Source organism: Fundidesulfovibrio terrae, assembly GCF_022808915.1.
Classification (GTDB): Bacteria; Desulfobacterota; Desulfovibrionia; order Desulfovibrionales; family Desulfovibrionaceae; genus Fundidesulfovibrio; species Fundidesulfovibrio terrae.
Genome location: NZ_JAKZFS010000002.1, coordinates 738,397 through 796,067, shown reverse-complemented (window position 1 = coordinate 796,067; position 57,671 = coordinate 738,397). Strand labels below are relative to the sequence as shown.

46 protein-coding genes (2 of these 46 only partly in view) are annotated in these 57,671 nt (G+C 65.1%); 22 read left to right on the top strand and 24 right to left on the bottom strand.

The genetic code is table 11. The features are described 5' to 3' along the window. The 4 genes from ML540_RS10700 to ML540_RS10685 all read left to right on the top strand — a co-directional run. On the top strand, positions 1–2,877 hold the 3' portion of the coding sequence (locus tag ML540_RS10700) for a tetratricopeptide repeat protein (RefSeq protein WP_243360790.1). The gene continues 393 nt to the left of window position 1, outside the view; only the last 2,877 of its 3,270 coding nucleotides appear in the window; its start codon lies off the left edge, out of view; it ends in the stop codon at positions 2,875–2,877. A gap of 91 nt (positions 2,878–2,968) precedes the next feature. Continuing rightward, positions 2,969–3,778, top strand: coding sequence for an AmmeMemoRadiSam system protein B (gene amrB, locus ML540_RS10695; RefSeq protein ID WP_243360788.1), 810 nt, complete (start codon positions 2,969–2,971; stop codon positions 3,776–3,778). A gap of 130 nt (positions 3,779–3,908) precedes the next feature. After that, positions 3,909–4,583 carry a TVP38/TMEM64 family protein gene (locus ML540_RS10690; RefSeq protein ID WP_243360785.1) on the top strand — a complete coding sequence of 225 codons (675 nt, stop codon included), beginning with the start codon at positions 3,909–3,911 and terminating at the stop codon, positions 4,581–4,583. A gap of 62 nt (positions 4,584–4,645) precedes the next feature. Continuing rightward, positions 4,646–5,275, top strand: coding sequence for a hypothetical protein (locus ML540_RS10685; RefSeq protein ID WP_243360783.1), 630 nt, complete (start codon positions 4,646–4,648; stop codon positions 5,273–5,275). Positions 5,276–5,312: 37 nt separating this feature from the next. On the opposite strand, the gene ML540_RS10680 is transcribed toward ML540_RS10685, so the two are convergent. The 6 genes from ML540_RS10680 to ML540_RS10655 all read right to left on the bottom strand — a co-directional run bounded on the left by ML540_RS10680 (position 5,313) and on the right by ML540_RS10655 (position 11,011). Continuing rightward, positions 5,313–6,059: an SDR family NAD(P)-dependent oxidoreductase gene (locus ML540_RS10680; RefSeq protein ID WP_243360781.1), complete on the bottom strand. Its 747-nt coding sequence runs from the start codon at positions 6,057–6,059 to the stop codon at positions 5,313–5,315. Positions 6,060–6,122: 63 nt separating this feature from the next. After that, entirely contained in the window at positions 6,123–6,272 is a 150-nt protein-coding gene (locus ML540_RS10675; protein ID WP_243360779.1) for a hypothetical protein, read from the bottom strand. 150 nt (positions 6,273–6,422) lie between these two features. Continuing rightward, entirely contained in the window at positions 6,423–7,367 is a 945-nt protein-coding gene (locus tag ML540_RS10670) for a tetratricopeptide repeat protein (RefSeq protein WP_243360777.1), read from the bottom strand. A gap of 118 nt (positions 7,368–7,485) precedes the next feature. After that, on the bottom strand, positions 7,486–8,316 hold the full coding sequence (gene mutM / locus ML540_RS10665) for a bifunctional DNA-formamidopyrimidine glycosylase/DNA-(apurinic or apyrimidinic site) lyase (protein WP_243360775.1): 831 nt from the start codon (positions 8,314–8,316) through the stop codon (positions 7,486–7,488). Positions 8,317–8,478: 162 nt separating this feature from the next. Further along, positions 8,479–9,702, bottom strand: a complete 1,224-nt coding sequence (locus ML540_RS10660; protein WP_243360773.1) for a ChaN family lipoprotein — start codon at positions 9,700–9,702, stop codon at positions 8,479–8,481. A 43-nt stretch (positions 9,703–9,745) separates the two neighbouring features. Further along, positions 9,746–11,011 (bottom strand): phenylacetate--CoA ligase family protein, encoded by a 1,266-nt coding sequence (locus tag ML540_RS10655; protein ID WP_243360771.1) that lies wholly within the window; start codon positions 11,009–11,011, stop codon positions 9,746–9,748. 279 nt (positions 11,012–11,290) lie between these two features. Here ML540_RS10655 and ML540_RS10650 point away from each other — a divergent pair, with 279 nt between their 5' ends. From ML540_RS10650 to ML540_RS10640, 3 genes are all read left to right on the top strand, one after another. After that, positions 11,291–12,193 (top strand): ethylbenzene dehydrogenase-related protein, encoded by a 903-nt coding sequence (locus tag ML540_RS10650; RefSeq protein ID WP_243360768.1) that lies wholly within the window; start codon positions 11,291–11,293, stop codon positions 12,191–12,193. 2 nt (positions 12,194–12,195) lie between these two features. Next, on the top strand, positions 12,196–15,105 hold the full coding sequence (locus ML540_RS10645) for a GGDEF domain-containing phosphodiesterase (RefSeq protein ID WP_243360766.1): 2,910 nt from the start codon (positions 12,196–12,198) through the stop codon (positions 15,103–15,105). 213 nt (positions 15,106–15,318) lie between these two features. Then, positions 15,319–18,228: a putative bifunctional diguanylate cyclase/phosphodiesterase gene (locus tag ML540_RS10640; RefSeq protein ID WP_243360764.1), complete on the top strand. Its 2,910-nt coding sequence runs from the start codon at positions 15,319–15,321 to the stop codon at positions 18,226–18,228. A 230-nt stretch (positions 18,229–18,458) separates the two neighbouring features. Here the strand turns inward: ML540_RS10640 and ML540_RS10635 are convergent, their stop codons facing one another. The 3 genes from ML540_RS10635 to ML540_RS10625 all read right to left on the bottom strand — a co-directional run bounded on the left by ML540_RS10635 (position 18,459) and on the right by ML540_RS10625 (position 22,844). Continuing rightward, positions 18,459–18,773 (bottom strand): cupin domain-containing protein, encoded by a 315-nt coding sequence (locus ML540_RS10635; protein ID WP_243360871.1) that lies wholly within the window; start codon positions 18,771–18,773, stop codon positions 18,459–18,461. 85 nt (positions 18,774–18,858) lie between these two features. After that, on the bottom strand, positions 18,859–20,190 hold the full coding sequence (locus ML540_RS10630; RefSeq protein ID WP_243360761.1) for a MinD/ParA family protein: 1,332 nt from the start codon (positions 20,188–20,190) through the stop codon (positions 18,859–18,861). After that, on the bottom strand, positions 20,187–22,844 hold the full coding sequence (locus tag ML540_RS10625) for an HDOD domain-containing protein (protein WP_243360759.1): 2,658 nt from the start codon (positions 22,842–22,844) through the stop codon (positions 20,187–20,189). The genes ML540_RS10630 and ML540_RS10625 overlap by 4 nt, the downstream gene beginning before the upstream one ends. A 196-nt stretch (positions 22,845–23,040) precedes the next feature. On the opposite strand from ML540_RS10625, the gene ML540_RS10620 reads away from it, so the two are divergent. After that, the gene (locus ML540_RS10620) at positions 23,041–24,516 is read left to right on the top strand and encodes an HD domain-containing phosphohydrolase (RefSeq protein WP_243360757.1); all 1,476 of its coding nucleotides are present in this window, start codon (positions 23,041–23,043) and stop codon (positions 24,514–24,516) included. Positions 24,517–24,660: 144 nt separating this feature from the next. Here the strand turns inward: ML540_RS10620 and ML540_RS10615 are convergent, their stop codons facing one another. The 3 genes from ML540_RS10615 to ML540_RS10605 form a co-directional block, all read right to left on the bottom strand. Next, on the bottom strand, positions 24,661–24,822 hold the full coding sequence (locus ML540_RS10615) for a rubredoxin (RefSeq protein ID WP_243360755.1): 162 nt from the start codon (positions 24,820–24,822) through the stop codon (positions 24,661–24,663). A gap of 116 nt (positions 24,823–24,938) precedes the next feature. Next, the gene (locus ML540_RS10610; protein ID WP_243360753.1) at positions 24,939–25,433 is read right to left on the bottom strand and encodes a rubrerythrin family protein; all 495 of its coding nucleotides are present in this window, start codon (positions 25,431–25,433) and stop codon (positions 24,939–24,941) included. A 94-nt stretch (positions 25,434–25,527) separates the two neighbouring features. Next, positions 25,528–25,998 (bottom strand): Fur family transcriptional regulator, encoded by a 471-nt coding sequence (locus ML540_RS10605; protein WP_243360751.1) that lies wholly within the window; start codon positions 25,996–25,998, stop codon positions 25,528–25,530. Positions 25,999–26,164: 166 nt separating this feature from the next. Here ML540_RS10605 and purD point away from each other — a divergent pair, with 166 nt between their 5' ends. The 4 genes from purD (at position 26,165) to ML540_RS10585 (ending at position 30,739) form a co-directional block, all read left to right on the top strand. Next, a complete protein-coding gene (gene purD, locus ML540_RS10600; RefSeq protein ID WP_243360749.1) occupies positions 26,165–27,445 on the top strand; it encodes a phosphoribosylamine--glycine ligase in 1,281 nt (426 codons plus the stop codon). Beyond that, positions 27,442–27,936 (top strand): 5-(carboxyamino)imidazole ribonucleotide mutase, encoded by a 495-nt coding sequence (gene purE, locus ML540_RS10595; RefSeq protein ID WP_243360747.1) that lies wholly within the window; start codon positions 27,442–27,444, stop codon positions 27,934–27,936. The genes purD and purE overlap by 4 nt, the downstream gene beginning before the upstream one ends. 387 nt (positions 27,937–28,323) lie before the next feature. Continuing rightward, positions 28,324–29,346 (top strand): PEP-CTERM sorting domain-containing protein, encoded by a 1,023-nt coding sequence (locus ML540_RS10590; RefSeq protein WP_243360746.1) that lies wholly within the window; start codon positions 28,324–28,326, stop codon positions 29,344–29,346. Positions 29,347–29,422: 76 nt separating this feature from the next. Continuing rightward, positions 29,423–30,739, top strand: a complete 1,317-nt coding sequence (locus tag ML540_RS10585) for a tetratricopeptide repeat protein (RefSeq protein ID WP_243360744.1) — start codon at positions 29,423–29,425, stop codon at positions 30,737–30,739. A gap of 269 nt (positions 30,740–31,008) precedes the next feature. On the opposite strand, the gene ML540_RS10580 is transcribed toward ML540_RS10585, so the two are convergent. From ML540_RS10580 to ML540_RS10545, 8 genes are all read right to left on the bottom strand, one after another. Next, positions 31,009–32,064 carry a hypothetical protein gene (locus ML540_RS10580; RefSeq protein WP_243360742.1) on the bottom strand — a complete coding sequence of 352 codons (1,056 nt, stop codon included), beginning with the start codon at positions 32,062–32,064 and terminating at the stop codon, positions 31,009–31,011. A 244-nt stretch (positions 32,065–32,308) separates the two neighbouring features. Beyond that, entirely contained in the window at positions 32,309–34,033 is a 1,725-nt protein-coding gene (gene recJ, locus ML540_RS10575) for a single-stranded-DNA-specific exonuclease RecJ (RefSeq protein ID WP_243360740.1), read from the bottom strand. 56 nt (positions 34,034–34,089) lie between these two features. Continuing rightward, on the bottom strand, positions 34,090–34,953 hold the full coding sequence (locus ML540_RS10570) for an HDOD domain-containing protein (protein WP_243360738.1): 864 nt from the start codon (positions 34,951–34,953) through the stop codon (positions 34,090–34,092). A 7-nt stretch (positions 34,954–34,960) separates the two neighbouring features. Further along, positions 34,961–35,812 (bottom strand): tetratricopeptide repeat protein, encoded by an 852-nt coding sequence (locus ML540_RS10565; RefSeq protein ID WP_243360735.1) that lies wholly within the window; start codon positions 35,810–35,812, stop codon positions 34,961–34,963. A 99-nt stretch (positions 35,813–35,911) separates the two neighbouring features. Beyond that, positions 35,912–36,538 (bottom strand): guanylate kinase, encoded by a 627-nt coding sequence (gene gmk / locus ML540_RS10560; RefSeq protein ID WP_243360733.1) that lies wholly within the window; start codon positions 36,536–36,538, stop codon positions 35,912–35,914. Further along, complete coding sequence (locus ML540_RS10555) at positions 36,525–36,788, bottom strand: DUF370 domain-containing protein (RefSeq protein ID WP_243360731.1); 264 nt, start codon at positions 36,786–36,788, stop codon at positions 36,525–36,527. Before ML540_RS10555 ends, gmk begins: the two co-directional genes overlap by 14 nt. 9 nt (positions 36,789–36,797) lie before the next feature. Continuing rightward, positions 36,798–37,679 carry a YicC/YloC family endoribonuclease gene (locus ML540_RS10550; protein WP_243360730.1) on the bottom strand — a complete coding sequence of 294 codons (882 nt, stop codon included), beginning with the start codon at positions 37,677–37,679 and terminating at the stop codon, positions 36,798–36,800. 135 nt (positions 37,680–37,814) lie between these two features. Further along, entirely contained in the window at positions 37,815–39,119 is a 1,305-nt protein-coding gene (locus ML540_RS10545; protein WP_243360728.1) for a MiaB/RimO family radical SAM methylthiotransferase, read from the bottom strand. Between the two features lie 254 nt (positions 39,120–39,373). Between ML540_RS10545 and ML540_RS10540 the strand changes: the two genes are divergently transcribed. From ML540_RS10540 to ML540_RS10505, 8 genes are all read left to right on the top strand, one after another. Beyond that, positions 39,374–39,991 (top strand): EAL domain-containing protein, encoded by a 618-nt coding sequence (locus tag ML540_RS10540; RefSeq protein ID WP_243360725.1) that lies wholly within the window; start codon positions 39,374–39,376, stop codon positions 39,989–39,991. Positions 39,992–40,155: 164 nt separating this feature from the next. After that, positions 40,156–40,563: a Ros/MucR family transcriptional regulator gene (locus tag ML540_RS10535; protein ID WP_243360723.1), complete on the top strand. Its 408-nt coding sequence runs from the start codon at positions 40,156–40,158 to the stop codon at positions 40,561–40,563. Between the two features lie 204 nt (positions 40,564–40,767). Then, entirely contained in the window at positions 40,768–41,007 is a 240-nt protein-coding gene (locus ML540_RS10530; protein ID WP_243360720.1) for a hypothetical protein, read from the top strand. 485 nt (positions 41,008–41,492) lie between these two features. After that, positions 41,493–42,944 (top strand): outer membrane homotrimeric porin, encoded by a 1,452-nt coding sequence (locus tag ML540_RS10525; RefSeq protein ID WP_243360718.1) that lies wholly within the window; start codon positions 41,493–41,495, stop codon positions 42,942–42,944. Positions 42,945–43,202: 258 nt separating this feature from the next. Continuing rightward, on the top strand, positions 43,203–44,654 hold the full coding sequence (locus tag ML540_RS10520) for an outer membrane homotrimeric porin (RefSeq protein WP_243360716.1): 1,452 nt from the start codon (positions 43,203–43,205) through the stop codon (positions 44,652–44,654). A gap of 175 nt (positions 44,655–44,829) precedes the next feature. Beyond that, entirely contained in the window at positions 44,830–45,372 is a 543-nt protein-coding gene (locus tag ML540_RS10515; protein WP_243360714.1) for a hypothetical protein, read from the top strand. Between the two features lie 109 nt (positions 45,373–45,481). Then, positions 45,482–47,881 (top strand): glycosyltransferase, encoded by a 2,400-nt coding sequence (locus ML540_RS10510; RefSeq protein WP_243360711.1) that lies wholly within the window; start codon positions 45,482–45,484, stop codon positions 47,879–47,881. A 159-nt stretch (positions 47,882–48,040) separates the two neighbouring features. After that, a complete protein-coding gene (locus ML540_RS10505) occupies positions 48,041–49,198 on the top strand; it encodes a cyclic di-GMP phosphodiesterase (protein ID WP_243360708.1) in 1,158 nt (385 codons plus the stop codon). Positions 49,199–49,392: 194 nt separating this feature from the next. Here the strand turns inward: ML540_RS10505 and ML540_RS10500 are convergent, their stop codons facing one another. Continuing rightward, the gene (locus ML540_RS10500; protein ID WP_243360706.1) at positions 49,393–50,814 is read right to left on the bottom strand and encodes a C40 family peptidase; all 1,422 of its coding nucleotides are present in this window, start codon (positions 50,812–50,814) and stop codon (positions 49,393–49,395) included. A gap of 197 nt (positions 50,815–51,011) precedes the next feature. On the opposite strand from ML540_RS10500, the gene ML540_RS10495 reads away from it, so the two are divergent. Next, positions 51,012–53,084, top strand: a complete 2,073-nt coding sequence (locus ML540_RS10495; protein WP_243360704.1) for a methyl-accepting chemotaxis protein — start codon at positions 51,012–51,014, stop codon at positions 53,082–53,084. Between the two features lie 69 nt (positions 53,085–53,153). Here the strand turns inward: ML540_RS10495 and ML540_RS10490 are convergent, their stop codons facing one another. The 3 genes from ML540_RS10490 to ML540_RS10480 all read right to left on the bottom strand — a co-directional run bounded on the left by ML540_RS10490 (position 53,154) and on the right by ML540_RS10480 (position 56,494). Continuing rightward, the gene (locus tag ML540_RS10490) at positions 53,154–55,571 is read right to left on the bottom strand and encodes a methyl-accepting chemotaxis protein (RefSeq protein WP_243360701.1); all 2,418 of its coding nucleotides are present in this window, start codon (positions 55,569–55,571) and stop codon (positions 53,154–53,156) included. Between the two features lie 160 nt (positions 55,572–55,731). Then, positions 55,732–56,133, bottom strand: coding sequence for a cupin domain-containing protein (locus ML540_RS10485; protein WP_243360700.1), 402 nt, complete (start codon positions 56,131–56,133; stop codon positions 55,732–55,734). Next, positions 56,126–56,494 carry a hypothetical protein gene (locus tag ML540_RS10480; RefSeq protein ID WP_243360697.1) on the bottom strand — a complete coding sequence of 123 codons (369 nt, stop codon included), beginning with the start codon at positions 56,492–56,494 and terminating at the stop codon, positions 56,126–56,128. Before ML540_RS10480 ends, ML540_RS10485 begins: the two co-directional genes overlap by 8 nt. Before the next feature lie 127 nt (positions 56,495–56,621). Between ML540_RS10480 and ML540_RS10475 the strand changes: the two genes are divergently transcribed. Next, positions 56,622–57,671, top strand: the 5' portion of a protein-coding gene (locus tag ML540_RS10475) for a GGDEF domain-containing response regulator (protein ID WP_243360695.1). 246 nt of this gene lie beyond the right edge of the window; the window shows 1,050 of its 1,296 coding nt (coding positions 1–1,050); it begins with the start codon at positions 56,622–56,624; its stop codon lies off the right edge, out of view.

The window sequence follows — 57,671 nt, the reverse complement described above, 5'->3', positions numbered from 1 at the left end:
ACGCAAGAGGGCTCGAAGCCGCCGGAAACCCCGCAAAAGGACGCGTCCGCCCAGCCTCCCGCCACCGGGGACGCGGGGAAACAGGCTCAGCCCCCAGCGCAGGAAGCGCTGCCCCAGAGCGAGAGCCCCCAGCAGGGACCGCCTCAACAGGGTCCCGTGGTCACCGGTAAGATCAACTTTCCGGGCCAGACGCCCGAGGAGCGGCCCCAGGCCGCAGCCGCGCGGCCGCAGACTCCGGTCGCCCAGCCGCAGCTGCCTGCGGCGCCCCAGGCCGCGCCCCAGCAGCTTTCCCCGGTGCAACCGCCAAAGCCCCAGCAGCAGGCGGCGTCCGGACAGACGCCGGCCGCGCCGCCCCAGGCCCCCCAGGCCGAACAGGCTTCCCAGCCGGTTCAACCGGCCGTTCCCGCTCCGTCGCCCGGCCAGGGCGTCACGGGCAAGATCGCCTTTCCCGGCGCGCAGCCCCAGGCATCCGCCACCGCCCCGGCCCAACAGGCCCAGCAATCCCAGCCTATTCCCCAGCCGGCTCCGACGGCCAAGCCCGAGACTCCGGGCCAAGCTCCCGAACAGCCGGCAGCCCAGGCTCAAGGCCAGGCGGCCCCCCAGCCACCCAAGCAGCCCCAGGGCGAAGTGCGCGGCTCCATCAATCTCCAGCAGCCCGCCCCGGCACCGGCACCGGCGCCGGAAGCTCCGGCGGTGGCCGCAGCGCCCCAGGCCCAGCCTCCCACCGCCACGGGACAGATCGCCCAGCCCCAGGCCCCCGAGGCGGCCAAGGGCCAGGCCGACGCCGCGCAGCCCCTCAAGGCGGACGAAGCGGCCGTGACCGCCATCACCCCCAAGCCTGAGCCGCCCGCCGCGCCTCCCGCCCCCCCCAAGGATGAGGGCAAGGAAAAAGGGGAATCCATCGAGGACAGCACCTACCTGGTCAGCGGCCAGCAGGCCCTGGCCCGCGACGACTACGACAAGGCCCTGAACGTGGCCAACAGCCTGCTCGAAAAGCCCGAGCTGTCCAAGAACCTGCGGGAGGATGCCCTCTACCTCAAGGCCGAGGCCACTTTCGCCGTCAACAAGAACAAGATGCCCGAGACCTTCCTGGAGACCAACGACATCCTCCAGCAGGCGCTCAACTTCAACACGACGTCCTTCAAGGTGCCCAGGGCGCTCATCAAGCTCGGCTACATCAACCTGCGCCAGGGCAACCTCCCCGAGGCCAGGGCCTATTTCAACCTGATGCGCAACAAATACCCCCTGGATGAGGAAGTGCCCCTCATCGACGTGTATTGGGGCGACTACTACCTCGACCAGGCCAAGATCCGCGACGCCAAGGCCAACCACGAACGCGCGGCCCAGTCCTTCCGGGACGTGCTCCAGAAGTATCCCGAGAGCCGTTTCGCCCGCGACGCGGCCCTTGGCCTGTCCAAGGCCCTGCTGGAACTCCAGCAGTACAACGACGCCAGCAAGATCGTGGAATACGTGGACAAACGCTGGCCGCGCTACTACGTGGAGAACCCCACCATCCGCCGCGTGGCCGCCGACATCGCCTACAAGCTGGGGGAATACGAGAAGGCCCGGGACGACTATCTGTGGTTCTACAACCTGTTGCCGGGCGACGCCTCGAACGACCTGGTGCTGGCCAGGCTCGGCGACGTGAGCGCCAAGCTCGGCAACCTGCAGGCGGCGCGCGAATACTACGACATGGCCATCCGCCTGTATCCCGGCCGGGAGGGCGCGCTCATGGCCATGATGCGCCTGGCCGAGCAGGGCATCAACGACGCCCCCACCCTCCAGGAGATGTTCAAGGCCTTCGCCGACCCCAAGGACATCAGGCCCGACAAGATCTACGAGATCATCACCAACGAATATCCCAAGAGCGCCCTGGCCCCGCTGGCCCTGCTCAAGCTCTCCATGTGGCGGCTCTACAAGCAGGAGTACCCCGAGACCCTGGACCTGGTGAAACGCTTCACCACGAGCTATCCCGGCGACGCCCTGGAATCCCAGGCCGTGGATGTGGGCGCGCAGGCGTTCGGCAAGATGATCGGGACCCTCCTGGAAGAGATGAACTACAAACGCATCCTGGAGCTGTGGCGCAACTACCCCTTCCTGGCCGGGCGCGTGGACACCCTGCCGGACCGCGAACGCCTGGGCGTGGCCCTGGCGCTCTACTACCAGGGCGCGCCCAAGGAAGCCCTGGCCATGTGCGAGCCCTACCTGGACAAGCCGCCCACCCCCGACGCCCAGAAGGCCCTGGCGCTCATCCTCACCATTTATAGGGAGAACCAGGACTGGCAGGCCATTCTGGAAACGCTGCGCAAGGCGGCCTCCTGGAAGCTCGGAGACAACCCCCGCCGCGCCTTGGAGTTCGCCCAGGCCATGGCCCTGGAGCATACCGGCGACAAGGCCCGCTCCCGCCTCCTCTGGGCGCGGCTGGCCGCCGATCCGCAGCTGGACCCTGCCAAGCGCGCCTACGCCGTCTACTACCAGGCCCGCACCGCGCTTGAGCGCAGAGACTACGGCCAGGCCTTGGTCTGGGCCCAGGACTCGCGCGCGCTTTTCAAGGAAGAAGCCAAGGACGAGGGCATGGCCCGAGACGCCTTGCTTCTCATGATCGAGGCCAACCAGGCCGCCGGAAGCTACCGCGAGGCCCTGGCCCTGTGCGCCGAGTACGCCGGGGAAGCGCCCGAAAAGAGCGCCGAGTGGGGGGCCAACCGCCTGCGCATGGCCAAATTGAACCGCATGCTCGGCGACCTGGACACCTGGCGCAAGATTCTCGTGGAACTGCGCGACAACCAGGGCGACACCCTCTACGGCAAGCTGGCCGCCTCGGAACTGGCCGGCAAGGGCATCGAGGACAGGGCCGGGCGCATCTCCGGTCCGCCCTGATCCGGCTTTGCTTGACGCTTGCCAGGAAGGGCCTGCCGGATTACATTCCGGCCATGCCTGGAAATCCGCCTCACCCCCGGAGGTCGACGCCATGAACCGCCAACCCGTCGTCGCGGGTCAATTCTATCCGGCAAGCGCACCGGTCTTGGAACGGGAAGTCCGGGGATACCTGGCCGCAGCGCCGGAGAAACGCCCCGAGCGCACCATCCTGGCCATGGCCCCCCACGCGGGCTACGTCTATTCCGGAGCCGTGGCCGGGGCCACCCTGGGCATGGCGAGCCTCGCCGACACGCTGGTGCTGCTCGGCCCCAACCACACAGGCATGGGCGCGTCCCTGGCGGTCTGGGACCGGGGCGCATGGCTCACCCCCCTGTGCGCCATGCCCGTGGACGAACCCCTGGCCGACGCCCTCACCGGAGCCGATCCGCGCCTCGCCTCAGATACCGCCGCCCACATCCAGGAGCATTCCCTGGAGGTGATGGTGCCGTTTCTGTGCGCCATCAAGGACTCCTTCACGGGCGTCCCCGTCTGCGTGTCCGAGCACCGGCTCTCGGAACTTGCCGGCGTTGCCAAGAACATGGCTCGGGTGATCAAATCCTGGCCCAAGCCGGTCTCACTGCTGGTGAGCTCCGACATGAGCCACTACGTCAGTCACGAGCGGGCCAAGGAGATGGACTCCCTGGCCGTGCGGGCCATCCTGGGCCTGGACCCTGTGGGGCTGCACTCCGTGGTGCGCGAGATGGGCATCAGCATGTGCGGCGTGCTGCCCATGACGCTCGGGCTCATGATCGCCCTGGAACTGGGCGCAACGAAAGCGGAGCTGGCCGCCTACGCCACGTCCGGGGACGTTTCGGGCGATTACGGCCGGGTTGTGGGCTACGCCGGAATCCTGGTGAGCTGACCGACTGATACGGGCGGCTGCCCGGACGCGCGACACGCAACCGTCACCCCGTGCGGATAAGCTAGTCGCGCGCCCTCCAGGCCCCCGGCCCGGGACGGACCGAAGAGCAACACGCGCGCATGGACGTTTCATGATCAAAAAAATGGCCTGGATTCTGGCCCTGCTTTCGTTCGCCGTCTTCCTCGCAGAATGGGCGTCCCACGCGGAAACGATTCTGGCCTGGGCCAGGTATTGGGCGCTCTATTACAAGGGATTCGTCCAGGCCTATCCGATGCCGTGCTGGCTGGCGCTCTTGGCGGCGGGATCACTGGCCATCACCAGCCCCATCCCCCTGGCCGCCCTGGTCAAACTGCTGGCAGGCTACTTCTTTGGCGTCCAGGCCGGGTTCGTCCTGAACGTGTGCGTCTCGGTGCTGGGAGGATTCGCCGGCTTCGCGGCCTCGCGCTACCTGTTCTACAAGCCTCTCTACGCCCGCTTCAGCCACCAGCTGGCCCGGGCCAACCTGGAGATCGCCCGCCACGGTTTCTGGTATGTGCTCTCGGCCAGGCTCTTCCTGGCCACGCCCTTCTTCCTGGTGAACGTGCTGGCCGGGCTCTCCTGCATCCGCAAGCGCAAATTCCTCCTGGGCACGTTCCTTGGCGTACTGCCGAGCTCCATGATCTACGCCGTGTCCGGCAGCCATCTCGAAGCCATCCGGGAAATCGCCGACCTGGCAAACCCCAGGCTGGCCGCCGTGCTGGCCGCCGTGGGCGCGGCCGCGGTGATCCCGGCTCTTCTCGGGCGCAAAAAAAAGAAGCGTTCCTAGATTTTTTCCTCCTGCGATGCTATGGGGCAGGTAAGCCCTAACCCACATTCCGGGAGGTATCCATGCGTCTCATCCTCAGGGGATTCGCCGCCCTCTTCGTGCTCTTTCTCGTGTCCAACCTGGCCCAGGCCCAGTTCGGCATCATCCAGCAGGGCATCGACGCCACCACGGGCAAGAAAAGCGGCACCGGCAACGTGGCCGACGAAAAGACCGGCGGCAAGGGATACGCAGCCCCCCAGACCTTCACCAACGCCGAACACGGGTTCAGCTATACCGTCCCGGCCGGTTGGAGGCTCCAGGGCGGAGACCCATCAGGGAACGACCCGGTGTTCATGAAGCCCGGCACCACCATGAGCTTCCAGTTCCACTTCACCGCCATGACCCCGGATTTCCCGGCAGGAGCCTCGGTGGCCGCCTCCCTCAAGCAGTCCCAGCAGGAAATAAAGACGGGTAAATACAGCGAGGCCAAACGGCGCGACGACGGAGACTACAAGAAGAAGTGCGGCGTCATCGGTTGGGAAGTCACGGAAACGCCGTCCGGCGGAGGCGGCTCCCACCAACGCATCATCTGGCAATGCTACAACGGCCGGAACTTCTATTTCAATTTCATGGTCGCCGCCCATCCGGACCAGTTCGAAGCAGCGAAAACGGAGTTGCGCACGGCACTCGATTCGATCAAGTTCTGCCGGTAGAATGAGCGGCGACGCCCCGTCCTTCCCGGAAGGACGATCACTCGTCGCGTACGTCGAAAGTCTTGCCGGAGAGTCCGGACCAGTCGCGCATGAGGATGCGGATGAGTCCCATGGCCGAGACTTCGGGCATGATGAGCGTGCCGCGTTCCAGCCACGGCTTGAACAGTCCCTTGAGCGCCCCGGCCCCGCCGCCGACGGCGTTCCGGGTCTGTTCCTGCATGCGGGTGTCCACCAGTCCGGGGCGATAGATGAAGGAGGTCAGCCAGGGCTCCTCGGCGGCCAGCTGCCTGCACAGGTGCTCCTCGGCGGCCTTGGCGGCGCAGTACAGGGCGATGCCCGGCTGGACCACCGACGCGGCGGCCGAGCCCAGGAACACCGCCAATCCCACGCCGGACTTCCTGAGTTCCGGCACGCACACCCGAGTGAGCTGCCAGGCGGCCTTGACGTTGGAGGCGAAGATCTCGTCGAAACCGCCCGTGTCCATCTCCCAGAGAAGCGGCCCGGGGTTGAGCACCCCGGCACAGTGCACGAAGCCCAGAAATCCGCCCAGCGACCTGGCCGCCTCGATCAGGTCCTTGGCGGTGGCGGCCTTTGAGGCGTCCCCCGCCACGGCCACGGCCTTGGCACCCACCATGTCGCACGCCTGCCAGGCGTCGTCGAGGGATTCGGGGCCGCGGGCGTTGAGCACGAGCTTCGCGCCGAGCACGGCCAGGGCCTCGGCCAGGGCCCGGCCCACGCCCATGGACGCTCCGGTGATGATCAGGGTCTTGTCTTTGAGCAGCATCGATGCCCCCCTTGAAGAGTCACCCTAACGCAAGCGACCCGGGAAAGCATGACGAAATACGGGTCAGCCGCCGCGCTTCTTCTCGCGCTTCTTGGCTTCCTCGAAATTGAGACGCAGCATGCTGCGCTTCTTTTCGCGGGTCTGAAACGTCAGCCGCGCCCCCAGATAGAAGCAGACCGCGATGACTATTCCCCAGAAAATGTAGGCGTTCACTCTTGAGTCCCATCCCCATGCCGCCCGATCCGGCCTTGGCTGTATGGTCTTTTCGCCGGGCGCGGTCAAGCGACGCTTCCGAAGACTTCCAAAAGAAAAGGGCGCGGGATAGAGCCCGCGCCCGATTCCAACATCCGGAACCTTGCCGGGTTATTCGCAAATCCCGCTTTTGCGGGCGTTTTCGCTCATCTCGCAATCACCCTTTTCGCAGGCGGACTTGAAGTCCGCGCACATCTTGGCGGGCTGGTTGATCTTCAGATAGGCCGAGCCTCGTCCCTTGTAGACTTCGGCGTCGGTGGCCCCCATCTGGATGGCCTTGTCGTAATCCTGGATGGCCTTGGTGTAGTTGCCGAGCTTGTAGAAGGTGTGCCCGCGCATGACCACGGCCAGGGGGTCCTGGGTGTTTAAGGACACGGCCTTGTTGTAGTCGTCCAGGGCTCGGTCGAGCTGGTTGAGCATGAAGTTGGCATGCCCGCGCCCGGCGTAGAAGCTGGCGTTCTTGGAGTCCAGCTTGATGGCCTGGTTGAACAGGTCCAGAGCCTGGTTGTAGTTGTTCTGGCGGCCCAGCTCCATGCCCTTCTCGTAGACGTCCTGGGCAAGGCCGCCGGACTGCTCCCGCAGGGGGGCCGAGGCGACGACGGTGCCGGCGGCGCCCTGAGCTGCGGCGGGCTTTTCCGCGTCCGTCTTGTGCAGAACCTCTTCGGCCTTGCGTTCGGCCTCGGCGTTGGACTGCACCACGGCCGGATGCTTCTTGTGCTTCTTGTCCTTCTTGGAGTCCTTCTTGGACTTGCCGGACTTGGAGGAGCCGCCCGAATCACGTCCCTTGGAGGACTTGGAGGAATCCTTTCCGGTGGAGGACTTGGATTGCTCCTTGCCGGATTTGGCGTCCTTGCCGGGCTTGGAATCCTTGGATTTCCCGGAGGAGCCGGACTTGGAGGACTTGTCCTCTGACTTGCTCCCCTTAGATCCAGTTTTTTCTTTTGATTTAGGGCCCTTCTGTTCTTTTTTGGCGGGTTCCGCCAGAACGGAGGGGACGTTCAGACATACCGGAAGGGACGTTACGACAACAAATAAAAGTAAGTATATTCGGCGCATTATGTGATCCGCTGTTCCTATACAGGCAGTGGGGGCACGGGGCCGTGCGAGAGCGGACAGTAGCCCCTTCGCAGTGGTGGGGCAAGGGGCGCAGCAGCCCCGAATCATGAAGAATAATTCATGAACCAAAAGACGCCCGCTGGCAGCGTGCGCAGAAGGTGGATGTGCGCCCGGCCACCTTCTGCGACGTGAGGGCCCGTCCGCAGACCGTGCAGGGCTCCCCGGCCCGCCCATAGACGTTGAAGGTCCACTGGAAGGAGCCCTCCACGCCCTCGGCGCTGCGGTAGTCCCGGATGGTGCTGCCGCCGGACTCTATGGCCCGCGAGAGCACGTCGCGCAGGGCCTCGAAAAGCTCGTCCAGCTTGGCCGCGGGAATGCGGTCCGCCTTGGCGTCGGGGCGGATGCCGGCCAGGAACAGGGACTCGTCGGCGTAGATGTTGCCGACGCCCGCGACGGCCTTCTGGTCGAGCAGCACCGCCTTGATGCGCCCTCCCCGTCCGGCCAGGGCCGTGCGGAAACCGGCGGCGTCCAGTTCCAGCGGTTCGGGGCCCAGGCTCGCGTAGAAGTCCCACGACTCGATGGCCCCGGGCGCGAATCCCCGGCAGGAGCCGAAACGGCGCATGTCCGTGAAGTGCAGGGCGCGCCCGTCGTCCAGGGCGACCAGCACCCGCAGGTGCGGTTCGGGGCGTTCTCCCGGGCGGGTGACGAAAAGCCGCCCGGTCATCTTGAGGTGGAAGGCCATGAGTGCGCCCCCCTCCACCTCCACCAGGCAGAGCTTGGCCCGGCGGAACACGCGGGTGATGGCGCGTCCGGAAAACAGATGCTCGAATTCCCCGGGGTCTCCCTGGAAGACGCGCCGGTCCAGCACCGTGAGCCCGGCCACCCGCCGCCCGGTCAGCAGCGGAGCGAGCCCCCGGGCGATGGTCTCCACTTCAGGCAGTTCAGGCATGACGCTCACACTTCACAGGTCACAAACCAGATGGGGATTCCAAAAGGACGACAACTCCGCAGTCCTGCGGAGTTGGACGCTGCACGGCAGCGCCCGCAGAGCGAGGGCCAGGACGGCCCTCGTCAAGTCCCTTTGGCCGCCGGAGGCTTCCTCCCCACAACTTCAGGGAGCCGCCCTGGCCGCCGAGGGCAGGTTCACCGTGATGTCCAGGGTCTCGCCGCCCCGCCTGACACTGAAAACGATGGATCCGGCGTCCAGGGCGCGCAGGGTGGCGTCGTGCAGGTCGGAGAGCTTGCGCAGGGGCGTCCCCCCTGCCGAAACCAGCACGTCTCCGGGCAGGAAACCGGCGGTTTCGGCCCGTGACCCGGCCTCCACGGCCTTCACCACGATGGTCTCGTCGGTGACCTCGAGGCTGATGCCGAGCCTCGGGCGCTTCACCTCGGGACAGTGGAAGAACAGGTCCGCCTCGGCCTTGTCCGGAGCCTCGCCGCCGCGCCAGGGCATGATGAGCAGGCGTTGGCCCTGGGGATCGAACACCCCCAGGCGCATGGCTATGCCCCAGCCGTGCTCCACGTGCCCGGCGCCGGCGATGACGGCCACGGGACGGCGCATGGCCACCCGCGCCTCCACGGCGCGCCGGGCCATGGTGGTGTCCCACAGGGCCTGCACGGTGAGGAAGCTCTTCCAGGCGGCCCTGGCGTCCTTGGGCTGGCCTGCGGGGTGGGACTCGAACACCTCGCGCAGGTACCGTTCCTGCTCGACGGGCACGGGGATGATCTTGGCGGGCAGGCCCAGGCGCTCTTCCATGGTGAGGCCCGTGAGCCCGCTCTTGCCGGCCTTGCGGGCCACGTCGCGGGGGACGTTCAGGGCGAACAGCGGCAGGTCGTATTTGCGCGCGGTCTCGAAAACGGGCCGGTATATCTCGAAGGGATAGCCCCAGGACGTGCTCCACTTGAGGCCGTCCTCCAGGTCGTCCACGCCGATGAGCCCCTTGTTGAAGAGGTCCAGCACGGGCTGCATGTCCAGGCTGACCATCTCCAGGCCCACCACGGGAGGCGCTCCGGCCTCGGCCATGAGGGCCAGGATGCGGGCCTGGGCCAGATGGTCGCAGGCGATGGGGTGCCCTTCGCCGATGAGAACGTACGCGGCCTTGGCGGCCGCATCCCCCAGGCTGGATTCGTCCACGGCCCGGCCGTCCCCGTCCAGGAACTGCCCGGGGGCACGGGGCTGGGCGGCCGCCGGAGCGGGGGATTCGGTCATGTCGGTGTAGCGCTTGCAACCCATGGGCATGACGAGCAAGGCCGCCCAGAGGGCGGCCAGCACGAAGGTTCTCATCATTGCGTTCTCCAGGGACATGCCGCCGACGACGACGCGCGCGGCGGGCACGCGGGTTCCGGGGCGGGGATCCGCCCCGGGAGCGTGCGGGAGCCTAGTCCCACTTGCGCTTGTCCTCGATAGGCCTGATCTGCGCGGGCAGGGTGCCCGGGGCCAGGACCTTGAGTTCTGGGCGCAGCTTGATCTTCTCGCGGAACATGTGCAGCAGTTCGTCCTCGCGCTTGAAGTTGCTGGCCTCGATCAGAAGCGTCATCTCGTCGATGCCGCCGGGGTTGGTGACCTCGATCTGCCAGCGCTTGATCTCCTCGAAACGGGCGATGACCTGCTCCACCTGATGGGGGTAGACGAACATGCCCTTGATGCGGGCGGTGGTGTCCACGCGGCCCACGATGTTGCCCAGGCGCGGCGAGGTGCGCCCGCAGGAGCACGGGGCGCGGTCGATGTAGGAGAGGTCGCCGGTGGCCAGGCGGATGAGGGGATAGGTTTTGTTGAAGGCCGTGACCACGATCTCGCCCACCTCGCCGTCCTTCAAGGGGATGCCGGTGTCGGGGTGGCAGATCTCCACGAAGGCGCGGTTGGCGATGTGCAGGCCGTTCTTCTGGAAGCATTCGTAGCCGATGCAGCCCACGTCGGCGGTGCCGTAGCCCTGGCGCATGATGAGGTCGAACTTCTTCTCCAGGGTGGAGCGCATCTTTTCGGAGAACTTCTCGCCGGTGACGAAGGCCACCTCAAGGAACAGGTCCTTGCGCAGGTTGAGCCCGGACTCCTCGCCCTTCTGGGCCAGGTGCATGAGGTAGCTCGGGGTGCCCACGAAGCCGGTGGCGCGCAGCTTCTGCATCACCTCGAGCTGGGTGGCGGTGTTGCCGGGGCCCGAGGGCATGACGGCGCACCCGAGATTGCGCAGGGGCTCCTCGAACATGAGGCCCGTGGGGGAGAGATGGTAGTTGAAGGTGCACTGCACCACGTCGCCCGAGCGGAAGCCCGTGGCGTAGAAGCCTTCGGTCCAGCCCCAGTAATCGTCCTCGCGGTCCTCGGGATCGAAGATGGGCCCGGGGGAAAGGAACACCCGGCGCAGGTCGCCCAGGTCCTTGGTGAGAAGCCCGCCCAGGCGCGGCCCCATGGACTGAAGGAAGATGAGCTCCTTCTTTTTAAGGATGGGGATATGCTTGAGGTCGGAGAGCTGCTTGAACTTGCCCACCTGGAACTGGGCGCGGTCGAAGCGCTTCTTCACGTCCTCCGAGTAGCGGTAGGCATAGGTGAGCAGGTCCTTGAGCTGAATCTGGTAGTATTGGCGGCGTTCGGATTCATCGAGCACCTCGCGGCGGGAATAAATGCCTTCGGTGCGGTCCTTGCGGGTCATGTATGGGCTCCTTGTACGGACGAGACTGCTTCAGTCTAGCATAAAAAGCAGGTTTTTCTAATATCCGCCCGAAAAAGAATCAAGTCCTTCCGTCCGGATTTTCCCGCCCCCGCGCGCCTGGATGGATCGGCTCCCCACAGGTGTTCCGATCCATACGATCCGGTTTGACCGGACACAAAAAATTGTTTAGCGATTTTCCGCCTCAGGCGGCGCTGCGCCGCCGCAGTTCTTGCGGAGCCGCATATTTCGCCAATCCTTGTTTTCTTTCCGAGACACCAAATGAATCGATCGACGACAAGCTTTTCGCTGCCTGTCGCCATGCTGGCCCTGCTTCTGGCCCTGACCGCCCTTGCGTCCCCGCCCCAGGTCCAGGCCGGCCACCGGGTCCTCACAGCCTCGAGGACCGCCACGCCCCCGGACGTCAACATCCCGGACGATCCAGCCTGGAAGGCGGCTCAGCCGGTATCCGTGCTGGACGTGGTGGCCAACATCGAGGTGGTGCTGAGGGGCCTGCACGACGGCCAGAACGTCTACATCCAGGCGTCGTTCCCCTGTCCCAAGCCCAGCACCCAGCACCGCGTCCAGCGTTGGGATGCAGGGAGGCGGGCGTACGTGGACGGCCCCGAACGCGAGGACGCCATCATCCTCAAATGGAGCATGGTGAGCCACGATACCGGGCTGACCCTGCACGAGGACGCCCCCTACGTGGCCGACGAGTGGTACTGGAAGGCCCACCGTTCCGACCATGCGGGCTATGCCGACGACAAAATCCAGATTTATTCGGTGAATCCGCAGCCCTACGCCAAGCCCATGTTGTCCAGGAGCGGCAAGGTCTTCTACCTGAACCGCAAGGGGGACGAAGGCCAGGAAGCGGCCGAGACCATCCTTTACCCGGGCTACGCGGGAGAGCGCGTCCCCAAGTTCAGGCTGGTCACGCCGGACGGATCACGCGCGGACATCCGGGCCAAGGGCGTGTGGAAGGACGGCCGCTGGACCGTGAGCTTCGCCCGCAAGCTGGTCACAGGCAACGCCGACGACGTGGCTTTCTCCCTGGACGGGGCGTACCCGTTCGGCGTCTCCCGCTTCGAGATCGCGGGGCGCGAGCCCGAACCTGGCGTGGACCAGCCGCTCTTCGGTTGCGGCGACGTGGGCGAAATCCTGGAACTGCGTTTTCAGAAGTAGCCATGTCCTTCAGCACGCTGCAACGCACGGCCCTCCTGCTGACCCTGGGCTTCTTCCTGACCATGACCTGGCTCGGCGTGCGCGATTCCGGCCGCACGGACGAACTCGTCAGCCATTTCGTGGACCGTCACATCGAGGCGGCCGGGCTTCTGCACGAATCGGAAAACGCCCTGATCAACGCGCGCCGCATCTACGGGGACCTGTTGAGCGACCGGTCCGGGTCAGTGGACGATTCTCTGGGCATGCTGGACATGATCGCCGTCAAGCTCAAGCGGGAAGCGGCGGGTGAGGACGAACTCACAGCCGGAATAGCCCTGGATCTGGCCCGGATACGTTCAGGGCTCGTCCAGATCGACGAGATGCGCGTCCAGGGCGACTTCTCCGACGCCATGGGCAAGACCGTCGCGGCCGTCGAGCAATACCTGGCATCGGCCCGGGCCAGCGCCGGGCAACTGGCCGCGAGCACCAGGCATCCCGGAGAAACAGCCTACTTCCTCGACAACGCCCTGGACTCCCTGAGCCGCACCGCCACCCGCTACCTGCAGGCACGCCCGGACCAGCTACCCATCCTACTGAACCTGTTGGATAAAATCATAAACGACACCAACACCCTGCTCACCTTCCCTGATATCGACCGGTTGCGCGAACCGCTGCGGAAATTCGCAGGGGAGATTCAGGCCATCCGGACCAACTCGGCCCGGGTGCACAAGAACATGCTCTGGGATCCCAACTTCTTCGCCAACACCAACAAGGCCGAGATCAGGGAACTCAGAACCCTCTGGGACGCCGCCATGCTCTCCATCCAGAGCATCAAGGCCACCGAGGCCGACGAGGTACGGGCCGACGCCTCCGGCATCCGGGAAACCCTGCGCGGCAAGCAACGCATCTTCCTGATGCTGGCTTCCGCCTCCCTGGCCGTGGCCGTGCTCGGCATGCTCTTCATACGCTCGCGCCTGGCCGCCCGCGTCACCGCCCTGATGCGCGCCACCGAAACACTCGCCGACGGCCGCCTGGACTATCGCGTCCCCGAGGGCCCCATGGACCAGTTCGGCCAACTCGCCGCCCGGTTCAATTCAATGGCCGAACGCCTCCAGAAGGAGGAAAACCGCGCCAGGCAGGCTTTGGAGGAACTCGGCCGGTCGCACGAGGCCCTGGGTCAGCGCGTGAGCAAGGGAAGCCAGGCCCTGGGGGAGGCGCTCACCAGCCTGGACATCAAGGACTGCGTCATCAACCGCTCCCACGAGGGGGTGGTCATCTGTGACGAGGCGCTGCGCATCGTCGACGCCAACCCGGCCATGGCCCAGCTGACCGGATACCCCCTGGAGCGCCTGCTGGGGCTGACCCCGGACTCGTTCTGCCCCGGAATCGAGGCGGGCGATTTCCGCAACAGGCTCCATGAGGCCTTGGAAAACACCGGGAGCTTCGAATCGCCGATGGACATCCTCACTCGCGGCGGCGACAGTATCGGCCTGCGCGTGTTCTTCGCCAACCTGCACGGCGAGGACGACCAGCCCGGCCACTCCATCGGCATCTTCCGGGACATGACCCCCCAGAGCGTGGCCCGGCAGGAGTTCCACCACAGGGCCAGCCGGGACGCGCTGACCGGGCTCGCCAACAGGGACGCGCTGTTTTCGGAGCTGGCCTCGGGCATCCTCCGGGCCGAGCGCGGCGGCCGGATGCTGGCGGTGTTTTTGCTCAACCTGGACAACTTCAAGCGCCTCATCGACGGCCAGGGATACGAGGCCGGCGACGCCCTGCTCGTGCAGGTGGCCAGGCGTCTGGAATCCCACCTCCGGTCCGGGGATGCGGTGGCGCGCCTGGGCGGGGACGAATTCGCCGTGGTCACGGACCGCATCGTCTCCGACGAACAGGCCAAGTCCCTGGCGGACAGGATGCTTGAGTGCTTCTCCCAGCCCTTCGACCTGGCCTGCGGGCCGTACAAGGCCAGCGCCAGCCTGGGGCTCACTGTCTATCCCCGGGACGGCTCCGACACGGAGAGCCTGTTGCGCAACGCCTCCGTGGCCCTGCACCGCGCCAAGGACACCGGCAAGGGCAAGATGAACGTCTTCACCGAGGAGCTCGACACGTGCGTGCGCGCCAGGGCGTCACTGGAGCGCGACATCCACGACGCCCTGGCCAACCGGGATTTCGAGGTGCGCTACCAGCCCATCGTGGGCATGAACGCCCGGGAGATTTGTGGCGCAGAGGCCCTGCTGCGCTGGACCGTGAACGGCGAACCGGTCTCGCCCGCCGTGTTCATCCCGGTGTGCGAGGAGATGAACGTCATGCCCGAGCTGACCCGCATCCTCCTGGACAAAATCGCCCGGGACGCCGGGCTCTGGGCGGCCCAGGACCTCGCCCCCCACGTCAGCGTGAACATATGCGCCGCCCACTTCTCCTCTCCCGGGTTCCACGCGTTCTTCAACAGCGAGCTTTCGTTGCGCGGGTTGGACAGCTCCCGCCTGGGCATCGAGATCACCGAGACCACCCTCATGCAGGACCCCGAAGCCGCACGGGACACCCTGCGCAGGCTCAGAAACCAGGGGCACCAGGTTGCCGTCGACGACTTCGGCACCGGATACTCCTCGTTGCGCTACCTTCAGCAACTCCCGTTCACCTCGCTCAAGATCGACCGGCAATTCATCATGGGCCTGGACTCCAGAGAGTCCAAGGCCATCGTCAAGGCCACCGTGGCCATGGCCAAAAGCCTGGGGCTCACCGTGGTCGCCGAAGGCGTGGAGACACCCGAGCAGCTGGCCTTCCTGAGGTCCTGCGGCTGTGACCGCTTCCAGGGGTATCTTTTCAGCCCAGCCGTCTCGGCGGAAGCCTTCGCGCGGATGTTCAAACGGGCGCTCCCCGCCTTCGACGAGATGAAGGCTGCGTCGCCGAGCCCCGGCGGCATCCTCCACTGACCCGGCGGGAATGGTCGAGGAAGAAGTGGACTCTTGATGCGTTGATGGGTATTCATGCGGTAATGAGTCAACAAGGCGAACTTCGGACTGCGGATCGTTTCCGTTTGGCGACCGCTTTTCGGCTTTGCCGATAATGCGTCCGGACCCGGTGCGAGCATCCCGGGGATCCGGCTCCGGCAAAACGCCTCCAACGCCGCCGGGAAGACAGGCCTCATGTCGTTTACCGTACTGCAACGCATAACCGTGGCCCTGCTCGCCGTGATGTTCCTGGCGGTGGCTTGGGCCGTGGCGGACTATTCGCGCCGCACCGGCTCCATGGTGGACACCTTCGTCTCCAGCCGCATCAGCGAGGAGGACGGGCTGCGGGGCATCGAGTTCACCCTGGGCGAGGCCATGCGCCTGGCCATGGACATGCACGCCTCCCGCAAGGCCCCGGCCGAAACGCTCCTGGTGCTCCTGGAACGCATCTCGGACAACACCCGCGATATCCCGGAGGACAGCCAGGGGACCGTCCGGCGGCTCAGGCAGGAACTCTCGTCGGCGCGCACCGGGCTTCTGATGATCCTGGACAAGCGCCCCCGGCCGGCCGCGTCCGGACGGCCGGCCCCCGAGGCCACGGCCGTGCGCAAGGCAGTGGACAACGCCAGGGCCACCGTGGAGGACCTCGCCCGGACGGACGCCGCGCAGCCCGGCGCGCTCACCTACCTCTCCAGCAGCCTGGCCGGCGTCTCCGAGGCCCTGGACGGATTCCTGGGCGAACGGCCCGATCCGCTGCCGGTGATCATGAAACAACTCGACGCCGTCCGGATGGAAGTGGAGGAGCTCTCCACGCTGCCGCAGTGGCAGGGCGGCGAAGCCCGCGAGCTGCTGCAGGGATTCAAGCGCGCCGTCTACCTGCTCATGGGCAATATCCCCAAGCTCCAGGAACTGCAGGAGAGCGACCCCAACGGAGCCGCGGCGCAGATGCTGGCGCATACCGACAAGCTGCTCTGGGACGAGGCCGTCTCGGACATCCGGCGTTTCAAGTCCCTGGCCCGGGCCGGCATCCGCCAGGGCGGGCAGGACATCGAGACCGTGCTGGCCTACGACAAGAACACCGTGCTGGCCGTCTCCATGGGCTGCATGCTTGCCGCCATGGGCGTGATCTTCATCCTGCAGCGGCTCCTGAACCGCCGTATCGGCGTGCTGCGCGCGGGCGCGGCGCGTGTCGCGGCCGGGGAACTGGAGCACCGCATCCCGCCCGGGGCCAGGGATCCCTTCGGCCGTCTCGGCGCGGACTTCAACCTCATGGCCGAGAGCCTCGAAAAGCAGCGCCACGCCCTAGGCGAAACCCTGAGCGAGCTGCGCGCCGCCAGGGAGAACCTGGAAGAGCGCGTCCATGAGCGCACCCTCGAACTGCACGAGGCCCTGGAGAGCCTGCGCCTGAAGGATTCCGCCTTCACCCAGACCCTGGAGTGCGTCCTGCTCGCCGGACCGGACGGCGCCCTGGTGGACGTCAATCCCGCCATGCTCGCCCTGACCGGCTACGAACGGGAGGATCTCCTGGGGCGCACGCCGGAGATCTTCAACTCCGGGCGCAACGATCCCGAACTCTACGACCAGCTGCGCCAAGCCCTGGACGAGAACGGGAAATGGAACGGCGAGATCTGGTTCAAGCGCAAGGACGGCGAGGACATCCCCCTGTGGATGATCCTCACCAGGCTCAAGGGCGACGACGGCGAGACCATCGGCACAGTGGCCATCTCCCGGGACATGACCGAACACAAGAGGGCCCAGGACAAGATCGCCCGGGAGGCCAGGCTCGACTTCCTGACCGGCCTGCCCAACCGGGGCACGTTCATGGAGGCCCTGGCCTCGTCCATGGCCAGGGACGGGCGCAACGGGCACAAGCTGGCCGTCATGTTCCTCGATCTGGACGACTTCAAGCACATCAACGACACGCTCGGCCACCCGGGCGGGGACGAGATTCTCAAACAGGCCGGAGCCAGGCTCCAGACATGCGTGCGCGAGAAGGACCTCGTGGCCCGCTTCGGCGGGGACGAATTCGTGATCATGGCCGCGTCCCTGCACGACAGCGAGCAGGCCCTGGCGCTCTCCCGGCGCATTCTGACCGCCTTCAGGGCGCCCTTCGCGGCGGGAGACGGATCGGTGCGGGTCCAGACCAGTGTCGGGGTGGCGGTCTTCCCCGGCGACGGACAAAGCCCGGAAGCGCTGCTCAAGAACGCGGACCTGGCCCTGTACCGGGCCAAGTCGCTGGGCAAGGGCCATGTGGAGTGCTTCACCCCGGAACTGGGCGCCCAGGCGCGCAACCGCCTGAACGTGGAGCGGGAACTTGCCCTGGCGGTGGAGCGCAGGCAGTTCGAGGTGCACTACCTGCCCATCGTCATGGTGTGCCGGCCGGTGATCCTGGGCGCGGAGGCCCTGGTGCGCTGGCGCAAGTCCGGCTCGCTCCTGCCCCCGGCCATGTTCGTGCCCCTGGCCGAAGAGATGGGCCTCATGCAGGAGATCACGGCCCAGGTGATTGAGACCGCCGCCCGCGACATGCGCTCGTGGGCTGAAAGGGGCGCGCCGGGGCTGCACTTGTCGCTCAACCTCTCGGCCCTCCAGTTCACCCAGCCCAGGTTCGAAGAGCTGTTCGCCCTGCTGAACGCCCAGACCGAATCCCTTCGCGGCTGCATGGAGCTGGAGATCACCGAATCCGCCGTCATGCGCGATCCCGCCAGGGCGGCGGGGCAACTCCAGATGCTCCGGGACCAGGGCTTCGCGGTGGCCCTGGACGACTTCGGCACGGGCCGGGCCTCGCTCCATTCGCTTGAGCACCTTCCCCTGACGTCGGTGAAGATCGACAAGAAATTCGTCTCGGATTTGAACTCAAAGGCGACACAGGCCGTGCTTCGCGCCACCATCTCCGTGGCCAAGGGGCTGGGGCTGATCGTGCAGGCCGAGGGGGTCGAGACGCCCGACCAGCTGAATTTCCTGCGCCAATGCGGCTGCGACTTCTACCAGGGCTTCCACTTCAGCCCCCCGGTCAGCTCGACGGAATTTCTGGACATGGTCCACCGGCAGCACCAGGGCGGCGCCGGACGCCAGACCGCCTTCCAAGACTCCCACATGCTGCAGTAGCCCGGCTCTCTCCGTCCGGGGGCGGCATTCCCTCCGTCCCGTTTCACGCCCGCACCGCACGTGCGGACCCGACATGGCGGCAGCCATGCCCCCTCCGGGCGTGCTCCCCGGCAGGAGCACGAAAAAATGACAGCGCGGCCGCGTCCGGAGAGTTTCCAGGCCGCGGCCGCGCTGCAACAAGCTTCACGGGCTGAGCCGGGGGCTTCGCCCGCCGGTCCGCCGCCCGCCGGTCAGATGGGGGGCGCGATGGTCACGAGCACGCGCATGTCCGTTATGGCGTGGACGCCGTGGGGCTCGGAGATGTCGGATATGAGCACGTCCCCGGTCTTGGCCGGGATGGCGTCGTCCTCGGACAAGAACTCCCCTTCGCCGGAAAGCACCACGATGGACAGCTGCCCCTCGATGTCGTGGGAGTGCACAGGCATGCTCTGCCCGGCCTTGAAGTTGAAGTTGATGGCCTTGAAGTGTTCGGAATCGTGCACCAGGAAACTGTGAAAGGTGAGGTCGGTGAATTTGGCCTCGTCGAATATGGACACTTTCTTCATCATGGCCAGCCTCCTTTATCGGCTTGGAAACCAACCATAACCCATCATCCGGCCCGCGTCGAGCCGCCGGACGAATTTCTCCGGCTCATTTCGGGCCGGAAGCGCACCGGCGCACGGCCCCGGCCAGGTCCTCCAGCTTGAAGGGCATGTCCATGACTTCCGCCGGACCCCGCCCGAACAGGGGAACCTCCTTGGAAGCCACGCTTCGCACGTAGACGTAGCGCACGTTGCCGAGTTCGGCGAGGCGCCGCTCGGGAACGTCCCGGCTGCCCCGCCAGAACACCACGGCCGCGTCCGCCCGCCCCCCGTCCGTGTTCACGGCCATGCCCGCCGCCCCCAGGCTCTCCGAGAGGATATCCCCGATGGACGTATCCGAGCTGATGACCGCCACCCGCACTGGGACGGCCTGCGGCTTGACCGGCGGCGACGAGAGCGGCAGCCCTCCTGGGTCCAGAACGCTTCGCGCCTTGACCAGCAGGGATTTGAGCCTGGCGGCCACCTCGGCCCGGTCCTGGCGGCCGGGATTCTCCAGGAGCCCGGCCATGTTGATGGCCGAGTCAAGGGCCCGGCGGGCCTGCACCGATGGGGAGCGTTCCGAGCGGAAGGGCGAGGACTCGCGCATCCTGACCAGGGTGCCCTCCATGACCGAGGCCGGGTCGGCCTGGTCCACTCCCTGGGGCAAGCGGGCCTCATCCAGGTTCTTGGCCAGACCGAGGATGGCCCTGCCTGCGCCGGAAGCCGGAAAGAGCTCCATCAGGGGGCGTTGCCGGGCAGCGGCGGCCGAGACGTGGGGGTCCTGGGGAACGTGCCCCAGGTAGCGGGCGTCGAGTTTGAGATACTTGAGCATGGCCCCGCGCACCCGGGCGAATATCTCTCCGGCGGAGTCCCGGGAACGGGCCTTGTTCACCAGCAGGTAGGGGCTTCGGCGCAGTCCGTTTTCCGAGAGGACCTTCACCAGGGCGTAGGCGTCCGTGATGGACGAGGGATCGGGATTGACCACCACCAGAAGCTCCGGGCAGGCCAGGCACAGGGATATCACCTGGCTGGAGATGCCGGGCGAGCCGTCCACCACCAGGTAATCGTAGCCGGAGAGTTTGGAGAATTCGGCGGACATGGCCGAGCGCAGGTCGCGGGAAAGGTCGGCCAAGCGCGACACGCCGGACCCGCCGGGAACCACGTCCAGGCCCGGGGCGACCCGGACCACGGCCTTCTCCATGGGCACGCCCTCGAACAGGACGTGCTCCAGGGTGAGTTCCGGCGAGATCCCCAGCAGCACGTCCACGTTGGAAAGGCCCAGGTCGGCGTCCAGCAGGCAAACCTTGCGCCCCAGGCGTCCAAGGCCCAGGGCCAGATTCACCGAGATGCTGGTCTTGCCCGTGCCGCCCTTTCCGCTGGCAACGGCCAGGACCCGGCTCATCGCCCCTGCTCGTCGCCCAGGAGCCGCTTCACCTCGGCCAGCAGCTCTTCCACTTGGAACGGCTTGCGCAGGCATGCCGCCGCTCCCAGGTTTCGGGCTTCAAGGATTTCCTGTTCGCTGGCCAGCCCAGTGAGCACCAGCACCGGCGTGGCCGGCCGGGCGAAGGTGGCGGCCTCGCGCATGAGCGACAGACCGTCGCGGCTGGGCATCCGGATGTCCAGGATCATGAGCCGGTAGCGGTTGGCGCGCAGGAGTTCCAGGGCTTTTTCCCCGTCCTCGGCCACCTCGACGGCATATCCCTTGGATTCGAGGGATTCGCGTAGAATTTCCCGGATATGGCGCTCGTCGTCCACCACCAGCACGGCCTGCCTGGGGGTGCGGTGCTCGGCGGTCCCTCCCGGGGCCAGGGCCTGCCCGGCCGGGTCCCTGGGCAGGACCACGGTGAAGGTCGTTCCGCGCCCCGGAACGCTCTCCACCCCGATGCGCCCTTTGTGGGCCTGGATGATGCCGTAGGCCGTGGAGAGCCCAAGCCCGGTGCCCTTGCCCTCGCCTTTGGTGGTGAAGAACGGGTCGAAAATCTTGTCCAGGTTTTCCGACGGGATGCCTTCCCCGGTGTCGGCCATGGTGAAGGTGACGGCGTCGCTGGCCGGAGAGTAGGATATCCCGGCGGAAAGGCTCCCGCCCCTGCCCTCCATGGCGTGCTGGGCGTTGAGCACCAGGTTCAGGAGCACCTGCTCCATCTGGCGCGGGTCGGCCTTGATGTCCGGCACCGAGGGTTTGTAGTCGCGCTTGACCGCGACCCCCTGGCTGACCAGCCCCCCCTCGGTGAGCCCCAGCACCCGGTCCATCACGTCCCGGGGATTCATGACCTCCATGCGCGGCGAGGCCGGGCGCGCGAAATCCATCAGGCTGCCCAGGATGGCGCTGATGCGCTCGATCTGTTCCACCATCTGGCGCAGGCCCTTCTTCTTGACCGGGTCTGGCTCGCGCATCTCCATGAGCTGGGCGCGGGCGGAAATGATGGCCAGGGGATTGTTGATCTCGTGGGCGGCCCCGGCGGCCAGCTGGCCAACGGCCGCCAGACGCTGGGTCTTGAGGAGCTTGTCGTTCATGTCCTGCATGGAGCGCATCACTTCGCTCAGGCGCTCGGAGCGCGCCTCGCAGCGCTTGACCAGCTCGAGCCTGCGGAACGCCTGGGCGGCCAGCTGGGCCAAGAGGCTCACGGCGGCCCGTTCCTCATGGGAGAGCATTCCCCCGACGGGCAGATAGAGCAGCTCCCCGAAAGCCTCCCCGCCCTCGGTGACGCCCACCATGGCCACCCCGTCCAGATAGTGGATGGGCGGGCCTTCAGGTCCTGACAGGGCGCTCGCCCGGGTGCGGCATCCTGAGAGATTGCCGGAAATCTTGGGGTGGACGGTGGCCGCGTCCTCGGGCAGAGGGTCGAGCCCCAGGTCCAGGCGAAGGGTCACGGGCCGCACGCCTGTGCCCACGGTCCAGGCGTGCCCCCTGGAGATCAGAAGGGCCGGGTCCGTCAGGCAGGCGAAGCCGTCGGTAGCCCCGAAACGCTCGCGCATGCAGCTGGCCAGGGCGAAGAGCACGTCCTGGGGCGTATCGGCCCGGGTGAGCTCGACCCCGGCCAGGGCCACGTTGCGCAGGGACTGCACGTCGCGCTCGAGCAGGACGCTCTTGCCGGAAAGCGCCAGGTTCGCCCCGCCCAGGCGCCGGTTGGCCCGGCCCAGGGCGTTGCAGTAGAAGGCGGCCGCGTCCTCGCTCAGGTCGAACAGGCCGGCCCGTTCGGCGAAATACTTGCCGATGCCCTCGCGCACCGCGTTCAGATCAGCCGGTCCGCTGAGTCCGAGCCCGGCGGCGCATCCCAGGCATTCGGCGTCGTAGGCCCCGGCCTGAAGCGTGCCCATGGCCTCGTGGGACAGACGGTCGGCCAAGGCCACGATAAGACTGACCACCGAGGCTTCTCCCACCCCGAGCAGGGCGCTGGCGTGCTGGTGGTGCATCCAGGCGGATTCGATGAACGCTTCCGGGAGCATCCACCGTTCCAGAAGCCATTTCCCGGCCAGGCAGTGGTCGGCCCCGAAAGCTTCCTGTTCGGCCTTGACCAGCAGGTTCCCCACGAGGAACTCGTCCCCCAGGAGGGCGGCGTAGTTCTCGCCCTCGGCGGAGAGGAGCGCCAGCTTGCCGCAGTCGTGCAAAAGCCCGGCCGCGAAGGCCGCCCCGGAAAGCCTCGGGCGGCAGCGCTCGGCCAAGAGCTTGGCGGCGCAGGCGCAGGCCAGGCTGTGCCGCCAGATTTCGCGCACGGGCGTGTCCCCGGATTCGAAGGACTTGAGCAACTCCTCGCGCACGCACACGCACAGCGCCAGGTTGCAGACGATGTCCGTGCCCAGGAACATGGCGGCCTGGCGGATGTCCGAGATGGACTCGGAGCGGTTGAACCCGGCGGAATTGGCGTGGCGCAGGACGCGCACCGAAACCGCCGGGTCGGCCTCCAGGGCCTCGACCAGCACGGCGATGTCCGGCGCTTCCTGAGTGGATATGGCCAGGAGGCGCCTGGCGGACGCGGGCGCGGACGGAAGATGCTCGATGCTCTCGATGAGAGCGCGCATCCGCTCCGTGGCTATCTGGGTTGGCTCCTGACGCATGCTCACCGTGGGATTGGGTTGCGGGTAAAACAAACGTGTGGGCGACTTCTAAATCATCCGATCATAAAAGGAAACCGCCCAGTAATCTTTCCGCGCCGCCAAAATCAGAAGTCCGCGATATACTGGACAAATGGAGTTCCCTTGGAGTAAGGCCGTTTCACGGGCGAGAAAAACCTATACCGGGGACAGCAAGACCATGAACAAGGCCGGACCTTGCATCATGCTTGTGGACGACGAGCCTGACCTGCTTGAAGTCTGCGCTGAGGCTCTTTCCGGCTTGGCATCCAGGGTCGTCACAGCGCGCGACGGGCTCGAAGCAGCAGCCCTCCTCGAACAAGAATCTTTTGACCTGATCGTGAGCGACATGCGCATGCCCGGAGCGGGCGGCATGGACCTCATCAAGTCCGCCTCTCGCATCGCGCCGGGCACGGACGTCATCGTGCTCACCGGCTACGGCACAATCGACAACGCCGTGGAATGCGTGCGCCTGGGCGCGGTGAACTACCTGCTCAAGCCCTTCCGCGTGGAGGACCTTCGCGCCGCCGTGCTCAAGGCCCTCAAGGAGCGCTCCCTGCGCACGCAGCAGGACGCGGTCAGCGACCTCTCGCGCATGCTCGATCTCTCCAGCGCCATGTCTTCCCGCAAGGACACCAGGGCCCTGATCAAGGAATTCCTTTCCCAGGTGCGTTCGGCCTTCGCCCCCGACGGCATCGCCTTCTTCTACAAAGAGGGCTCCAACGGCTCCGCCGCGGCCAAATGCGGAAACCACGTGCTCATCGGTCCCTATTTCCGCGAATACCCCGGCGTGCGGACCTGGTTCGAGTCCCTGGCCGGATCGCTGGCCGCCCGGGGCCGCCCCATGCTCCTGGAGGAACCGCTTTTGCGCGAGGCGTTCGGCCAGAACGTGAAAGGGGGATCCATCCCGGTTTCGGCCATCGGGGTCTGCGTGTCCGGTCCGGACGGCTCCCCCGGGGCCGTGGTGGCCCTGCGCTCGGACTCGGGCCAGCCCTACTCCTTTTCCGACCTGCAGCTCCTGACGCTGTTCGCGGCCCATGCCTCGCTCTGCTTCGAAAGCCAACGCGCCTGCACGCGGCTCAAGACGGTCAACGACGAGATCGTCTTCTCACTGGTGCACGCCGTGGAAGCCAAGGACACCTACACCAGGGGCCACTCCGAGCGGGTGAGCCGCTACGCCGCCAAGCTCGCCACCCACCTGGGGCTGACCCAGGCCGAGATCGACCTGGTGCGCACGGCGGGAGTGCTCCACGACGTGGGCAAGATCGGAGTCCCGGACAGCATCCTCAACAAACCCGGGGCGCTCGAACCGGAAGAACTGCCCATCATGCGCCAGCATCCGGCCATCGCGCGCACCATCCTGAGCAAGGTGGAAAGCCTGACCCGGGTGCTCCCCATCGTCTACCACCATCACGAGCGCTTCGACGGCTCGGGCTATCCCGAGGGGCTCAAGGGCGGGGACATCCCCTTCCTGGCCCGCCTGGTCAGCGTCGTGGACGGGTTCGAGGCCATGACCTCCGACCGCGCCTATCATAACGCGCGCAGCGTCGATGCCGCGCGCGCCATCCTCCAGAAGGGCTCCGGAAGCCAATGGGACCCAGAGGTCATCCAGGCGTGGTTCACGCTGCTGGACGGCAACGGCCTGGCGCGGGCCTAGGGCGGATTCCCGGAACCTCTTCACGCATCCCCGGCCGCCAACGAAGTTGAAGCACTGGTTCAGCTTTCGCGAAGCGCCTCGACACGAAAACTAAAAAGCCCCGGGCTCGCGCCCGGGGCTTTCGTTCGCCAGGGAAAGGCCGGGCTACTCCCCGACCTTCTCGAAATATTCCTTTTCCGCCCCGCACTTGGGGCAGACCCAGTCGCCCGGCACGTCATCCCAGGCAGTGCCGGGATTGACGCCGTGCTCAAGGTCGCCCTCGGCCGGGTCGTAGACATAGCCGCAGGGGCATTCCCACTTATCCATGAACGTCTCCTCGTGTTGCGCCCCTGGAATCCGTCCGTGCGAATCCAAGACGCAACCAAGAAAAACCATCGATTTCAAGTTTGAAAAACATATTCGTGTTTTTCAAACTTGCGACACTAGCCGACCGTGTAGAACGCCTTGGACGCGGCCTGGCAGACCGGGCACTTGTCCGGGGCGTGGTCCTCGCAGGTGTACCCGCAGACCGAGCAGATGTAATACTCGGTTTCCTTGAGCCCGGCGGGATCGGCCAGGGCCTTGGAGTAGAGGTCGGCGTGGACTTTCTCCACCTCGTTGGCGTAGCGGAAGGAGCGTTCGGCCTGTTTGTTGCCCTCTTCCTTAGCCTCCTCGATCATCTTGGGGTACATGCTCTCGAACTCGTGGGTCTCGCCCGCGATGGCGGCCTTCAGGTTGTCGGCGGTGGCTCCGACGCCCTTGAGCGTGTGCAGGTGAGTGTGGGCGTGCACGGTCTCGGCCTCGGCCGCGGCGCGGAAGAGCTTGGCGACCTGCTTGAAGCCTTCCTTCTCAGCCTGCTTGGCGAAGGCCAGATATTTGCGGTTGGCCTGGGATTCTCCGGCGAACGCTTCCCACAGATTCTTCTCGGACTTGGACATGGTTCCTCCCGTATTGCGATTGAAAATGTTTTAAGAATTATTCTGAAGACAATGATAGACCAAAACGGAGGTTCCGGTCAAGACGATTTGAAAATCAGGCGTCTCTTCCGGAGCCGCCCAGGCATCCCTGGCAGACGCCGCGGACTACCACGCGGCGGTCGTCCACTCGCCCGAGAGCCTCGGAGTCTCCCGGGAGCACGAGCTGGTCGAACTCTTCCCAGAAGAAGTCGTAGATGGATTTGCAACGGGAGCAGACGAAATGGTGGTGCGGGCTGGTGTCGGCGTCGAAGCGGCCCTGGTCGCCCGTCACCGGCACGCGCATGATGAGGCCGAGATCATCAAAGGTGGAGAGCGTGCGGTAGACCGTGTCCAGGGATATGGTGGGCAGCCTGCGGCGCACGCGTCCGAAGACCATTTCGGCGCTGGGGTGGTCCTTGGCTCCGACCAGCTCGCGCAGGATCTCGAGACGCTGGTGCGTCAAGCGCAGTCCCTTGTCCTGGGAGATGACCTTGAACCGTTCCAAAGCCGAATCGAAATCCATGGCCATGGATTCAGTCTGGAGCATGAGAACCTCTCTCGTAGCTGAATATTTCTTCAGATAGCCCACTTGTTGTCGAAGTCAAGGCTAAATGAGAATTATCTGCAGAAAGGAAGCATCCCCTCTTCAGCCGTCGGATTTGATTTCAGGCCCTACTTGCGCTACCCACGCCTGACCCAACCAAGGAGCCCACATGAACGTCCTGCTGGTAGGCTCGGGCGGGCGCGAACACGCCCTCGCCTGGAAGCTCTCGCAAAGCCCCCTCGTCGACACACTCTTCGCCGCCCCCGGCAACGGCGGCACGGCCCTGCTGGCCGAAAACGTCTCCATATCCGACACCGACACCGACGCCCTGGTAGCGTTCGCCGTGAAGAACGCCGTGGGCCTGGTGGTGGCCGGACCGGAAGCCCCCCTGGTGGCCGGGCTGTCCGACGCCCTGGCCGAGAAAGGCATCCCCTGCTTCGGTCCGGACGCCTTCTGCGCCCGGCTCGAGGGCTCCAAGGCGTTCGCCAAGGACATCATGCGCGCCTCGGGCGTGCCCACCGCCGACTACCGGGTCTTCACCGACCTCGAAGCCGCGCGCGAACACGTCATGAACCGCCCCCTGCCCATGGTGGTCAAGGCCGACGGACTGGCCGCGGGCAAGGGCGTGGTGGTGGCCAAGACCCGCGTGGAGGCCGCGGCCGCCCTCGAGGACATGATGGGGGCCCGCATCTTCGGCGCGGCAGGCGACACCGTGGTGGTGGAGGACTGCCTCATCGGCGAGGAAGCCTCCTTCCTGGCCTTCTGCGACGGGAAGACCGTGGTGCCCATGCCCTCCTGCCAGGACCACAAGGCCGTGGGCGAGGGCGACACCGGCCCCAACACCGGCGGCATGGGCGCGTACAGCCCTGCCCCCGTCCTGCCCGACAGCGAATGGGACCGCATGGCCAAGCTGGTCATCGCCCCCATCGCGCGAACCCTGGCCGCCAAGGGACACCCCTTCAAGGGCGTGCTTTACGCCGGGCTCATGATGACCAAGGACGGCCCCTTCGTGCTGGAATACAACGTCCGCTTCGGCGACCCCGAGTGTCAGCCGCTGCTCATGCGCCTGGATTCGGACATCGCCCGGATCATGTTGGCCGCCGCCTCGGGCGAGCTCTCGCCTGAGATGGTCGCCTGGAGCCCCAAAACCGCGCTGTGCGTGGTCATGGCCGCCGGTGGCTATCCCGGAACCTACCCCAAGGGCATGACCATCTCCGGCATCGAGGAGGCCGACAAGGCGGACGGAGTCAAGGTCTTCGTGGCCGGAGCCAAGCTTGAAGGCGGCACGCTTTCGACCACTGGAGGCCGCGTGCTCGGCGTCACCGCCCTGGGGGACGACCTGGCCCAGGCCCAGGCCAACGCTTACAAAGCCGTTTCAGCCGTGAGTTTCGACAAGGCGTACTTCAGGCGGGACATCGGCGCCAAGGGAATCACGAGGACCCGGCAATGACCAAGGTCGCTATTTTTATCGGATCCATCTCCGACAAGGACATCATGCAGCCCTGCTCCGACGTGCTCTCGGACCTGGGCATCGAGCACCTTTACACCGTCACCAGCGCCCACCGCACCCCGGATCGCACCGAGAAGCTCATCCGCGACCTGGAAGCCGACGGCTGCCAGGTGTTCATCTGCGCCGCGGGCATGGCCGCCCACCTGGCCGGGGCCGTGGCCGCGCGCACCACGAAGCCGGTGCTGGGCGTGCCCGTGAACGCCTCGCCCCTGGGCGGCATGGACGCCCTGCTGGCCACGGTGCAGATGCCCCCAGGGTTCCCGGTGGGCACCCTGGCCATCGACAAGGCCGGAGCCCGCAACGCCGCCTGGCTGGCCGCGCAGATTCTGGCCCTGAACGACAAGGCGCTGGAAGGCAAGATCAAGGCGGCACGGGAAGGCTTCGCGGCGGGAGTGGAAAAGGCCGCCCGGGAACTAGAAGGAAAGAACTAAGAGCAAGCGGGGCGTAAACCCCGATCCGGATCACTGTTTTCGGCCATGCCTGCCTGTTCGGGGCGGATGCGAGCCTTTCCAGGGCCAGAGCGGCGGATGCCGCCCTGGCCCTGTTTTTTGATCGGCAGCTCCCATGGAACTCCGGCCCTCCGGCATGCGGCATCCCTCCCTCGATTGTCGGAAATTTTGACAACCTACCCGAAGATTGTTTTACAGTCCGAACCATTCGCCGCCAGTTGCGCGGAATTTAAATCCCGATTCCGGCAAGATACTTGGTGGCATGGAACTTGATCGACAGTGCATACGAACTGGCTCGTGAAGCAAGCAGCATGCTCAAAAAAAGGGGAAAGTCGTGACGTAATAATCGCAACACTTGTGAGGGGAGTTATGAAAAGAATTCTCTCTACCATCATCCTGGCTGGCGTGTTTGCCATCGGCTGGTGCAGCGTCGCCTTGGCCGGCGCGTTCATCTTCAGCCCTGACGGCAGCATCGCTCTCGGCGTCAACGACCAAGGCCACCTCAACACTTCGTCAGGGGTAGCAGGCCTCCCCAGCAATGCTTCCGCGCTGGGCATAGCCTACAAGTTCCCGGACGGAAGCTACCGTGACGCGACCGCTCCGGGCTGCCTGTGCGAAGGATGGGGCGTTTCGGCCAACAACGCCGCCAGCGGCTACGCCAACGTCTCCACCGACGGCGTCCAGAACCTCACCGTGCAGTCGTTCACGTCTTCCGCGACCAACATCACCTCCGTGGTGACGCTGACCAGCCTGCCGGATCTCAAGGTGACCCAGGCGTATTCTCCCACGGCCGCCGTGCCAAACTCCCTGTTCGTGGACCATGTGACCATCCAGAACACCGGCGCGTCCGCCCTGACCGACGTCAAGTACGTGCGCGTCATGGACTGGGACATTCCGCCCACGGAATTCAGCGAATTCGTAACTATCAAGGGCACGGCGACCACCACCCTGCTCGAGCTCTCCCATGACAATGGCTTCGCCACGGCCAACCCGCTCGGGGCTACCGCCGCGCTGACCTCCGGCACCACCAATACCGACTTCACCGATGTGGGGCCGTCCGACCACGGCGCCTACTTCCGGTTCAACTTCGGCACCCTGGCCGCCGGCGACAGCTACAGCTTCGACATATTCTACGGCGCCGCGGCCACCGAAAGCGCCGCCCTGGCCGCGCTGGGCCTTGTGGGCACCGAGCTGTACTCCCTGGGTCAGAGCAGCACCACCGGCGGCCCCACCTTGGGCACCCCCGCCACCTTCATGTTCGCCTTCAAGGGCGTGGGCGGTTCGATCATCATTCCGCCGCCGTCGGCCGTCCCCGAACCCACCACCTTGCTGCTGCTCGGCGGCGGCGTGGTGGCCATGCTGGCCAGGCGCCGCTCCAGGAAGGCTGCCTGAGCTGCAATGAGATGAAACCGTAAAACACTGTCCCCGCCCGATGTGATCGAACAACGGGCGGGGACTTCGAGGCGTTATGAGACCAGGAATCCACGTACTCCACGCGCTCTGCCTGCTGCTCCTCTTCGTGGCCTCCGGCTCGGTGTCGCACGCCACCATGTTCACCCCCACCCGCCCCGGCGATCTGCCGGGGCAAACGTCCTTCTCCGGCCCCCAAAACGCCTTCGACAAGGGTCTCGCGGCATTCGAGCAGAACCGGCTGGACGATGCCGCCGAACAGTTCGCCAAAGCCGCCGAGCAGGATCCCAAAAGTCCAGACCCGCTGCTGGGATTGGCCGAAGTCGCGTTCAAGCGCCAGGATACGGACGCCGCCAAGAAGCAGCTGGACGCCGCGCTGGCCCTGGCGCCCGGCTCATCCTACGTCCATCTGGCCCTTGGCCGTTTCTATTTCGCGACCAAGGATACCGCCAAGGCCGAAGCCTCCCTGCGCAAGGCCGTCTCTCTCAACCCGGACGCCCTGGCCGCCAAGCTCGAGCTGGCGACGCTGCTGGCGGGGTCCAAGGAGAACGCGGCCGAAGCCGAAAAGCTCTTCAGGGAAGCGGTGGACCAGAACCCCAACAACGCCGGAGCCGCTTTCGGGCTGGGCAGCCTGCTGGCGAGCCAGGGCAAGACGGACGACGCCATCCGGATGCTCCAGAAAGCGATGAACCTGGCACCGCAAGACCCCAAGCCCCGTCTTGCGCTGGCGGCGGCTTACGCCAACTCCAAGCGCTATTACCAGGCGGTGACCTTCTACGATCAGGCGCTCTCGCTGGATGAGAAATCCATCGACGCCGTCTACGGCAAGGCGCAGGCCAACCTGGCCATGGGCAAAAAGCAGGAAGCCCTGGCGGACTTCGAGCAGCTCCTGGGACTCGATCCCCGGCACGCGGGGGCCCTCTTCTTTTCCGGGGTCCTCTATCTTGAGAAGGGCAATCTGGAGAAGGCCAAGCAAAACTTCGCCCTGGCCGTGGAGGTGGTGCCGAACAATCCCTGGGCGCTCAACAACCTGGCCTGGACCATTCTCGCCTCCAAGGGCGACCTGAACACGGCGGCCGGATACGCGTCCAAGGCGGTGGATCTGCAACCGGAGAATCCCGCTTTCCTCGAAACCTACGCCCAGATCCTCGCCAACAAGGGCAACATGGCCGACGCCATAGCCAGGCTTGAGCGCGCAGTTCGCTACGCCCCGCAAAGCCCCGGCACGTGGTTCTCACTGGCGGAGGTTTCCGAATCCGCCGGGGAACGCGAAAAGGCCCTGAAGGCCTACGAGCGCGTCATCGCCCTCGTGGGCCCTGACGACTCGTTGGCGGGCAAGGCCAAGAAGCAGATGGATAAACTCCGGAAAAAGTAAATCGACGCCATGGGCTGCCTCCATCCCGGACACGGCAGCCCGTGGCTCACCTTGGCCTTCCCCGCATCGGTCGATGCGAAACGAAAGGGGATTCCAAAGGGACTGGTCCCTTTGGCCGCCGGAGGCGTTCTCCTCCCGGCTCTTCCGGGTTTTCCCTGGGTAGCTCTTGTCACGTATTAGGCCGGGTAGAGGTCAAGGACGCCGTAGAGGTAGATGGCGACATTGAAGTGCTCCCGGTTTCTATAGCCGCAGGTCATCCTCTCAAAGACCTAGGATATACCCGCACCATGGGTTCCAAGATCGTTGTCTGGCATACTCTCTTTACGATATGGTATTTTGAAGTAAATGCGTTCGTTACTTAGTCGTTCTGCTTCAATTCCGATGCTTTCAGCCATGTCTTCCAAAATATCACCCAACAGCTCGAATTTGTCTTGACCATCCCACTTGCCAAATTGATCCCAGAGGATCTGCTGTGCATCTATGAGACGATCATAATACGGGCAAAACCAGTCAAATTCGTCAATTTTTAATAAGGCATCCGGGTGCGTCTCTGGTATCTCATGTGAAGCGACAGTACCCAAGTAATACGATGAGGATTTCAGAAGATCGCCGAGTTTTCCGTAGGTTTCCAACACTACTTTGTCCACCTCGGAATGAATACGATAGGCTTTTATCATCTCAAAGCATTGGCTCCTTGTGTTTTCAAGCACTTTGACCAAGGTCTCAAGATGACCATCGCTTGGATCATCCCCGATCGGGCAAGATATGCGGCAAGCGGCATATTCTTGCCACGCTGCCCAAATTACATCCCGCCGCATGCCATCGAGGATACTGGTATTGACCTTCTGCAGAATAACGCCTGGGAAGCAGTTGTCGAATGCTGCTGTCACCTCCACGTGCGCGCATTCGTGCGCAACAACATAAAGAGACTTGTAAAAACACTCAGTTTCCTGCCCAGGCTCCTCAAGAAGACCGAGTATGTAATTTGTGTTCAGGACAATATGGGTCTTGATGTTGCCATCGCGTATGACGCACGGAGCCATTGCAATACCAAGGGACACATCCTTTGTCGCAACAAGTATTTTGCTTGGCTCATACCCACGATCCAGTTCGGCAAGTGCTTCATCGTAGTCAAAAGCAAGAGTTACGCCATCAAGATTCGATAGGTCTATCCATTGGCTAATTACGCTAAGGATCGAATGCAGCTTATTTATCATCTCCCTCGCATAATCTTCGTCTGAAAAACCTCTGGCGGAGAATTGAAGGTTGGCCGGAATTGTCAGCCCCTCAGGCAGTTCGCCAGGTGTGATCTGATCTTCCGGCATTCGATTACTTCCTTATACTTTAGTGTTTTTTTTGGTGGGGCAGGTCTACCGGACACCGGTGCCGTACTCCACGTGAATGTCCACCCGACCTTCCGCCGTGTTCAGTTCAACCGCTTCCACAAATCATGGCTCGGTCAGGCCGGGAATCCGCGAATACAGGTCGATGTCCTTCATGGCTTCCTCCAGGGAGGACCATAGCCGACCAGCTATCCACGGAAAAGCCTGAAGGCCCCCTCCTCGCTCTTCAGCTCTTCCCCGTCCGCCCCCGTTCCTCGCCCTTGTCCCAGTCCTTCACGCGCAGTTCCACGCTGGCGATACCGTTGTACGTGTCCAGCCTGGGGCTGAAGGCCAGCCTGAGCTTGCGCCCCTGCATTTCCGGCCCGATCTCTCCGGCCAGGCGCCAGGCCTTGGCCCTGAGCGTCACCCCGGCGTCGGGATCCCGCACTTCGAGCAGCACGTGGTTGGCCCCGAACACCCGCCGGGCCTTCACGTCCAGCATCCCCGAACAGAACACCGGCTCCGGATTGCCGCAACCGAACGGCCCGAGCAGTTCCAGCTCCTTGAGCAGTTCATGGTGGATTTCCGCGAAGGACATCTCCCCGTCCAGCTTCAGGGTCGGCGTCGGGCTGGTGTCGCCCAACTGCTCCTGGACGGCCTTGCGGAAGGCGGCGCGCAGGGGCTCCAGATTGCCGGGCGCGAGGCTCAGTCCGGCGGCTTGGTGGTGTCCGCCGAAGCCCAGGAGCAGGTTCTGGCAGGCGGCGATGGCCGCGTGCAGGTCCACTTCCGGGATGGAGCGGCCGGAGCCCTTGAGCTTGCCGTTGTCGTCCGTGATGACGAGCGTGGGCCGATAGTGGGCGTCCACCACGCGCGAGGCCACGATACCGATGACCCCCTGGTGCCAGTGGGGCTCGTGCAGCACCATGGCCGGCTGCCCGGACTGGAGCCGGGCCTGCTCCAGGGCCTCGCGAGATATGGAGTCCTCCTCCTGACGGCGCCTGGCGTTAAGCTCGTCCAGGGTTTTGGCCAGGGGGCGCGCGGTTTCCAGGTCCGGGGCCATCAGCAGGGCCAGGGCCTCGTCGGCGCGTCCCAGGCGTCCGGCCGCGTTGATGCGCGGGGCCAGCCCGAACGTGACCTGGCTGGCCTCGAGCGGAGCCTTGGGGTAATGCCCGGCGACCTCCTTGAGGGCGAAGATGCCCGGGCGGGCCGCATCGGCCAGCAGCAAAAGCCCGTTTTTCACCAGGATGCGGTTCTGACCGGTGAGGCTGACCACGTCGGCCAGGGTGCCCATGGCCGTGAGGTCCAGGAACTGCCGGATGTCGATGGGCTCGCCGGGAAGCATGCGGTTGAGCGCGGCGGCCAGAAAGAAGGCCACGCCCACGCCCGCCAGATCGCGGCCGGGGCCGTCCGGGGCCAGCTTGGGGTTGGCGATGGCCGTGGCGTCCGGGAGCTCCTCCCCGGGCAGGTGGTGGTCGGTGACCACCAGTTCGAGGCCCAGTTCGCGGGCGCGCCGGGCCTCCTGCACGGCGCTGATGCCGCAGTCCACGGTGAGCACCATGTTGATGCCGGACGCGGCCAGTTTCTCCAGGCCGGCCACGCTCAGGCCGTAGCCTTCCTCGAGCCGGGCCGGGATGTAGGAACTGGAGGAGAAGCCACGCCGCGCGAAAAAATCGGTCATGAGGGCGGTGGACGTGACGCCGTCCACGTCGTAGTCGCCCCAGACGGCGAGCCTGCCGCCGGAGGTCAGCACCCTGGCCACGGCCCGAGCGACCTCCTCGAGGCCGGGGATGCAGGACGGGCTCATGAGGTGGCGCAGCCCGGGGCAGAGGAAAACGTCCATCGCCTCGATGGTCGAGAGCCCCCGGTCCCAGAGCAGCCCGGCCAACCGGGGCGAAACGCAGAGCTTGGCGGCCCAGTCCGCCAGGCTTGAGGGATGGGGGATGACGGCGCGGGGGCGCCAGGTCTTGGGCACGGATGACTCCTTCGGTGATGGCGGCGGACGAAGCGGGGACGCGGGGCCGTGAAAGATCAGGCGGCCAGCCCGGCTGCGAAGATGCCCGGGTCGTGGCGTTGCAGCAGGGCCCGAACCTGTTCGAGGAGGTCCGCGTCGCTCAGGTGGAACTTGCCCACCACGTCGCGCCAGGGACAGTTTATGTATGCGTTGGGGTCGGTGGCCACATGGGCCATGGCGTCGGCCACGCACAGCACCAAGGCCTGGCGGCGGTGGTTGGGCGAATGCATGGGGGCGTGGTGCCAGTTGACCGGCTCGGTGATGTCCTCGGGCAGGTTCCATGATCCCATGACCATGGAGCCGAGCATGCCGTGCTCGATGCCCCAGTACTCTTCCTCGGCCTCGGAATAGGAGAGCTGCTGCTCGTGGGTGAGCGACTCGATCAGGCGCCAGTCGTCCGTTCGGTGCAGGGCGGTGAGCAACTTGCCCAGATCGTGCAGGACCCCGGCGGTGAAGAGGTTGTCGCCGTCGAGTCCGCCCATGAGCGGGGCCAGGTGGCGAGCGATGAGAGCCACGGTGAGCTGGTGCTCCCAGTATTCGCTCAGCTTGAATTCCTTGGGAAAATTCTTGCCCTTGGTCAGGGCCTTCACGCCCACGGCCAGCACCAGGGAGCGCACCTCGTTCAAGCCCAGCACGGCGATGGCCCGGGACACGGTGGTCACTTCTTGCTGCAGGCCGTAGAAGGCCGAATTGGCCATGGTGAGCACCTTGGCGGTGAGCCCTTGGTCGCGGCTCAAGGTCTCGGCGATCTCCTCCAGGGGCGTGGAAGAGCTCTGCCCGGTCTGGCTGTAGAGGGTGGTGAGCAGGGCCGGAGAATAGGGCAGTTCGTGCCGAAGTCCGGGCAGGTCGAGGAGGAATTGCTGTCCGTGCTCGTGGCTCATGGGCGGCTCACGTTCCGGCGGTGGCGGTGGCGGAGGCGCCGGGGAGGAGTTCGCTGATCCCGGGCGCGGACGCCGAGATCATGTTCTGGTCCACCATGTACTTGACGAAGAGCCGCGCTTCAGCGAGCGCCGGATTCAGCTTCAAGGCTTTCTTGAGGTATTCCAGGCACTCCGTGGTGTTTTCCTTTTCGAAGTAGGCCCGGGCGATGTTGTAGAAGAGGTTCTCGTCCGAATCGGTGAGGCTTTCGGCCTTGCGGTAGTAGTCCAGGGCCTGGTCGAGCATCTTGTTCTTGCGCAGGCTGATGCCGAAATCGTTGAAGAGGTGCTTGTGCTCAGCCTCGAAAGCCGCGTCCAGGCGCACCAGGCGCTCGAAGATGTCGTTGGCTTTGTGGGCCTCGCCGCGGTCGAGGTAGGTGAGCCCGAGCCCGAAGTTGGCCCGGACGTTCTCCTCGTCCACCTTGAGGGCTTCGCCGAACTCGAGTTCGGCGCTGAATATCTCACCCTTGTCGCGGTGTCGCTCACCCTTCTGGATGGTGCGCGACAGTTCCTGGAGTTTGGGATACACCGTGGAAACGTAGAACTCCGGCTCGGGGGCGAATTTGGACAGCAGGTCCTCTATGGTTATCTTGCGCTTGGGTCCGGAGGGAATGTAATTCTTGTTGAGGGGCTGAATCTCCAGCAGGTTCTCTTCGACTTCCTCCACGAACCAATACGTCTTCTGGATGGTCTTGCGGGTGGTGGTGCCTGTCCCCACCTTCTGGATGGACTGCGTGGAAAAGATGCCCTTTATCTTCTCCCGGGAACGGGAAGAGGATTTCTGGCTGTCGGAAGGGGTATCCTGGTTTTCGGATTCGCTCATCATTGGGGCTCCGAAAGATGTCAGTCAGCGCAAGACGCAGACCTGACTCGCACAAATACCTGGAACCCCGGATATATGCAAGTGCGGTCCGGTATTCCTTTACCCAGTCCAACCGCCGAGGATCGATTCCAGGAGCCCAGGGTGCAGTTCCGGACGGGCCCGTTCGGCCAGATAGACGGCCCGCAGCTCGTCGTAGGCCGCGTCCAGCGCGTCGTTGACCACGAGATGATCGAACCAGCCTGCCTGGGCGATTTCGCTCCGGGCGTTGGCCATGCGCCTGGCGATGGTCTCGGGGCTGTCCGAGCCGCGCCCGGCCAGGCGTCGCGCGAGTTCCGCGCGCGACGGGGGCAGGATGAACACCGTGCGTCCCAGGTTCAGATTCCCCTTGAGGAGCTTAGCCCCCTGCACGTCGATGTCGAAGATCACGTCGCGCCCCGAGGCCAGGCTGTCCAGCACCCCCTGTTTGGGGGTGCCGTAATAGTTGCCGTGCACCTCGGCCCACTCGGCGAAATGGTCCCGCCCGATGCGGGCCTTGAACTCCTCGACACTCACGAACTCGTAGTCCACGCCGTCACGCTCGCCGGGACGCGGAGAGCGCGTGGTGCAGGAGACCGAGAACCCGGCCGTTGGGAACTCGGCCAAAAGCCTCTTGATGAGCGTGCTCTTGCCCGCCCCGGACGGTGCGGTGATGATGAGCGCGAGGCCCAAGCGGTTATCGGGCTTCATCTTCCTCGTCCTGGCTGAAGCGTTGGGAGATGGTCTCGGCCTGGATGGCCGAGAGGATCACGTGGCCCGAATCCGTGACCAGGATGGAGCGCGTCTTGCGGCCCTGGGTGGCGTCCACCAGGTGGTGGGACTCCTTGGCGTCCTCGCGCAGACGGCGCATGGGCGACGAAGCCGGGTTCAGGATGGCCACCAGGCGAGAATTCACCACGTAGTTGCCGAAACCGATGTTCAACAGTCCTGATTTCTGCACTGCTCAGTCCTATTCGATGTTCTGGACCTGCTCGCGGCACTTTTCCAATTCCGCCTTGAACTCCACCACGACGCGGCTGACCTCGATGGACTGGGCCTTGTTGCCGCAGGTGTTGATCTCGCGGAAGGCTTCCTGGAGCAGGAAATCCAGGCGCTTGCCCACGTCGCCGGACTGGCCGAGCATCTCGCGTATCTGGTCCAGGTGGCATCCCAGGCGGGTCAGCTCTTCGGTGACGTCGAGCTTGTCGGTCATGACCGCGACTTCCTGGAGGATGCGCTCCTCGGAGGGCTCCACCCCGAGCTTCTCCAGCACTGAGGTGAGCCTGGTGCGCAGGGCCTGGAACTTCTCCTCCTTCACCCTGGGGGCCAGCTTGCGGATGTCGGCGTGCCAGGCGGCGAGCCTGTCCAGGCGTTTGAGGATGTCCGAAGCCAGCAGCCCCCCCTCGCGCAGGCGGGCGGCGTTCAGGTCCTCAAGGGCTTGGGCCAGGCCGGAGGTCAGCGCCTCCATCAGTTCGGCCGGGGCGTCCTTCATGCCCTCCTGCCAGAGGTGGGAGATGGTGAGCAGGCGGGTGTAGTCCGGGGCGAAGTCGTGCCCCATGTCCCGGGCCAGGTCGGCCACGGAGCGCAGCATGGCCTGGGCCATGGGCTTGTTCAGGGAGACGTCCAGGGCCTCGGGCCTGTGGGGCTGGAAGTTGCAGGTCACTTCCAGGCGGCCGCGCTCCACGAAGCGGCGCACCACCTTCTCCAGGTCGGACTCGCTGGCCCGCAAAAACAGGGGGAGCCTCCACTTGAGGTCCAGGTAGCGGCTGTTCACGGAACGCGCTTCCCAGACAACGTTGGCGAAGGGATTCTCGGTGATGGATCGGCCGAAGCCGGTCATGCTTTTGGGCATAGGTATCTCGCTGTCCGCGCCGCGGCCGAGGGGCCGCGAGGGGTCGGTGGTTTCTCCAGGCGGGCCGGTCGGTCCGCATCCGGGTTTAGATAGCCTCACAAAGGGGACTCGTAAAGGGCCTGCGCCCCGGAGCCTTCAGGGCCCGACCGGACCGGCCAGGGGCTCGGACAATGGCTCGGCCAGAACCGCCCCGTCCCGGGCGCCGAGCGGGCGCACCGGGAGCAAGCCCCCCGGGGCCACGGGCGAGGGGCTGGTGAGACGGCATTCCATATAAAACTCGCTGGATCCGGCGCCGGGGTCCCGCCCCTCCACCGCCACCACCAGCCTGTCCAGGCCCGCGACCCGTTCCACGAAGGCACGCTCGAGAGCCTGGGCGGCCGCGCGCAGCGTCGCGGCGCGTTCCTTCTTCACGTCCTTGGGGAGCTGTCCGGCGGCCTTGGCGGCCACTGTGCCAGGGCGGCGCGAATACGGGAACACGTGGGCGTAGCTCAAGCCCGCCCGGGAACAGAAATCGAGCGTGGCCCGGTAAGCCTGCTCCGATTCGCCAGGGAACCCCGTGAGCAGGTCGGCCCCCAGGGCGAACACGGGCCATTGCCCGCGCAGGGCGTCCAGAAAATCGAGCACCATCTCCGGCCCGTAGTGGGACCGCCCCATGGCGGCCAGCACCCCGGGATCGGCGCTCTGCATGGAGAGGTGCAGATGCGGGCAGGTCATGCGCGAGGTCGCGAGCACGGCGAGCGCCCTGGGGCCGAGCATGCCCGGGTCCAGCGAGGACAAGCGCAGGCGAGCCCGGCCCTGCCACCGGGGCGAGAGCGCCCCCTCCAGGCGGGCGAGCATGTCCCAGAAGTCGCCGTCCGGCATGGAGAACTGCCCCAGGTTGATCCCGGACAGGATGATCTCGCGGTATCCGGCTTCAAGGAGCCTCGCCGCCTCGGCCGCGATGTCCTCGAAGGGCCGCGAGCGGGCCGCCCCCCTGGCCCGGGGCACGATGCAGTATGTGCACCCGTGGGAGCAGCCGTCCTGGAGCTTGAGGATGGGCCTGGCCCGGTTGAACCGGGTGATGGAGAACGCCGGCCAGGCACGCCGGTCCGCCCCGGCGGGCTCCAGGGACACCTCAGGCCATGCGGCCAGCCCGGCCTTGCCCGCCTGCGGGACCACGGCCGCGACGCCCGGCAGGACCTCGAACGTGGCGGGTTCTGTCTGGGCCGCGCACCCGGCCACAAGGATGCGAGCCGAGGGCGCCTCGCGTCCGGCCCGGCGCACCGCGCCCCGGCTGTCGGCCACGGCTCCGGCGGTGACGGCGCAGGTATGCACGAGCACCACGTCGGCGCCGGCCGGATCCGGGCTCTCGTTCCACCCCCTGGCGGCCCAGGCTTCCCGGAGGGACTGGGACTCGTACTGGTTGATCTTGCAGCCCAAGGTTTGAATGAAATAACGCATGCACAGCCCCTAGCCCAATCACGAGTGCTGGTGAAGCAGGGATCGCATCCCGATTTCAGGACAAAATCCCATATTCAGGACAACTCCTCCCACTATCCTGGAATACAAACAACCTCTCGGATTGGCAAATCCTCCTAACACACCTAAAAACAAACATAAAAAAACATGGCACAATTATTGATATTTACTAGAACATGGTCCATTACCAATCTATAGTTCCGGCCATCACCACCCAGGATTGCCGGAAGATTCCCTTGCGCCCACTGTACGAACTCAACAAGGGGACGCTGGCCGCCCTGGAATTTTCATTCGGCGAGGCCGTTTCCGGCAGCGTCCAGAAGCTCGATGCCATCGTGGAAGTTCTCGGCGGACATGTCGCCCCTCGCGGCCCCGAGGCGTTCCTGTGCGTCTCGTTCGGAGCCGACGAACTGGCCGACGCCCTGTTCCCGGGAGCGCTGGCCGAAACCTGCTCGCGGGCCGGGATGGCTCCGGCGGGGCTGTGCCTGTTCTTCTCCGACAAAGCGTGCCTGGAACTGGGCATCGGCTCGCTGGACCAGTTCCTGCGGTTCAAGAGGCTCGGATTCCGCCTAGGGCTCGACATCGCGAGCATCGCATCCATGCCGGTGCTCCTGGTGGAGCGTCTTCCCGCCGACGTGCTGCGCCTGGACATCCTGGACTCCATGCCTGTTGACGCTGACATTGATTCGCAACGCAACATCGCCGATTTCGTGGCCTTCGCCTCCAATCTTCTCATGGTGCCCGCCGCCAAGGGGGTCCACGACTCCATGCAACTCAACCGCCTCAGGGACATGGGAATACGGATCGGGCAAGGCCCCTTGTTTGCCGATTCAATTCTGATTCCGCATCTGTAGGCGCCGCCGCTTTCGTATACAGATTACTAAATGCTCACCCTGTGCCAATTCAGAATGCATCCTACCGGATGTCAGATGAAAACAATTTACAAATCGCAGAATTTGGCTATTATCCCCTCCGCCTGCCGCGCAGGCATGTCGTACCCGGAATTGAAGGAGACCTCATGGACGATTATTTGAAGGAATCCCTGGAAATTGTTCGCGCTCAAGCAAAAGTAAGAGTCATGACCGCCCAGGAGATCGTGACCATGGTCCAGAATCTCGTGCACGGCCTCAAATCCGTCATGCTGGGCGCCGCGCAGGCACCGGTGACCACGGTGGAGGACGCATCCGGCAAGCCCCTGGACCCCAAGAAAGCCATCCGCGAAAAGACCATCATCTGCATGGAGTCAGGCAAATCCATGAAGGTGATCACCAAGCGCCACCTGGCCAAGTTCGGGCTCACCCCCGACGAATACCGCGCGAAGTGGGGCTACGCCAAGGACCTCCCTCTGGTCTGCAAGGAACTCCAGCGCGCGCGCCGCAAGAAGATGCAGGACATGCGCCTGTGGGAACGCCGCAAAAAGGCATAGGAATACCCCGCCCAATTTCGGCGGAGCATAGCCTCCGCCCCGACTCTCCCGGAGCCCCGGGCGTGCGTACGCCGTCCGGGGCTTCGCATTTTGCCGCGTGCGCAAAGTTACTTTAATTTCACTTTACACCTTCAGCCCCCGGTGCGACGGGGATAGAGACAAAAAAAAGCCGAGTTCCGGACGCCGTCAATCGCGAGGTGCGCCATGACCGGACGCTTCGACCCCTCCCTTCTGTATGCCGAGTGCCGCCGTTGCGGCGCTCCCGTGGTCAGGGCTTCGGACCCGAGCGAGGACCTCCTCTGGATGGGAATCCCCCCCGAGGCCCTCGACGCCGACTGCCTGCTCGTCTACGATGGCTGTCCCAGCTGCTCCCCGGACAGATCGGATTACGAGCCCCGCCTCATACGTTTCTCCCGCCGCGAAGATTCGCGCCACGCGAACTGATCCGGCTGGGGACCTCTCCCCCCTGCTTGCCTGGGACGAGAGCCCCCCAGCCGGTTTCCATGATTTCAGGCGGTTGGCGCCACGCTCATTATCACGCACCCCACCTTTCGCGCCCCTTTTCTTCGTCCGATCCGCCCCAGATCGATCATAGCCCTCCGGAATCATGCACCTAGGTCGTGGAGGAGCAGGTCATTTTCGGGCGAAATATAACAAAAAAGTAAATACTTTTTGGCTTGCCATGCTTGATGTTTCACTTTACACACTTCTTGGCTGTGGTAGGGTGATTGATTTTATCCTTCGGAGGGGAGCGGCAAGCTCCAAGCGCCGCGCCAGGCGCCGAAACCACCTCCTCCGCAGCCGGGGCATGGAGGGAAGACCCGGGGTGAGCGTTTGCGTTTCCTCCCCGGGCGGCGGCTTCCCCTCCTGTGCCATGCCCACCTGTGGCAAGGGCAGCTTTTTTTTCAACAAGAGGAGGAGGATTCTCTATGAAACGCATTCTGGCTCTGGCCCTGCTCATCAGCATGGCCTTCGGCGCCGTGGCCGCTTCGGCTGCCACCGAGGTCAAGATGACCGGCGACGCCCGCGTCTACGGCAACTACTGGTCCAAGTACAACTACACCGGTTGGAATGCCGCCGGCTCTCAGACCTACGACTCTCTGACCATCTGGGAGCGCTTCCGCCTGCGTTCCGACTTCATCGCCAACGAAGGCCTGAAGTTCCGCCTGGGCATCCGCGTGAACGACGCTCCTTGGGGCGCCGGCACCTTCACCGTGGACAACCCGGCCGTCTCCATCCAGGTCTACCAGGCCTTCATGCAGTTCAAGTGGCCCAACACCCAGGTTGAGTTCACCGTGGGCCTGCAGAACGTCGACCTGCCCATGTCCGCCGACTGGCTGGGCTCCAACCCCGTGTTCGGTGGCACCCGCGCCGCCGCCGCGCTGGTGGCCATCCCCGTCGTTGACCAGCTGAAGGTCGTGGGCGGCTTCATCCGCTTCCTCGACACCAACAAGGACTTCGACACCACCACCAAGCAGGTCCCCGACGAGTTCGACGGCTACCTGCTGACCCTGCCCATCACCCTGGACGGCTTCAGCGCCACCCCCTGGGGCATGATCGCCGTGGCCGGCCGCAACGCCAACTACGGCACCTTCGTCGGCAACGGCGGACCCAACACCAACGAGACCCTGGCCACCTACCTGTTCTCCGCCGGCACCTACGCTGCTCCCGTCGGCCTGAAGAACTCCCAGAACGTGTTCTGGTGGGTCGGCTCCTCCTTCGCCGTCACCGCGCTTGATCCCTTCAAGTTCTACGCCGACATCGTGTACGGCGAGGGCAACGGAAACGACCGCGGCAAGAGCAAGCGCGCTGGCCTGTTCTTCGACGTCGCCGCCGAGTACACCGGCTTCGACGCCGTCACCCCCCAGCTGACCTTCTGGTACTCCACCGGTGAAGACGGCTCCACCCGTAACGGCTCCGAGCGCCTGCCCGCCGTCGTGAACTACTGGGGTCCCTCGAACTCCTTCATGTTCGGCAACCAGGACTTCAACTTCGGCGGCATGCCCACCAGCTCCATCGGCAGCTGGGGCCTCGTGTTCGCCCTGGACAAGATCAGCTTCATGCAGGATCTGACCCACCGCCTGGCCTTCACCTATGCCCGCGGCACCAACTCCGCTCGCGCTCTGCGCACGGCCAACCTGCTCACCGGCACCGGCCCCAACCAGTACGTGATGATGGGCCGTGACCTGACCACCAACGAGTACGTCATGGGCATCAACTTCGACAACCAGTACAACATCTACCAGAACCTGGCTCTGATCGTGGAGACCGGTTGGGCCCACGGCTCCTTCGAGAAGTCCGTGTGGGGCCGCCGCTTCGTGAACCGCGCCAACGACGGCGACACCTGGAAGGTCGCCTTCGGTCTGCAGTACAAGTTCTAGTCTGCGGATTACCTGCCTTCCTTGCGGCCGGGGCTTGCCCCGGCCGCTTTTTTTGTGTCCAATCGCCGGAAATCCCGTCCCGTTCTATGCGAGTAACGATTGTCGACAACTCAATTTGACTATGAGAATCAGTTTCATTTATCCCTCCCCATCGACGCCCCATTCATCCCAGGAGGCGCCGGAGGCCCCGTCAGCGCGGGTTTCCGCCCAACTGGACGCGTCACGGGCTCAACTCTCTACTGCAAGCGAGGAGATAACATGAAACGCCTTCTGGCCCTGGTTCTTCTGGCCGCCATGTCCCTTGCGGCTTCCGCCGCGCAAGCCGACACCGACGTCAAGATGGCCGGTGACGTCCGCATCCACGCCAACTGGTTCCAAAAGCGCAACTACACCGGATGGAGCGGCGACGGCACCCAGACCGCCGATCCCATGACCGTCTGGGAGCGCTTCCGCCTGCGCACCGACTTCATCGCGGGCGAGGAGCTCAAGTTCCGCCTGGGCATCCGGGTCAACGACGCCGCCTGGGGCCATGGCACCATGACCGTGGACAACCCGGCCGTCTCCGTGGACGTCTACCAGGCCTTCCTCCAGTTCAAGTGGCCCGGCACCGACGTGGAGTTCACCATCGGCCGCCAGCCCTTCACCGTGGCCCACAGCACCTTCTTTGGCGGCAGTTCCATCATCCTGGACACCGAAGTGGCGGCGGCAGTGGTCAGCATTCCGGTGGTCAAGGACGTCTTCGCCGTCCAGGGCGCCTTCCTGCGCCTGCTGGACACCAACAAGGATTTCGACACCACCACGAAGCAGGTCCCCGACGAGTTCGACGCCTACTACCTGAGCCTGCCGATCACCATGGAAGGAGTGAGCGCCACCCCCTGGGCCATGCTGGCCGTGGCCGGCCGCGCCGCCGACTACGCCGGAACCAGCGTCGGCGGAGCCGGGTCCTACAACAGCACCCTGGCCACAAACCTCTTCTCGGCCGGGCAGTTCGCCATCGACCCCACCGGCAGCCGCAACGGCCAGAATGTCTACTGGTGGACCGGCGCCGCCCTGGAAGTGACCGCTCTCGACCCCTTCAAGTTCTACGCCGACGTCATCTACGGCGAAGGCAACGGCTCCGACAGGGCCAAGAACCGTCGTGGCGGCCTGTTCCTGGACGTTGCGGCCGAGTATACCGGCTTCGACTCCGTCACCCCCCAGGTGTCCTTCTGGTGGTCCACCGGCGAGGACGGTTCCCTGCGCAACGGCTCCGAGCGCCTGCCCCAGCTCGTGCCCGCCTGGGGAGCCAGCACCTCCATGCTCTTCGACTCCGACCAGGCCTTCGTGGCCAGCACCATGGGCGTCAATCCCGTGGGCGCCTGGGGCTTCACCGCCTCGCTCAACAAGGTCAGCTTCCTGAAGGACCTGACCCACCGCCTCACCGCCGCCTACGCCCACGGCAACAACTCCAGCAGCGCCTTGCGCACCGCCAACGAAATCCTGGGCGTAGGCGGGTTCTTCCAGATGGGCCGCGACCTGACCGTCAACGAGTACGTGGTGGCCGTTAACCTCGACAACACCTACGCCATCTACGACAACCTGGCCCTCATGGCCAACGTGGGCTGGTCCCACGGCGAGTTCGAGCGCTCCGTGTGGGGACGCAACTTCGTGAACCAGGCCAAGAGCGGCGAAGCCTTCCTGGCTGTCGTCGGGCTGCAGTACAAGTTCTGAGGCTGATCACAACGCACAGGCCCGGTGGCGGCCGGAACACCGTTCCGGCCGCCTTTTTGTCCTTTCACGCGTGTGCTGCGCGTTCGGTCGGGCTCCGGCGGTGCCGGTTTGTCACGAACACGCGTCATTCGGCTCCGGACTTGCCACGACGTTTCGTTTCGGGGTATCTGCGGGCATGCTTCACTTTCGCCCAAGCGCATCCCCCCTCGCGCGGCTGATCCCCCTGCTGGCCATCCTGGCCATGGCCTGCGCCGGATGCTCGGCGAAGCTTTCGGCCGCGCACCTGCAGCTCAAGCCCTGGGAGGACGGCGGCAGCCAGAAGCTCTACGCCAAGTTCATGCACTTCGACTTCAAAACACAGCCCCACGAAGGAGGATTCGAGGTGACGGGCACCGCCTGGCCCATCAAGGAGAACATCCCCCCCTGGGCGGACTCCGTGGACAATCTGTCCATCAATGCCTACCTCTGCAACGAACACGGAGACGTGCTCGTTTCCTCGACCAAGAACTACCCCGCCCAGAAGATCCCCGCCTCCGGCTTCCCGTTCCAGTTCGTGCTTAAGCACGTCGAGCGCCCCTCCGGCGGATTTTACGTCAGCTTCGGCTACGGCGGCATGTTCACCGCCTCCAAGCCACCCACGGCCGGCGGCCAGGGCAGCGGCGGCATCGCCGGGAACTACGTCTTCTACGTCAGCGAGCAGGCCGCCCTCAAGAAGTAGCGCCACCGCTTCGTCACCATCCCGTTCCCATACGTCACGCAATGCTCCGCGCGGCGTAACACCAGGCACGCCTGCCCGTGGTAGGTCCTCCGATCAAAGGAGGCAGACCATGAAGATCGACGTCCACGTCCACTCCAAGCACTCCACCCGCCCCTCCCAGTGGTTCCTGCAGAAGCTCGGCTGCCCCGAGAGCTTCACCGAGCCAAGGCGGCTCTACGAGATCGCCAGGAAGCGCGGCATGTCCCGCGTGACCATCACCGACCACAACACCATCGCCGGGTCGTTGGAGATCGCCCACCTGCCGGGCGCCTTCATAAGCGAAGAGATCACCACCTACTTCCCGGAGGACGGCTGCAAGGCCCACGTGCTGGCCCTTGACATCACCGAGGAGCACCACCGGGAATTCCAGATGATACGCGAGAACATCTACGACCTGGTGCCCTACCTGCGGGAGCGCAAGATCACCCACATCATCGCCCACCCCCTTTTCGGCGTGAACGACAAGCTCACCCCCTGGCACTTCGAGCGGATGCTGCTCATGTTCTCCAACTTCGAGTTGAACGGCACCCGCGACGCCTACCAGAACGACAGCCTGCGGGACATCCTGGCGCATCTTACCCCCAAGGACATCGATCGCCTGGCCGACCGCCACGGCATCGAGCCGTACGGCGACAGGCCCTGGATCAAAAGCGTCACCGGCGGCTCCGACGACCACAGCTCCTTGAACATCGCCAGCATGCACACCCACGTGCCCGAGGCGAAGACCCTTGCGGAGTTCCTTGCGGGCATCGACGCGGGCCGGTCCCGGCCCGGCGGGCGTCCGGCCTCGCCCAAGGCCATGGCCCACAACCTCTACGCCATCGCCTACCAGTTCTATAAATCCAAGTTCGGCCTGGACCGCTACGTGGACAAAGACGTGTTCCTCACCTTCATGGACCGCTTCCTGTCGGGCGATCCGCACCGCAAGTCCGGCATGATCTTCAAGCTTCAATCCTTCTGGACCGGCATGACCCGCAAGTCTCGCAAGCCGGACACCGGTTCCCTGCCGGAGCTCCTGCGCCACGAGGCCGAGACTCTCATCCATGAGGACAAGGTCCTCTACTCCCTGGCCAAAAGCGGTCTGACCGGAAGCCGCCCCCTGGAGGACGAGTGGTTTCGCTTCGTCACCCGCGCCTCCAACAAGGTGCTGGCCGGGTTCGGGGACCGGCTGCTGACGCAGCTGTCGGGAGCCAACATCTTCGACATCTTCAACGGCCTGGGCGCGGCCGGGGCGCTCTATACGGTGCTGGCCCCCTATTTCGTGGCCTACACCGTCTTCACCAAGGACCGGACGCTCTGTCGCGAGGCCCACGCCGCCCTGCGCGGCGACGGCGCGGACAGGCAGGCCAGGGTCGGGCATTTCACCGACACCTTCCATGACGTCAACGGCGTGGCCCTCACCCTCAAGATGCAGGTGAACATGGCCAACAAGCACGGCAAGGAGCTCAAGGTGGTCACCTGCTCCTGCGGCAATGGAGAGGAGATGCCGGGCGTCAAGCAGTTCGCGCCCATCGGCAGCTGCGAGCTGCCGGAGTATCCGGGCCAGACCTTCCACTACCCGCCGTTTCTGGAAATGCTCGAATACGTCTACGGACAGGGCTTCACCCATCTGCACTCCGCCACCCCCGGGCCCATCGGGCTTGCGGCGCTTTGCATCTCGCGCATCCTGAAACTGCCCATCTACGGCACGTACCACACCGCCTTCCCGCAGTACGCCAAGGTGCTCACCGGCGACGACGCCATGGAAGAGCTCATGTGGAAGTACATGCTCTGGTACTACAACCAGATGGACAAGGTGTTCGTCCCCTCCCAGGCCACCGGCGACGAGCTGGCCGACAAGGGCATCGACCCGTCCAAGATCACCCTGTTCACCAGGGGCGTGGACATCGAGCGCTTCACCCCGGCCAAGCGCAATGGCGCCCTCAAGCGCTGGGGGCTGGAATCGGGGACGAGCCTGCTCTATGTGGGGCGCATCTCCCGGGAGAAGAACCTCCACCTTCTGGCCGAGGCGTTCCTCAAGCTGCGCAAGACCCACCCCGGCGCGAACCTGGTCGTCGCCGGGGATGGGCCGTATCTCGCGGAGATGAAGCGCGCCCTGTCCGGAAAGGGGGCGGTGTTCACCGGCTACGTCCAGGGCGAGGAACTGGCCGGGCTCTACGCTTCCTGCGACCTGTTCGTGTTCCCGAGCACCACCGACACCTTCGGCAACGTGGTTCTGGAAGCCCAGGCGTCGGGACTCCCGGTCATCGTCACCCCCTTCGGCGGGCCGCGCGAAAACGTGGACGCAGGCCGCACCGGCCTGGTGGTGGAGACAGTGGACCCGGACGGGCTGGCCGGGGCCATGGAGGAGCTGGTGCGCGACGAGCCGCGCAGGCTGCGCATGAGCCGGGCCGCCAGGGCCGCCATGGAGAACCGCTCCTTCGACCTGGCCTTCATGAAGACCTGGGAGCTGTACCGTTGCGCCTGCTGACGCCGCGTCCGCCTGGCTGATCCGGGAGGCGCACAGGCTCGATCCCGGTTGCGGCACGCAGAATTCGGCTTCGATACGGAGGGTTTCCCTCCCTTGCGCCTTTACCGGCGGAAGCGATGCGTGCTATTGTATGAGCGATCCCGCATTTTCCAGGATCGCATGCTCAAGGAAATACCCCTCAGCCAACTTGTCGTAGGCATGTTCGTGGAATGCTACGGCGACGGTTCCTTCCACAATCCGTTCCATCATGTCCGGGACTACGTCCATTCCAAAGCGCGCATCGACGAATTCAAGGCTCTCAGCGTGACTTCGGTCACCATCGACGACGCCAAGTCCAAGAAGTCCTGCACCCCGCTGTCCCCGGGCGCGGCCGAGCCGCCCTTCAGCTTCCAGGGTCCGAGCGCCGCCCGCAAGGTCTACGCCCTGTGCCTGTCCCACGTCATGGACGTGATGCACAAGGTCCGCCAGGGCCTCGACGTGGACTTCACCCAGTCCTTCGAGGCCGTGGACATTCTCATGAACGGCGTGGAAGAGAATCCCACCCACATGAACCTGCTGGCCAAGCTGCACCACTACGACGACTACACCTTCCGCCACAGCCTCAACGTGTCGCTTCTGAGCCTCATCTTCGGCAGGCACCTGGGCATGGATCAGGACGGCCTGCGCCGCCTGGCCTTCGCCGGGCTCTACCACGACGTGGGCAAATTCCGGATTCCCCTGGAGATACTCAACAAGCCCGGCCGGCTCTCTGAAAAAGAGTTCGAGGTGATGAAGCACCACAGCCGCATCGGCTACGAGCTGCTCAAGGGACAACCGGAAATCCCCGAGGACGTGCTCCACGGGGTTCTGCACCACCACGAACGCTACGACGGCCAGGGCTACCCCCGCCAGCTCAAGGCCGACGAGAAGGACTCCTTCTCGCGCATCCTGACCATCGTGGACATCTTCGACGCCCTCACCAGCGACCGGGCCTACAAGAAGGCGTATACGCCCCACGAGTCGCTCAAGGCCATGTTCTCCTGGCGCAACGAGAGCTTCCATCCCGGGCTTCTCGAAAAGTTCGTGGAGTGCTTCGGGGTCTACCCGGCCAGCTCCTTCGTGCGCTTAAGCGACCAGACCTACGGCGTGGTGGTGGAATCCCGGCCCGCGAGCCCCTCCAGGCCGCTGGTGAAGGTGGTCTTCACCAAGAAGCTCGTGCCGCAACTGCCGGTGTACGTGGACCTGGCCGCCACGCCCAAGGCAGCCGACGGCGGCCTGGACATCGAAGCCTGCCTGGACCCGAGGACGCTCGGGATTACCATCGAGAGATTCCTGTAGAGAAACCGGAGCAAGGCGGGAGGGGAAGCCTCCGGCGGCCAAAGGGGCCGGCCCTTTTGGAATTCCGTATCATTGGCCAGACCGGGCATCGAAAACGCGGATTCGGGACGACAACGACTGGAATAAAAGAAGCCCGGCTTGAGCCGGGCTTCTTTATTGATCGTACTCGCGCTGCCGCAATGGGAGTGACGCTTTTACTGCAGCTGTCCTTCCTCCGAGGCCTCGCCTTCGGGCTCCAGTCCGTCTTTGCCCCCGGCCGGGGCCACCAGGGTGATCCCGCGCACGCGGTTCAGCATGATCCGCTCCGGCCCAACCTCGGGATAGATCTCGCCCACCCGCAAGGTGGTGACCACCGCCTTGCCGATGACCTTGCGCCCCTCGGTGCCGTTGGGTTCCAGGGTGCGCATGCCCCAGACGTCGTGGAAGACCACCGGATGTCCCTTGTACTGGCCGATGTAGAGAAGGATGTGCCCCGGCATCCAGACCAAGGTGGAATAGGGCACGCCGTTTTTCAGGATGGCCTGCTCCTTTTCCTCGCCGGTCATGCCCTCCAGCGGGATGTACATGCCCGACTTGGCCTGCGCGGCGGAATTTCGCGGCAGCCACAGGCCGAACGGGGCCAGCACGTCGCGGGTGGCCGCAGAGCAGTCGCGCTTGCCGTCCAGGCCGCCCCAGCCGTAGGGCTGGCCCATCATCTGGTTTGCGGCCCGGGCGATGTTGGATGCGGTGGCCGGCATGGGCATGAGCCCGGCCTGCCCCTGGGTGACCCAGACGGGGCGCGTTTCGGCGCGGCCTCCAGGCCCCGGCGCGGGAACGGCCAGCCGCAGCCGCACGCCGTCGGTGTCCTCCACCGCCAGCACCGCCCCCACCCCGGCCTGCACGCCCGGCAGCAGGGGGACGTTCTCGGCGATGACCGTCCCGAACGCCTTGGAGAGATATTGCGACATGAAGGGATCATCCACGTAGGCCAGGTCGGCGGTGCGCACCCAGCCGGGGGCGATGGCCGTCTCCACCAGCGCCCAGGCCCCGTCGCGGCTAATGTGGTCCACCAGCACGGGAGTGCCGATCCACAGGGCCGAGACCTGGAGCAGGTCGAAGGGATAGCCCTGCCCCGGGCGCCCTGGCGTTCCGAAACGGGGGTCCATGGTGGGGATGGCCCGCAGGTTGGTGTTGTTCACGGCGATGGCCGGGCGGCGCTGGGAGCCGAAGGCGCGCAGGTTGGCGTTCCAGGCGATGCGGTCCGCCCAGGGCTTGAGGTGGGCCATGCCGCTGGCGTCGTACCCGGGATTGCGGGAATAGGCCGCCAGGGATCTGTTGGCGGACTTGCGCGCGTAGGCGGGATTACCGCCGCGCCAGGGGGCGAAGAGGCGGTCGATATATATCTCGGAGCGCATCTTGGCCGTCTCGGGCGTCAGAAGCGGGGCGTCGGCCTTGGCTTTGTCCATGTAGGCCAGGGCGTCCTGGGGGAGTTCCTTCAGGTCGTCCAGCGGCTTGCTGGCGGACCACTTGGGCTTGGGCTCGAATGTGACGTCATGGGGCGTGGTGGAGCAGGCGCCAGCCAGAAACGCGAGAACGATAAGATACGAAAACGAACGGAAAAGACGAACTGAATTCATGAGAATCCCTTTGCATGCCATGAGCGTGAACGGTGCGCCCCCTGGAGTGCCCCCCATCGCGCCGCCGGTCAAGAGGAAACCACCCTTCCGCCCGCATCGCGCAATCGCTCCCGAAATGAAAATGATTCCAAAATGTCCATCGCTTTGCTAACCAAAAAGAATCATATCCCGACAAGTCACCAGCGAGGAGGAGCGCGATGAGAATGGGCCTGCAATGGAAACTCCTGTTCCCCACCCTCGGCACGGTGATCCTCAGCATGGCCCTGTCCAGCGTCTTCTCCTACCGCAAGGCCTCCGAGGAACTCTGGACCGAACTGATCAATTCCTCGCGCAATATCGCCGATTCCACGTCCAAGGGCCTGAATATCTATGTCGAAGGAATCCAGGGAATCCTCGCAACCCAGAGTAGGACAGCCGCGGTCGGCGCAGCCCTGGCGCACGAGAACCCGTCCGAGGAAGCCAGGAAGGTGGCCTCCTCGGCCATGGCCGAGATGACGAAATTTACGCCCGCCGTCCAGGCGGCTACCCTGCTGGACTCAAAGGGCTCCGTTGTCCTGAGCACGGACCCTCAGACCTCGGGCAATTTCGCCGACCGCGATTATTTCAAGCAGGCCATCGGGGGCAAGGCCAACGTGTCGGAACCGCTGCTCAGCCGCGCCACGGGCAAGCCGGTGTTCATCGTGGCCGCCCCGGTGGCGGTCGCGGGCAAGGTTGCAGGCATCCTTTTCGCCCGCGTGGACCTGGCCAGCTTCACAGAGGAGATGATCGCCCCCATCAAGGTGGGGCAGACGGGCTACGCATTCATGGTGGACAAGTCCGGCAAGGTGTTTGCCCATCCAGACAAGGAACTCATCCTGAAGATGGACATCTCGCAGCAGGACTGGGGCAAGAAGATCCTGGCACAGGAGAGGGGTGTGGCTGACTACACCTTCAACGGAACCGAGAAGTCCGCCATATTCACCAGGGAGAAGCTGACCGGCTGGACCGTGGCCGTCACCGTGAACAGCCAGGACATCGCCCGGGCCTCCGGGGCCGTGCGCAACACCACCCTGGCCTTCGGCGGCGCGGGAATCCTTCTGGTGTGCCTGACCATCTTTCTGATCGTGCGCAAGATGGTGGCGGACCTGGCCGCCAACGTCGATTTCGCCGGAGCGGTGGCCCTGGGCGACCTGGAAAGGACCTTGACGATCGCCCGCAAGGACGAGATCGGCCGTCTTTCGCACTCGCTCACGGTCATGGTGGGCAAGCTCAAGGAGATGATCGAAACCTCGAACATTAAAACGCGCGAGGCCGAAAAACAGGCCGAGATCGCGCGCGTGGCCACGGCCCAGGCCGACGAGGCCAGGGCCGGGGCCGAACTGGCCAAGAGCGAGGGCATGCTCGCCGCGGCGCGCAAGATCGAGGGCGTGGTGGCCGTGGTTGGCTCCGCCTCCAAGGATCTGACCGCCCAGATGGCCGAATCGAGCAGGGGAAGCGCCGCCCAGGCCTCCCGCACGGAAGAGACGGCCACGGCCATGGAGGAGATGAACGCCACGGTGCTCGAAGTGGCCAGGAACGCCGGAGAGGCGTCCGAAACGGCCCAGCAGGCCAGGACCAAGGCCGAGGACGGCGCCGGCATCGTCGGCAAGGTCGTGGACGGTATCGGGCACGTCAAGGCCCAGGCCCAGGAGCTCAAGACGGACATGGACACCCTGGGGAGGCAGGCCGAGGGCATCAGCCGGATCATGACCGTGATCAACGACATCGCCGACCAGACCAACCTGCTGGCCCTGAACGCGGCCATCGAGGCGGCCCGCGCGGGCGAGGCCGGACGCGGCTTCGCCGTGGTGGCCGACGAAGTGCGCAAGCTCGCCGAAAAGACCATGGCCGCCACCAAGGAGGTGGGCGACGCCATCCACGCCGTGCAGCAGGGGGCCAGAAAGAACGTGGAGAACGTCGAGCAGTCCGCCCGGCTCATCGAGGAGGCCACCGCCCTGGCCAACTCTTCCGGGGAGGCCCTGAAGGACATCGTGAGCCTTGTGGAACTTGCCTCTGACCAGGTGCGCTCCATCGCCACCGCCGCCGAGGAGCAGTCCGCCGCCAGCGAGGAGATCAACAGGAGCATCGATGACATAAGCCGCATCTCCGCCGAAACATCCGAGATCACGCGCCAGGCCGCAGTGGCCGTGGAAGAGATGGAGGAACAAGCCCGAGTGCTGGAAAACCTGGTGGAGGAACTCAAGCGCGAAGGCGGCGAAGGAGCCCGGGCCCTGCCCGGCAGGACGCGCTAGGGCGCATCCTGGACCATGGAATCAAACGCCCCGCCACGTCCGATCTCCAGACGCGGCGGGGCGCTTCGCTTATGCGCCGTGGTTGCTGACGGTCTTGAGCCTGTCGGCCAGCCGGCTCAGTGCCGCGATGGAGCTGGCGGATTCGTCCATGCCCCTGGCGGTGTTCAGGGACACGGCGTTGACGTCGTCCAGGGCTTTGCTGATATGCTCGCTCACGGCGGACTGTTCCTCGGCCGCCGCCGCGATGGTCTGCACCTGCCCGGCCGTGCTGGACACGAGATCCACGATGCGGTGCAGGGTCTCGCCGGACCGGCTTGAGAGCGCGGTGGCCTCGTCCACGGTTTGGACGGCCTTCTCGGTGACGCCCAGGTTTTTGCTGGTCTCTTCCTGTATGGCGGAGATCACCTGGGTGACTTCGCCCGTGGCCTGCATGGTTTTTTCGGCCAGCTTGCGCACCTCGTCGGCCACCACGGCGAAACCGCGTCCGGCCTCGCCCGCGCGGGCCGCCTCGATGGCCGCGTTCAGGGCCAACAGGTTGGTCTGGTCGGCGATGTCGGAAATCACGGTGAGGATGCGCCCGATGTCCTGGGCCCGCTGGCCCAGCCCGGTCATGTTCCCCATGAGCATTTGGGTCTGGGCCTTGACCGCGTTGATGACCTCCGTGGCCTCCCGGACGGCGTTCTCCCCCTCGCGGGCCGTGGACCTGGCCTCCTCGGCCTCGTTGGCCGCGGCCTGTGCGCTTCGGGCCACGTCGTGGGCCGCCGAAGACATCTGGTTCATGGAGGCCATGGTCTCCTCCACGCGGCGCTGCTGGAGACCCGCCCCTGACGTGACGTCCTCGACCTGGCGCGAGATGGACGATAGCGAGCCGGTGATCTCCTCGGCCACGGCGGTGATCTCCGCGTTGACGGTCTTGAGGTGGCCCAGGTGCTGTTCCAGGGCGTCCTCACGGTCCACCACGGCGGTGATGTCCTGGGCCAGCTCGAGGTAGCCCAGCAGGTGGCCCTCCGCGTCGGATATGGCCTTCACATAGGGTTTTATCACCACCCGCTTGCCGCCCTTGGCGCACTGGATGCGGGTGTCGTCGGACACCTGCCGTCCGTCCATGGCCATCTGGACGGGGCAATGCCCGGTTCCGCACACGCCGGTCTTGAAGATGTCGCCGCAGCTCATGCCCGGCACCTGTGCCGGGTCCACCCCGGCGAACCCGGCCGTGGCCCTGTTGGCCAAGATCACCCGCATGTCCTCTCCCACGACAAAGAGCGGGTCGGGCACGGAGTCGAGCACGGCCTGGTTGAGCGCGATCAGCCGCGACAGCCTGGACATGAGCTGGTTGAACCAGTGCGCCAGGCTCGCCATCTCGTCGTTCGAATCCTCGGGGAGCTTGGCGGTGAGGTCGGCCTTGTCCTCGGTGATGTCCTTGATCTTGCGCACGATGAGGTCCACCGGCCTGCCCACGAAGCGCACGAAGGCCAGGCTGGCGATGAGGGTGGGCACTATCAGCAGGGCGCAGAGGAGGGCCGCCAGGGTGTATTTCGCCCCGGAGATGAGCGCCCCCTCGGCCGAGGTGTTCACCACCGCCACCATGACCCCGGTCTGAACGCCCTTGTAATCCTTGATGGGAAAGGCTCCCAGGGCCGTTTCGCCGTGGCGTTCGATGCTCAGGGCCTTCTGGCCCGAGGCCAGAAGCTCGGGCGTCACGAGCTTTTCGGCCTCCTTGTCGCCAAGGGCTGTGACCTGCACGAACTTACCGCCGAGCACCGGATTCTTGGCCGGATCACGCAAAGCCGCTGTGATGGGGAGGAACTCCGAGTTCATGTACAGGAGCATCCGCACCCCGCTCGCGGCGACCCCCTTCAGAATGGGATCGAACTCGGCGAGAACCTCCACGCTCCCCAACTGCCTGCCCTGGGCGTTCTTCACCGGCGCCACGCCCCGGATGGCGAAGCCGCCCTCGCCCAGCTCGATGCCCTTCACGGACTTGCCGGTGCGGTTCACGTCGATGACGGTGGGCCGGAAGGAGGAAATGTCGTCGGAGATGTCCAGTTTCTGGCCGTTTCGGGTCACCTGCTTGTCGCGCCAGAGGCGCACCAGGCTGCGGGCGTTGGGCAGGTGGTAGTGCAGCTGGAACTTGCGCCCGTCCATGTTGTCGGAATAGCCCTTGAGCGCCCCGGCGGTCTCCTTGCGGATGCGCTCGCGGGCGCGCTGGGCGGCGGGATCCTTTTCGTTGTTGATGTCGCCGCCGAGGGCGTCCTCGTAGGCTTCCACCACGCCCGGGAGCTGCGAGAAGAGCACCGCCTGCTCCAGGGCCATGCGCGAGACGTTCTCGACGGCGTTTTCGACCTCTCCGGCCTTGCTGGCCACGATCTGCCCGACGAACTTCTCCTCGACCCCGTCAAGCGAGCGGCCAAGCACCCACAGACAAACGGCACCCAGGATGACGGTGGCCGCGACGAACGGCAGGAACATCTTGCGCCTGATTCCCATAGCCCCCCCTAAATCCATAGACAAACGTAATTACGAACGACCAAACCATCCTTCGTTACAACTTTACTATCGGAAGCGAAACTATCGTTCTTTTTTGCCCAAACCTCAGCCGGAATCACGGCAGAGACCAGCAAAAAAATCGTTCTTTTTCGCACAAGCGTCAGCCGAAATCATGGTAGGGGCTGTCGTCGTCCGGGTCGTGCAGCCCTTCATAGTACTCCACAACGGCCAGCTCCTCCAACGCCTCGAAGCGGTGGGCCAGCCCCGGCAGGATGGTCACCTTGTGGCCGGCGCGCAGCTCCTCGCTTCCCTTTTGCCCGGTCGCGGGATCGCTCCACTTGAGAACGCCCCGGCCGGAGAGCACGTAGAAATGCTCCACCTTGGAGCGGTGCACGTGCCCGCCCCGGAAGAACCCGGCTCCGGGCTTCAGGGTGAAGCAAGCCAGATGGTTGAACACGGGGCCGTCCTCGATGAGGGCCAGTTCGCCGCGCTCCTGGACGATGCGCCGAAACGGCACGCGCTCAGGCGTCCGGGGGGCGTCTTGTACGATCAGCTTATCCACGCTTGCGTCCTCCCTTGCGAGCCGCTTCCGCCTTGTCCAAGCCCTGGGCGGAAAAGGTCCAGGCGCGCACGGGCCCCAAACCGGCCGCCACCGCCACCAGCCTCCCCCTGCCCTGTGGGTCCAGGAGGCGCGACAGCGCGACGCACGCGCCCTCGAGCCCGTCCACGGGGCATTCCCGCAACGAGCTCACGAACCCCAGGCCATCGCCTGAAGCCCGGAAATCCACGTAGAGCGGGTCGAAACCGGTCAGCAGGTTCTCCACCGCATCCTTGAGTCCGGCTTCCGCCGCGTCCACAGCCTCAAACGGGAGATCGCTCCCGTAGAGGATCTCGCCGATGACGTCACACCCTGTCGCTGACATGCGCTTCCCACTCCTCCAGTCTTAGGATCGTGTTTTTCCTTGACGCTTACCCGATTTATGGCACCAAGGAAAAGGTGAATCTTCGCCTGTGACACCGAAGTACGCATTTCAAGAAGGCAGGCATCCCATGCCCCTGACCAAGTCCGAGCCGGCCCTCGCGGACCTGCTTTCACAAACCACCCTGCTTTTCGTGGAGGACGACCGGGTGACGCGCGAACTGGCCGCCCGCCTGCTCGAGCGCAAGGTCGCCCGAGTATACACCGCCTGCGACGGTTCCGAGGGCCTGCGGATCTTTCGGGAAGTGCATCCCGACATCGTGCTGGCCGACATCAACATGCCCGTCATGGACGGCCTGTCCATGACGGCCATCATCAAGTCGGAATCCCCGGATACGCCGGTCATCGCCCTCACGGCCTACAGCGACGACCACTACCTGCAACAGGCGCTCGACGTGGGCATGGACGGCTTCGTGCAGAAGCCCCTGGACCCCGACGCCATGGCCCCCATTCTCTTCAAAAACGCGCGCCAAGTGATGCAGCGCAAGCAGGAGGAAGCCCGGCGGCAGCTTTTCACCTATCTGCTCGACATCAACCCCCACCTGATCGTCTCCTCGTCCGGGGGCAAGGTGGACTACGCCAACCGCACCTTCCTCACCTTCGTGGGGCAGGACTGCCTGGAGTCGCTCCTGGCCGGGGCGCCGGGACGGATGAACGAGATGCACGTGGGCGGGACGCGCTACCGGCTGAACGACTTCTCCTGGCTCTCCCAGCTGCCGGAGCTGGCGCAGCACCAGCGCACCGCCTGCTTCTCGCCGTCCGGCGACGCCTGCGCCAAGGAGAACACCTTCTGGATTACGGCCAAGCATTTCCGCGAACTCGACCGCGTCGTGGTGACCTTCACCGACATCACCCCCCTGGAGCGCGAACGCGTCCAGCTGCTCCACCAAGCCACCACGGACAGCCTCACCGGAGTAGCCAACCGTTTCAGGCTCACCGAATACATCACGGCGGAACACGCCCGGTTCCGCCGTTACGGCCTGCCCATGTCCCTGATCATGTTCGACATCGATCATTTCAAGCAGATTAACGACACCCATGGCCACCAGGCCGGGGACAAGGTGCTCGAGGAGCTGGCGGGCATCGTCCTGCGCGCCGTGCGCGACACTGACATCCTCGGG

Coding starts and splice junctions, on each gene's coding strand:
- amrB (WP_243360788.1), top strand. CDS start 2,969: ATGAACCGCCAACCCGTCGTCGCGGGTCAATTCTATCCGGCAAGCGCA.
- ML540_RS10690 (WP_243360785.1), top strand. CDS start 3,909: ATGATCAAAAAAATGGCCTGGATTCTGGCCCTGCTTTCGTTCGCCGTC.
- ML540_RS10685 (WP_243360783.1), top strand. CDS start 4,646: ATGCGTCTCATCCTCAGGGGATTCGCCGCCCTCTTCGTGCTCTTTCTC.
- ML540_RS10680 (WP_243360781.1), bottom strand. CDS start 6,059: ATGCTGCTCAAAGACAAGACCCTGATCATCACCGGAGCGTCCATGGGC.
- ML540_RS10670 (WP_243360777.1), bottom strand. CDS start 7,367: ATGCGCCGAATATACTTACTTTTATTTGTTGTCGTAACGTCCCTTCCG.
- mutM (WP_243360775.1), bottom strand. CDS start 8,316: ATGCCTGAACTGCCTGAAGTGGAGACCATCGCCCGGGGGCTCGCTCCG.
- ML540_RS10655 (WP_243360771.1), bottom strand. CDS start 11,011: ATGACCCGCAAGGACCGCACCGAAGGCATTTATTCCCGCCGCGAGGTG.
- ML540_RS10650 (WP_243360768.1), top strand. CDS start 11,291: ATGAATCGATCGACGACAAGCTTTTCGCTGCCTGTCGCCATGCTGGCC.
- ML540_RS10645 (WP_243360766.1), top strand. CDS start 12,196: ATGTCCTTCAGCACGCTGCAACGCACGGCCCTCCTGCTGACCCTGGGC.
- ML540_RS10640 (WP_243360764.1), top strand. CDS start 15,319: ATGTCGTTTACCGTACTGCAACGCATAACCGTGGCCCTGCTCGCCGTG.
- ML540_RS10635 (WP_243360871.1), bottom strand. CDS start 18,773: ATGAAGAAAGTGTCCATATTCGACGAGGCCAAATTCACCGACCTCACC.
- ML540_RS10630 (WP_243360761.1), bottom strand. CDS start 20,190: ATGAGCCGGGTCCTGGCCGTTGCCAGCGGAAAGGGCGGCACGGGCAAG.
- ML540_RS10625 (WP_243360759.1), bottom strand. CDS start 22,844: ATGCGTCAGGAGCCAACCCAGATAGCCACGGAGCGGATGCGCGCTCTC.
- ML540_RS10620 (WP_243360757.1), top strand. CDS start 23,041: ATGAACAAGGCCGGACCTTGCATCATGCTTGTGGACGACGAGCCTGAC.
- ML540_RS10615 (WP_243360755.1), bottom strand. CDS start 24,822: ATGGATAAGTGGGAATGCCCCTGCGGCTATGTCTACGACCCGGCCGAG.
- ML540_RS10610 (WP_243360753.1), bottom strand. CDS start 25,433: ATGTCCAAGTCCGAGAAGAATCTGTGGGAAGCGTTCGCCGGAGAATCC.
- ML540_RS10605 (WP_243360751.1), bottom strand. CDS start 25,998: ATGCTCCAGACTGAATCCATGGCCATGGATTTCGATTCGGCTTTGGAA.
- purD (WP_243360749.1), top strand. CDS start 26,165: ATGAACGTCCTGCTGGTAGGCTCGGGCGGGCGCGAACACGCCCTCGCC.
- purE (WP_243360747.1), top strand. CDS start 27,442: ATGACCAAGGTCGCTATTTTTATCGGATCCATCTCCGACAAGGACATC.
- ML540_RS10590 (WP_243360746.1), top strand. CDS start 28,324: ATGAAAAGAATTCTCTCTACCATCATCCTGGCTGGCGTGTTTGCCATC.
- ML540_RS10585 (WP_243360744.1), top strand. CDS start 29,423: ATGAGACCAGGAATCCACGTACTCCACGCGCTCTGCCTGCTGCTCCTC.
- ML540_RS10580 (WP_243360742.1), bottom strand. CDS start 32,064: ATGCCGGAAGATCAGATCACACCTGGCGAACTGCCTGAGGGGCTGACA.
- ML540_RS10570 (WP_243360738.1), bottom strand. CDS start 34,953: ATGAGCCACGAGCACGGACAGCAATTCCTCCTCGACCTGCCCGGACTT.
- ML540_RS10565 (WP_243360735.1), bottom strand. CDS start 35,812: ATGAGCGAATCCGAAAACCAGGATACCCCTTCCGACAGCCAGAAATCC.
- gmk (WP_243360733.1), bottom strand. CDS start 36,538: ATGAAGCCCGATAACCGCTTGGGCCTCGCGCTCATCATCACCGCACCG.
- ML540_RS10550 (WP_243360730.1), bottom strand. CDS start 37,679: ATGCCCAAAAGCATGACCGGCTTCGGCCGATCCATCACCGAGAATCCC.
- ML540_RS10545 (WP_243360728.1), bottom strand. CDS start 39,119: ATGCGTTATTTCATTCAAACCTTGGGCTGCAAGATCAACCAGTACGAG.
- ML540_RS10535 (WP_243360723.1), top strand. CDS start 40,156: ATGGACGATTATTTGAAGGAATCCCTGGAAATTGTTCGCGCTCAAGCA.
- ML540_RS10530 (WP_243360720.1), top strand. CDS start 40,768: ATGACCGGACGCTTCGACCCCTCCCTTCTGTATGCCGAGTGCCGCCGT.
- ML540_RS10525 (WP_243360718.1), top strand. CDS start 41,493: ATGAAACGCATTCTGGCTCTGGCCCTGCTCATCAGCATGGCCTTCGGC.
- ML540_RS10520 (WP_243360716.1), top strand. CDS start 43,203: ATGAAACGCCTTCTGGCCCTGGTTCTTCTGGCCGCCATGTCCCTTGCG.
- ML540_RS10515 (WP_243360714.1), top strand. CDS start 44,830: ATGCTTCACTTTCGCCCAAGCGCATCCCCCCTCGCGCGGCTGATCCCC.
- ML540_RS10510 (WP_243360711.1), top strand. CDS start 45,482: ATGAAGATCGACGTCCACGTCCACTCCAAGCACTCCACCCGCCCCTCC.
- ML540_RS10505 (WP_243360708.1), top strand. CDS start 48,041: ATGCTCAAGGAAATACCCCTCAGCCAACTTGTCGTAGGCATGTTCGTG.
- ML540_RS10500 (WP_243360706.1), bottom strand. CDS start 50,814: ATGAATTCAGTTCGTCTTTTCCGTTCGTTTTCGTATCTTATCGTTCTC.
- ML540_RS10495 (WP_243360704.1), top strand. CDS start 51,012: ATGAGAATGGGCCTGCAATGGAAACTCCTGTTCCCCACCCTCGGCACG.
- ML540_RS10490 (WP_243360701.1), bottom strand. CDS start 55,571: ATGGGAATCAGGCGCAAGATGTTCCTGCCGTTCGTCGCGGCCACCGTC.
- ML540_RS10480 (WP_243360697.1), bottom strand. CDS start 56,494: ATGTCAGCGACAGGGTGTGACGTCATCGGCGAGATCCTCTACGGGAGC.